This window comes from Alteraurantiacibacter aestuarii (genome assembly GCF_009827405.1).
GTDB classification, from domain to species: domain Bacteria; phylum Pseudomonadota; class Alphaproteobacteria; order Sphingomonadales; family Sphingomonadaceae; genus Alteraurantiacibacter; species Alteraurantiacibacter aestuarii.
Genome location: NZ_WTYY01000001.1, coordinates 448,112 through 501,390 on the forward strand (window position 1 = coordinate 448,112; position 53,279 = coordinate 501,390).

Genomic DNA, 53,279 nt, shown 5'->3' on the forward strand with positions numbered 1-53,279 from the left:
TGGCCAATGAAGCCATGCTGGGCCGCGGCGGCTTCACCTTGTCGTCGGCTGCCTTCCGCAATGGAGAGGCGCTGGATCCCAGCTTTACCGCTGACGAGGAAGATTCGGTCGCTCCGCCGCTGGAATGGACTGCGCCGCCGCCGGGAAGCCATGAACTGGTGCTGGTGGTGGAAGATCCCGATGCGCCCAGCCCTAATTCAAAGGGCGAACAACCTTTTTGCCATTGGCTGGTCTGGGGCATGCCCGGCCAGAAAGGCATGTTGCTTGAAGGGGAAGTCCCGCCGCGCGTGGGCAAGAACTCCTTCGGCAATTCCGAATGGCTGCTGCCCGATCCACCGACGGGCAGCCAGCCGCATGATTACGTATTCCAGCTCTTCGCACTTGACCTGCCCCTGGTACTGATGCCGGGTGCAAGCCGGGATGAACTGGAAGCGGCCATGAAAGGCCACGTAACCGCTGTCACGCTGCTGACCGGGACTTACACCCGTGAAGAGGGCGGTGATTATGACTGGGACGCCGAGGACGAGGGCGAGGATTGATTTCCCCTTGCACCCGGCAGGATTTTTTGAAGGGAAGGAAAGTATTATGGCTGCAAAGAACAACGCGCTGAACAAGCCGGTAACGCTCTCGGGCGAACTGGAGAACGTGATTGGCAAGGGTCCGATGACCCGCGCTGAAGTCACCTCCAAGGTGTGGGTCTACATCAAGGCCAACGACCTGCAGGACGCCAAGGACAAGCGCCAGATCAACCCCGATGCCAAGCTTGGCGCGGTGATCGGCAAGGATCAGATCTCCATGTTCAAGATGACCGCTGCGGTGTCCAAGCACCTGAGCTGATCGCCTGATGGCAGGGGGCCTTGTGTGGCCCGTTGCCTCAAGCTGGAAAATTGCGGGCGGGGCGTCTCACGGCGCTCCGCCCGTTTCCTTTCGGATATGTGAAAACTTCATGCATCCGTAAAATTGACTTGTCGCCGGGCGTGGCCACATGGCACTATACGGACAAATTGACAGGATCAGCGCTGCACACCGGCGCGATCGAGAGGAAAGGCCCGGAACAATGGCTACTATCGTCGGCGGCGTCGCCACATCGCACACTCCCACCATCGCTTTCGCCAAGGATGGCGGCAAGCAGGATGATCCGGTTTGGAAGCCGATCTTCGAAGGCTATGAGCCGGTGCAGAAGTGGTTTCGCGAAAAGAAGCCCGATGTGCTGGTCTATATCTACAACGACCACATGACCTCCTTCTTCGACCATTACAGCCACTTTGCGCTGGGCGTGGGCGCGAAGTTCGAGGCGGCAGACGAGGGCGGTGGTCCGCGCGATATTCCCGCCATCATGGGCGATCCCAAATTTGCCGAACACGTGGCCAAGGTGATGGTCGCCAATGAATTCGACCTGTCCTATTTCCAGGGCAAGGGCCTCGATCATGGCGCCTTCAGCCCGCTGTCGGTGATGGTCGATTACAACGAGCAGGATGGCTGGGCCTGCAAGCTCCTGCCCGTGGTGTGCGGCGTGCTGACCGTACCGCTGCCTTCGGCTCGGCGGTTCTACAAATTCGGCAAGAGCCTGCGCCAGGCGATCCTGTCCTATCCCGAAGACATCAAGGTGGCGATTGCCGGCACCGGCGGCCTGTCGCACCAGGTCCACGGCGAAGGCTGCGGCTTCAACAATCCCGAATGGGATATGGAGTTCATGGAACGGCTGGAGAAGGACCCTGAAAGCCTGCTCGACCTGTCCATTGCCGAACTGGCCCGCCGCGGCGGCTGGGAAGGCGCCGAAGTCGTGATGTGGCTGATGATGCGCGGCGCGCTCTCGGCAGAGGTGGAGTGCACGCACAAGACCTATTTCCTGCCCTCCATGTGCCCCATCGCCACGATGATCATGGAAGAGGTTTCCAACGATGCGCCGGTGGAGGCTCCCGCCGAAACGCTGAAGCGGATCAACTGGGATTATGAAGGCGCGGACAAGATGGAGGGCACCTATCCCTTCACTATCGAGCGCAGCGTGCGCGGCTTCCGCCTCAACCACTTCCTCCACTCGCTTACCGATCCGGTGGTGCGCAAGCAGTTCCGCGAGGACGAGGAAGCCTGCATGTCGGACGCCGGGCTGACCGATGAGGAGAAGCGCCTTGTGCGTGAGCGCGACTGGATCGGCCTGATCCATTACGGCGTGATCTTCTTCATGCTGGAGAAGCTGGGCGCGGTAACCGGCATCGGCAATATCGATATCTATGCCGCGATGAAGGGGTTGAGCGTTCCGGACTTCCAGAAGACCCGCAATGCCGCGATCAATTACGGCGTGGCTGGCAAGGAAGACTGAGGCTGCCTATATTGCCTGTCTGCCGGGGCGTTTTCCCGGCGATCCGCTGACACCGGGCACTTGGTCCACCTTGTGTTCCGGGCAGCGGAGGATAGGCAATGCGGCCCGTTTCAATTCACTTTTCTACAGGAAATCCCATGTCCAGCACCGCCCAGACTGCTTCCGATCTCTCCGCTGAGATTGCCCGCGTTTTCGCCCTGCAGCAGGCGCATCAATGGGATGTGAAGGCGACCAAGGCAGCGGCGCGCAAGGCCAAGCTGGAAAAGCTGAAAGCCGCAGTGGAAGCCCACGCGGACGATATCGTCGCTGCCGTGCTGGAAGATACGCGCAAGCCCGCGGGCGAAATTCGCGTTACCGAAGTGCTCAACGTCACCGCCAATATCCAGCGCAATATCGACAACCTCGATGAGTGGATGAAGCCCACGCAGGTCACGCCATCGACCAACCCCGATGACAAGGCGCAGATCATCTATGAAGCGCGCGGCGTGTGCCTGATCCTGGGCCCGTGGAACTTTCCGCTCGGCCTCACCTTCGGTCCGCTGGCAGCCGCCGTGGCGGCGGGCAATTGCTGCATGCTCAAGCTGACCGATCTGTGCCCGGCCACCGCCAGCATCGCCGCGAAGATCGTGCGCGAGGTGTTCGACGAGAACGAAGTGGCCGTGTTCGAAGGCGATGTCAGCGTGGCCACCGCCCTGCTCGACCTGCCGTTCAGCCACATCTTCTTCACCGGCAGTACGCGCGTGGGCAAGATCGTGATGGCCGCTGCCGCCAGACATCTGGCCAGCGTGACGCTGGAACTGGGCGGCAAGTCGCCGGTGATTGTCGATGATGGCGCGGATATCGACAAGATCGCCGCCGCGCTGGCGGGCGCCAAGCAGTTCAACGGCGGACAGGCCTGCATCAGCCCGGACTATGTCTTCGTGAAGGAAGATCAGCAGGCCCGGCTGGTCAAAGGCTTCAAGGCCAACGTGCAGAACAACCTCTACACCGAAGATGGCCAGATCAAGAAGGAAGCCATCGCCCAGATCGTCAACAAGGCAAACTTTGACCGGGTCAAGGGCCTGTTCGACGATGCGGTGGCGCAAGGTGCAACCGTGGCCGTGGGCGGGCAGATGGATGAGGACGACCTGACCATCCATCCCACCATGCTGACCAATGTCACCCCGCAGATGAAGATCCTGCAGGAAGAGATTTTCGCTCCGGTTATCCCGGTGATGACCTACGATACGCTCGATCAGGTGATCGGTTATATCGAGGAGCGCGACAAGCCGCTGGCGCTGTATATTTTCAGCCCGGACGAGGGCAATGTGCAGAAGGTTCTGGACCGCACCTCATCGGGCGGCGTGACCGTCAACGGCGTGTTCTCGCATTATCTGGAAAACAACCTGCCCTTCGGCGGCGTGAACCAGAGCGGCACCGGCAGCTATCACGGCTATTTCGGCTTCAAGGCGTTCAGCCACGAACGGGCGGTCTATATCCACCAATAGGCCGGTCATGCTGGCCAGGTCCGGGAGTTTCGGCTGAGCTTCAGCCGCGCTCTGACTTAACCAGCAGCGCCTCCAGCATTTCCAGCATGCGCGCCTGCCGTGCCAGGATCAGTTCGTGCTGTTCGCCGCGCAGCCGGTCCAGCTTTTGCTGCATCGCCAGAATCTCGATCTCGGATCGCAGATTGACCTCGTAGTCATGGGCGGCGGCCACGCGGTCCTTTTCCGCCTGCCGGTTCTGGCTCATCATGATGATCGGCGCCTGGATTGCGGCGAGCATGGACAGGATCAGGTTGAGGAAGATGAAAGGGTAGGGGTCGAACGGCTTCGCACTTGCCAGCAACAAGGTGTTGCCGCCCACCCACAGGGCCAGGAACAGGAAAAAGCCGCCGATAAAGGGCCATGATCCGCCGACCCTGGCAACGCTGTCGGCCAGCCGGTCCCATCCCGATTCGGCCACGCTGGAAAGCTCATTGGCATCGCGGCTGAGCGGCTGGCGCGCGTCGATGTGCCTCAGGATGTTTTCATGCTGTGTACCGCGCGGGCCACCTTCGCCAAGCACCCGCCGGGCAATGTCGAGCGCGATACGTGTGGGATTGTTCATCTGGGGCTCCTCCTGAATCTGGCCATGAAATCGCGCCTTTGCGGTGGGGCCGTCAAGTCGCGATCGCGCAGTTGCGGGTGATTGACCCGGCGCAAAGACTGCCAGCCCCGCCCGGCATAACCGGGCATGAGCAAGAGTTCCGAGCGCCCCAGGGCGGCTCATCGGGGAGAGAGATCATGGCTGAAATCGTCGGCGGGTTCGCCGTTTCACACACGCCCACCATCGCCTTTGCGCAGGATGCGGGCAAACAGAACGATCCGGTGTGGAAGCCGATTTTCGACGGGTTCGAGCCGGTCAAGCAGTGGCTCGCGGACAAGAAGCCGGACGTGATCGTCTATGTCTACAACGATCACATGACCTCCTTCTGGATGAAGCATTATTCGCATTTCGCCATCGGCATTGGTGAGGAATATGCGGCGGCGGATGAGGGCGGCGGGCCGCGGCATATTCCGCCGATCAAGGGCGATCCCGATTTCGCCCAGCATCTGGCCTTCGGCATGGTGGCCGATGACTTCGACCTGTCCTACTGGCAGGGCATGGGGCTGGACCACGGGGCATTCTCGCCGCTGTCCGTGCTGTTGCCGCATTCGGATGAGGAGGGCTGGCCGTGCAAGATCGTGCCGCTGCAATGCGGTGTGCTGGAACTGCCGATCCCCAAGGCGCGGCGCTTCTGGGACTTTGGCCGCAGTCTGCGCCGGGCGATCCAGAATTATCCCGCCGATATCAAGGTGGCGATTGCCGGCACGGGCGGGCTCAGCCACCAGGTGCACGGTGAGCGCTGCGGCTTCAACAATGTCGAATGGGACCATGAGTTCATGGACCGGCTGGCCAATGATCCCGAAAGCCTGACCCGCATGCCGGTGGGCGAACTGGTCAGGCTGGGCGGCATGGAAGGCGCGGAAATCGTGATGTGGATGCTGATGCGCGGCGCGCTGGCACCCAAGGTGAAGGAACTGCACCGCAGTTTCTTCCTCCCCTCGATGACCTCCATCGCCTCCATGGTGTTCGAGGATGCAGAGCCTGATCCCAGCCCCGAGAGCAAGGAGGAATATGCCAGCCGCATCTACTGGGATGTCGCCCCGGCGCTGGAACTGGAGGGAACCTATCCCTTCACCATCACCCGCAGCGCCAAGGCGTGGCGGATCAACAACTTCCTCCACAGCATTGTGGAGCCCGCCTTCCGGGAGCGCTTCAAGAATGATTTTGAGGCGCTGGCTGCGGAATACGCGCTGACCGAGGAGGAGAAGACGATGATCCGCGACCTCGATTGGATCGGCATGATCCATTACGGCGTGATCTTCTTCAATCTGGAGAAGCTCGCTCCGGTGGTCGGGCTGGGCAATATCGATGTCTATGCGGCGATGAAGGGGATGAGCGTCCCCGACTTCCAGAAGACCCGCAATGCCGCGATCAATTACTCGGTCGAGGCGGAGCCGACCTAGGTCAGCGTTTCCAGCTGCTCGCCCAGTTCCAGCCAGGCGGCTTCGGCAGTTTCCAGCCGGGCGGCCAGCTGGGCGCGCAGCTTCGCCAGCTCTGCGGCTGACTTGCCGCTGAGCCTGCCCGTGGCCGCGGCGGGATCGATCAGCGCGGCATCCAGCGCGGCGCATTCGGCGGTCAGGCGGGCAAGATCCTTCTCGGCAGAGGTGATCTGCGCCTTGACCTGCTTGGCCTGCTCCCACGCCTGTTCCTTTGCCTGCGCGGCGGCCTTGCGTTCCTTCTTGGAAGGCTTGGCCGCGCCGCCCGCTGCGCCGTCGCCCTTGGGCTGGTTCCGGCCGAGCACGAAGTCGATGTAATCCTCCATCGATCCGTCATAATCGCGCGCGGTGCCGTCATCGACCAGCACCAGCCGGTCTGCGGTCAGCTCCACCATATGGCGGTCATGGCTGATCAGGATCACCGCGCCCGAATAGTCGTTGAGCGCCTGCACCAGCGCTTCCCTGGCATCCACATCGAGGTGGTTTGTCGGCTCGTCCAGGATCAGGATATGCGGCGCTTCATAGGTGATCAGCGCCAGCGCCAGCCGCGCCCGCTCGCCGCCTGACAGCTTGCCGACCATCTGCGTGGCGCGGGCGCCGGAAAAGCCGAAGCGGCCCAGTTGCGCGCGCACAGCGCCGGGTGTCTGGCCCTTCATGGTGCGGGTCATATGTTCCAACGGAGTATCGTCGCTGGAAAGCTCCTCCACCTGATACTGCGTGAAATAGCCGACCTTCATCTGGCGCGAGGTGAAGATCTCGCCTTCCATCGGCGGCAGTTGCGCGGCCAGCAGGCGCGCCAGCGTGGTCTTGCCATTGCCGTTGCGGCCCAGCAGCGCGATCCTGTCATCGGGATCGATCCGCAGGTTCAGACGCTGCAGGATCGGCTTGTCCTGCGTGTAGCCCACGGCTGCCAGGTCCAGCGTGATCAATGGCGGCTTGAGTTCGGCGGGATCGGGGAAGCCGAAGCTGAGGCTGGGGTCCTCGATCAGCGCGGTGATCGGCTGCATCTTCTCCAGCATCTTGGCGCGCGACTGGGCCTGCCGCGCGGTTGAGGCGCGAGCGCTGTTGCGCGCCACATAGTCCTGCAGCCGGGCCATCTGCGCATCCTGAGCGGACTTGGCGGCGGCCAGCTGGGTGGCGCGTTCGGCGCGCTGGCGCTCAAAACTGTCATAGGCGCCGGGATACAGCGTCAGCTTGCCGCCCTGCAGGTGCAGGATGTGATCGACCACATTGTTGAGGAGGTCGCGCTCATGGCTGATCACCAGCAGCGTGGCGGGATAGGACTTGAGGAAGTTCTCCAGCCACAGCGTGGCTTCCAGATCGAGGTGGTTGGAAGGCTCATCCAGCAGCAGCACATCGGGCTGGGAGAACAGCAGGCTGCCCAGCGCAACGCGCATCTTCCACCCGCCGGAGAAACTGTCGAGCGGCTGCTCCTGCATTTCCTCGTCAAAACCAAGGCCGATCAGGATGCGCGATGCGCGCGCAGGCGCGGTGTAGGCATCGATCGCGATCAGCCGCTCATACAGGTCGCCCAGAAGCTCAGGATCTTCGCAATTCTCGCTCTTTTCGAGAAGCTCCAGCCGCTCGACATCGGCGGCCAGCACGGTTTCCAGCGGCGTGGCGCTGCCGTTGGGCGCTTCCTGCGCAATATATCCCAGCCGCGTGCGGCGCGGCATCTCAACGGAACCTTCGTCACCCTCGATCTCGCCAATGATGGCTTTCATCAGTGTGGACTTGCCCGCACCATTGCGCCCGATCAGCCCCACGCGCCCGCCGGGCGGCACGGCGGCAGTCGCGCGATCAAGGATGGTACGTCCGCCAAGACGCACAGTGAGGCCGTTGATTGTCAGCATGGCGGCGCCCCTAACAGGGGTGGAGCGAGAATTGTAGCGCAATGTGAAGCATCCCGACTGCAAATCCCCATGTACAAAAAATTTGACAGTCGAATATTTTTGACTATGTTAAAGATATTCGACATTGGAAAGAGGAGTTCGCAAATGTCCTTCAGGGAAAAATCCGCATGGGCGATGGCGCTGATCATGGCTCTCAACGGCCTGCTTTTTCTCGGTCTGGCCCGGTTGATTCCGGCCGATGCGCCGGGGCAGGTGCAGCTGGTGGCTTTCGTACCGTTCGTGGCGGCGGTGATCATCGGCTCAATCGTGGTGCAGGTAGTCCTGGCGATCTATTCGCCGCGCGACGCGCAGCGTCCTGCCGATGAGCGCGAGAGGGCGGCGATTGCGGTTTCGGGCAACTGGTCGGGCATCGTGCTGGGCGTTGGCGTGGTGTGCGGCATCCTCGATTATCTGTGGTGGGGGCAGGGCAACCGCCTGTTCTTCTTCGCCATCGGATCGCTGATCGTGGCGCAGGTGGCGGAATATGTGTTCCAGATCATCCTGTTCCGCCGGGGGGTGTGATCGATGGGCAAGGCTCCCCCCATCACCAACCGCGTGCGGGACCTGCGCGAGGCGCATGGCGGGATGAGCCAGCAGGCGCTGGCCGATGCCATCGGCGTCACCCGCCAGACGGTGATTGCGATAGAGCTGGGCAAATATTCGCCCAGTCTGGAAAGCGCCTTTCGTATCGCCCGCACCTTTGGCGTGGGGGTGGAAGATGTGTTCGGCTGGGAAGGCTAGGCGCGCCCGGGCTCTGGATCAGCCAGCCCTCGGATCATGCGGTCTGGCTGGGTTCTGCTTCGGGATCGATGATCTTGCAGCCATGATCATCGGTCTTGCGAAAGCCCCACAGGGCCATCTGGTAGATCGGCTCCTGCCATTGTTCGAACACCGCGACACCGGGCAGAAGCGTGCACACGCTGGTACGCTCCGGCCCCGCGCCGATGGCGACTTTCAGCGCCGCATAATCCAGCGCTGCGGGATATTTGCTCAGGACGGTGAGCATGATCTGCCCGCGCTCGACTGCGCTCAAGGAAAAGCTGATCTGGTTTTCGGCCAGACTGCCATCGCGTGACGCAGCGCCCGTGCTGATCAGGAACGGGACCAGCAGGCCTTCGACCTCAACAAGTTCTATGGTGATGGCTTCGCCCGGTGTGATCATCACATTGCCCTGCGACAGGAATGGCAGGGTGATGTCGGCATCAACCTCCACAACTTCCCCATCGGGAGTTTCGAAGCTGAATTGCGTGATCGTGCGGCACATGCCCTCGATTTCGCAGGGATCGACCGTTTGAACCGGTTCTCCCCCCTGCGCTGCCTGCGCGGAAGCTGCGGCCAGGAGCATCGGTGCCAGCAGGGTGATCATCGGCAATTCCTTCTCATTCTTCGAACATCAGCGGTGGATCAGCGCCGGAAGGGCCAGTCCACCACCCGGCCAGTCCACAAGGCCAGCCAGATGATCAGCGGCTGCGCGATCATCCGCGGGATATGATAGGCCAGGCCAAAGCCGCCATCGGCAGAAGCCAGGTCCATCATCATGTGATTGATATTGGCCGGCCACACGCACAGCGCATACAGCGCCAGGCCAATCGCTCCTGCCCGCCGCAATGGCGCGGAGATCGGCTGGGCCAGCGCCGCTGCACCCAGCAATTCCGCAATACCGGTCCACAGCACAACTTGCTCGGGCCAGGGTATCATCGGCGGCATGATCTGCAGGAATGGAGCGGGCGTGGCGATGTGGGCATAGCCGGTATAGGCATAGAAGATGGCCAGCAGCCAGCGCAGGGCCGTACGCATCACAAGCTTGTGCGGATCATTGGCCGGGCCGCCAATGGGCATCGGCCAGAGTGAACCCGGCGAAATCGAAGGCCGGGGCGACCACGCAGCTGACCAGCGTATAGCCATGCGGACCATTCACAGGTTCGGCCGCCTGCCATTCATGCGGAGCGATCACATGCTGCGGGCTGTGGCCTGCCAGAATATCTGCGCCAAGAGTGACCTGCTGAACCGGTCCGGCATCGGTTGCCGCCAGCGACAGCAGCAGCGGATCGCCCGCGTGCCACAGCCAGATCTCCGCCGCATCGACCTTGTGCCAATGGCTGCGTTGTCCGGCTTCGAGCAGGAAATGGATCGCCGTCGCCTGCGCCCGCTTTCCCGCCTCTGCATCGGCGCGCCATGTCTCCCGGTACCAGCCGCCTTCGGGATGGGGGGCAAGGTTCAGCGCCTCTATCAGCGCCGGGGCGGCCTGAATCTGATCAGTCTCCTCACTCATGCCTCACGCACTTCCACGCCCTTCCAGAAGGCGATGCGGTCCTTGATCTCGATCGCGGCCTGTCTGGGGTCGGCATAATACCACGCGGCATCGGTGTTGCGCGCGCCGTCGACCACCAGCGAGTAATAGCTGGCATCGCCCTTCCACGGGCAGTGGCTGGTGGTCTGGCTGGGATGGAGCAGCCCGGCATCAACGGCCGCGGGCGGGAAATAGTGATTGCCCTCCACAACCACGGTATCATCGCTGCGGGCGATTACCTTGCCATTCCAGATTGCCTCGATCGCCATCGCTATCCTCCCTTGCGCCTATTGCGGCCCCAGTCCGAATTCCTGCCGTTCGCGGTTGATGTAGGGGCGGCACAGATCCCCGATCTGCAGGATATAGACTGCGACCGGGGAGAAGCGCGCATATTGTTCCTGATCATAGGCTGCGGTGATCTGCGCGGCCAGAACGGCAGCATTCACCCGCTGTTCGATCAGGCAGCGGGTGCGCCCGCGCTTGGCCAGTGCCTCGGTCAGGGAATCGTCGACGAAGAAATAGTTCAGGCTGTCATTGAGGCCCTGCACATACGCCGCCTTCGCTTCGGGTGTCAGCGCCAGCCAGCCGCCGCGTGTGTTCACAAATCCTTCCGCCTGGGCAGGAAATGCAGTCATCAGGCCAAATGCCGCCAGCGCAATTCCAAAGCCACCTATTTTACGCATGTTTACCATTCCCATTTACCCTGAATTCAGGATGACCTCTTCCCAGAGCCAAAGCCTTGGTTAGCACCATCGCAACAAACTGTTTTGATTCAAGACTTCTCTGCCCTCCAACCTTGACTCTCGTACCCGAACGATAAAGTTAGAGGATAACAGCAGGTTCATGATATGATTCGATTTGAACTATGTTGATTTGCCTTATTGAAGCAGGCAACTGGGGAACAGGGGGAGACTAGACCAATCGTTAACTAGCAGCCGGATTGTGGTGACGTGGTGCTTTGGGGCACGCGCTTCCGCATGAGAGCAGTTGAAAAATAAGGTGTGGGATCACGCAATCCAGCCAGCGAGGGTCTGTGTCTTTTTGTATTGGAGATTGAAATGAATAGCGTCAGAAAATCGATACTTTGCGGTACAGCACTGTCCGCAATTGCCTTTGCTGCTCCTGCCCAAGCGCAGATTGTTACGATTGGCGGTCAGACCGTCGAAGTGACCAGCCCGGCTGGCGACAGCCCCAACAACGGCGGCACTCTTGATACCAACGGCGCCAATATCGAAACCGGCAGCGGCAGCATCTTCACCCAAGGTGGTGACGTCAATGCCCTCAACTTGAACGCACAGAACATTGTGTATGCCGCCAATGACGTGAACGCGGGCGACGATGTCAACGCGGTCAACGATGTGAACGCTGGCGTCAATGTTATCGCTGGCAATCTGGTCCAGGGTGCCAATGTTCAGGCCATCGGTACCGTTTCGGGTGCATCGGGCAGCTTTGGCACCGTGAGTGCGACCACTGTCAGTGCAACCGGCGCCGTGAGCGGCAGCTCTGTCACTACGACGGGCAATGTGAGTGCTGGCAACGATCTGTTTGTTGGCAGCAGCGCCTATGTGACCAACAGCGTCCAGGTGGGCCAGAACGTCCTCGTCGATGGTTCGGCCATCGTCCAGAATACGGTCCAGGGCCAGAATGTTGACGCTCTTGTCGATGTGTCCGCAGTGGTGGACGTGAACGCCGGTAACGACGTGAACGCAGGCAATGACGTCAACGCCGATGTCGATGTCAATGCCGGTAACGACGTGAACGCCGACAATGACGTGAACGCTGCCAATGACGTCAACGCCGATGTCGACGTCAATGCCGGCAACGATGTGAACGCCGTGAATGACGTGAATGCAGGCGGAGATGTCAATGCCACCAATCTGGTCGCATCGGGCGACGTGTCTGGCACCAATGGCACTTTCACGACTGATGTGACGGCAGGCAACAATGTCAGTGCAACCAACAATCTGGTCGCCGGCAATGACGCCAACATCACCAACAACGCCAACGTGGGCGGCGATCTGAACGTGACGGGTGCCAGCAACTCCAACGGCATCAACAACACCGGCAATATCGCAACCAACAGCCTGTCGGGCGTGGGTGGCGTGCTGACAATCGACGCCGACAATGCGGCTGGTGGCAGCTATATCGAGGTCACCAATGACGACCTCATCCTGCACGGTGGCACCACCTCAACCAATGTTGTGGTCAACAACGATGGCGTGACTGTCAGCGATTCCGTCAACGGCACCACCTTCACTCTGGATGATGCCGGTAACGGCACCTTCACCGGTGACGTGAATGCGGTCAACGTGGCGGCATCCAACGATCTGTTCGTTGGCACCAGCGCCTATGTCACGGATACCGTGGTGGTCGGCAATAACGTGCTCGTGAATGGCTCGGTCATCTCGCAGGCAACCGTACAGGGCGAAAATGTTGACGCCGTGGTCGATTTGTCTGCGGGCGTGGATGTGAACGCCGGAAATGATGTGAATGCGGGCAATGATCTGAACGCCGTTGTCGACGTGAACGCAGGCAACAATGTCAACGCAGCGGTCAACATGACTGCGGGTAACAACGTTGCCGCCGGCAACAACATTACCGCTGGCAACAATCTGCGCGCACTCAATGACGTGATCGCCGTGAACAACGCCGAAATTGGCGTGGATGTGAACGCCGGTAACGATGTGAATGCTGGCAACGATGTGAACGCGGTTGCCGATGTCACCGCAGGCAACGACCTGAACGCTGGCAATGACGTGAACGCAGTCGTCGATGTGAATGCCGGAAACGACCTGAACGCTGGCAATGACGTGAACGCAGTCGTCGACGTGAACGCCGGTAACGACCTGAACGCTGGCAATGACGTGAATGCCGTTGTCGATGTGAACGCCGGCAACAATGTCAACGCAGTGGTCAACATGACCGCTGGCAACAACATTACCGCTGGCAACAATCTGCGCGCACTCAATGACGTGATCGCCGTGAACAACGCCGAAATTGGCGTGGATGTGAACGCCGGCAATGACGTGAACGCTGGCAACGATGTGAACGCCGATGTCGATGTGAACGCCGGTAACGACGTGAACGCTGCGGTCGACGTGAATGCGGGCAATGACGTGAACGCTGCGGTCGACGTGAACGCAGGCAACAACGTGAACGCTGCGGTGAACATGACCGCTGGCAACAACATCACCGCAGGCAACAACGTGCGGGCGCTCAACAACGTGATCGCCGTCAATGACGTGGATGCTGGTGTCGATGTGAACGCCGGTAACGACGTGAACGCTGGCAATGATGTGAACGCCGATGTCGATGTGAATGCAGGCAATGACGTGAACGCTGCGGTCGACGTGAACGCGGGCAACAACGTGAACGCTGCGGTGAACATGACCGCTGGCAACAACATCACCGCAGGTAACAACGTGCGGGCGCTCAACAACGTGATCGCCGTCAATGACGTGGATGCTGGTGTTGATGTGAACGCCGGTAACGACGTGAACGCTGGCAACGATGTCAACGCTGACGTCGATGTGAATGCCGGCAACAACGTAAACGCAGCAGTGAACGTGACTGCCGGGAACAACGTTACCGCCGGTAACAACCTGCGCGCGCTCAACAATGTGATCGCCGTCAACGATGTGATTGCAGGCGGCGACGTGTTTGCCACCAACGCCACGCTCACGGGCAATGCCACCATCGGCGCTGACCTTGCCGTGGCTGGCAATTCCACCATGGCTGGCACGCTGACCGTCACTGGTCTCACGTCGGCCAATGGCGGCATCGTCACCAATGGCGCTTCGATCAATGCCGGTTCGGGAACGATCTCGACCACCGGTAGTGTCAATGCAGGTACGCTGGCAGTGACCGGCGGCGCCACGATCGGTGCAGACCTTGCGGTAGGCGGCAATATCTCCTCGGATGGTAACATCACCACCACCGATGGCGATATCGTCACCGTCAATGGCAATGTCAGTGCCGGTTCGATCACCCTCAACGGCGCCAATGGCCGTATCACGGGCGTCTCGAACGGTGTGGCTGCCAGCGATGTGGCAACCTTCGGCCAGCTCACCAGCGCGGTGAACACGCTGAATGCCCGCATCGATGTGATCGATAGCCGCATAGGCAATCTGGAATATCGCTCCAAGCAGGCATTCCAGGGTGTGGCCATGGGCTTCGCCATGAATGCCGCTCCGATGAACCTGGAGCCGGGTCAGGGCGGTATCGCCTTTGGTGCCGGTACCTTTGAAGGCGAATATGCCGGCTCTGTCCGCGCTCAGTTCGTCACCGAAGGTGGCTTCGGTCTGGGCGCCAACGTCGGCTTCTCGGAAGATGCCGTCGGCGGCGGTGTTGGAGCCAGCATCGTTTTCTGATTCGCTCCAACGGATAAGTACAAGACACAAGACCGGCGGTCCTTTCCACAGGGCCGCCGGTTTTGTATTGTCTGGCGATGAACACGGATCCTCCTGCCGGCTGCCAGCTGCAATGGGACGATCGGAAACACAGGATAGGCTCCCGATGAAATATGCCCTGCCAGCTCTCGCGGCGCTCTGCCTTTCGTGTTCCGCCAATGCCCGTACCGCAGAAGAAACCGCCGCAGCCGCGCTTGATGCTGCGCCGGTGTGGGATGGCCACAACGATACGCCGGGCCAGTTGCGCTGGCGTTATGGCAATGTGATTGCCGAGTTCGACTTCACCGATACGCGCTCCACCGGGGACGGCGGCGGCAGCATGATGAACACCGACCTGCTGCGCCTTCGGCAAGGTCATGTCGGCGCGCAATTCTGGTCCATCTTCACCTCTGCCTCAACACCGGGACCAGAGGCCGTGCAGGCAGCGATCGAGCAGATTGACGTGACCAAGCGGCTGATCGCCCAAAATGCCGATGCCATGGCGCTGGCGCTGACGGCAGACCAGGTCGAGGCGGCAATGGCCGAGGGGAAGATCGCTTCCCTGCTGGGCGTTGAAGGCGGGCACATGATCAACAACAGCCTGGCCGTGCTGCGCCAGTTCGATGAGCTGGGCGTGCGCTATGTGACGCTGACCCATTCGCGAAACACGCAGTGGGCGGATAGCGCGGATGAAGATCCCGCGCATGACGGGCTGACCGATTTCGGCAGGCAGGTGGTGCGCGAGATGAACAGGCTGGGGATGCTCGTCGATCTTGCCCACGTCAGCGAGGGGACGATGCTGGACGCGCTGGAGGAATCGCGCGCGCCGATCATCTTCAGCCATTCCAATGCCCGCAGCGTGACGCAGGAATCGCGCAATGTGCCTGACAATGTGCTCGATCTGGTGCCCGTTAATGGCGGTATCGTGATGGTCACTTTTGTCGGCGGCTTTGTCAGCACCACGCGCAACATCTGGCTTGCCGATCAGGCGGCCGAAACCGCGCGTCAGCAATGGCTGTGGCAGGGGCAACCGGGCAAGGTTGCGCAGGCGATGGCGGAGTGGTTGCGGGACCATCCCGAACCGGTCGCCTCTGTTGCCGAAGTGGCGGACCACATCGATTACCTGCGCGGCAGGATCGGCATCGATCACATCGGCGTGGGCGGAGATTATGATGGCTGGCCCAGCCTGGTTGCCGGGATGGAGGATGTCTCCGGCTATCCCGCGCTGTTCACCGAACTGGCCCGGCGCGGCTATTCACAAAATGATCTGGAAAAGATCGCCAGCCGCAACATGATGCGGGTGATGCGCGCGGCGGAAGCCTATGCCGCCAGCCAGGCGGGCATGCCGCCTATTGAAACACCGGCGGGATAGGCCAACGACGGCCGCTCCCGACCGGTGCATCAGCTCAGTGCGGGGATGATCCACACGGCGGACAGGCCGATCACCGCCAGCGTCATGCTGGCGGCCAACACCCAGCGCACCACGTGCGGGGTCGAGCCGCCGCGCGCTTCATTGGTCTCGATACGGACTTCGTTTCCCTGGCGTTTCATGGCGTTTTCCCTTTCGTATTTCTGCGATTTGCTTGCAGATTCTACGGTTGGGAAGGCGCGATGTTCCGCTTTGGGGGCATGGACCTTATACGGTATTCGGCCCGTTTCAGTCCCTGAGCAGCTCGTTGATGCCGGTTTTAGACCGGGTCTGCGCATCCACGGTTTTCACGATCACCGCGCAATAGAGCGAGGGACCGGGAGAGCCATCGGGCAGCGGCTTGCCGGGCATCGCGCCGGGCACGACCACTGCATAGGGAGGCACTACGCCGCGGTGCACTTCGCCCGTGGCGCGATCGACGATCTTGGTCGATGCGCCCAGATAGACGCCCATGGACAGCACAGCGCCCTGGCCCACGCGCACGCCTTCGGCCACTTCGCTGCGGGCACCGATGAAGGCACCGTCCTCGATCACCACCGGGCCTGCCTGCAATGGCTCCAGCACGCCGCCAATACCCGCGCCGCCGGAGATATGCACATTCTTGCCGATCTGCGCGCAGGAGCCGACCGTGGCCCACGTATCGATCATCGTTCCTTCATCGACATAGGCGCCGATGTTCACGAAGCTGGGCATCAGCACCACATTCTTGCCGATGAAGCTGCCCTGCCGCGCCACAGCGCCGGGCACCACGCGGAAGCCCGCATCGCGGAAGCGGTTCGCATCCCAGCCGGCAAACTTGCTGGGCACCTTGTCAAAGCCGGGAGCGCCCGCCGCGCCATAGTCCACAACCGTATTGTCATTGAGGCGGAAGGATAGCAGCACGGCCTTCTTCAGCCACTGGTTGACCTGCCAGCCGCCATTGCCATCGGGCTGCGCAACGCGGGCCTGGCCGCTGTCGAGCAGGGCCAGCGCTGCGTTGACATGTTCGCGCACGTCATGGCTGGCGGTGGTGACGGTCTCGCGTGCATTCCACGCCTGTTCGATGGCATTTTCCAGATCGGCGCTCATGGCCATCTCCCCTGCAATAAATCCTGTTCCAGCGCCGCTAGCTTGCATGGACGCGGCGGGCAAGTGTGATGCAGAACGTTGCAATTGAAACTGCGGAGTCGCATGTTCAGCGCGAATTAGGAATGTGTCCGCATAAGTTGTGCGAGCGCAGGAAAGGTCGGCATGAAGCACAAATCGGGATTTGCAGCGACTTTCGGACGCGGTCTGACGATTGCCGGTGTGACCATGCTGGCTGCGTGCGGCGGTGGCAGCGGCACCACCGTGGTCGCACCGCCGGTCGCGCCGACCCCGACCCCGACGCCAACCCCAGCGCCAACGCCAACACCTTCGCCCACGCCCGCCCCATCCGGGTTCAACCAGATCAGCGTGCCGACCTTGTACAACACTGCCGAATTTCGCCGTTCGGACGGGCCGAAGCAACACAATGCCCATGCCGCATGGGACGCCGGAAGCAATGGCGCCGGGGTGACCATTGCCGTGATCGACACCGGCATAGACAGCGACAGCCCCGAATTTGCCGGACGAATCCTGCCGACTTCGAAGGATATGTATGACAGCCGCGATGCGCTGTCCGGTCCTGACGACCACGGCACCAATGTCGCCATGGTCGCCGCCGCCGCGCGCGATAACACCGGCGTGCTGGGCATCGCCTGGGGCGCAAACCTGCTGGCAATCAGGGCCGATGAGCCAGGGACATGCGCAGGCGATAATCCGCAGGACCCGGCCACCACCTGCGGCTTCCTCGATTCCGACATCGCCAGGGCGATCGACTATGCCGTGGCCAATGGCGCCAGCATCATCAACATCTCGCTGGGCGGTGAGGGGGGAGCCAATGCCGCGCTTCAGCAGTCAGTGCGCGATGCAACCAGCGCCGGCGTGCTGGTGGTGATCGCGGCGGGTAATGATGGCTTTGCCCAGCTGGATGATTTCGCCAGGCAGATGATCGGCGCGGGCAATTCCGGCCTGATCGTGGTGGGATCGGTTGATGAAAATTACCAGATGTCGGATTTTTCCAACCTGCCCGGAACCGACACGCAGTTCTACCTCGCCGCCAGGGGGGAGGCCGTTTGCTGCACCTATGACAATGGCACGCTCTATGTTGATAGCGAGGGCTTCGTCTATCTCTACTCCGGCACCAGCTTTGCCTCCCCGCAAGTGGCGGGCGCGGCGGCCCTGCTGGCACAGGCCTTCCCCAATCTGACCGGGCAGCAGATTGCCGAGATTCTCCTGCGCACGGCATTCGATGCCGGGGCAACAGGCGATGATGCCGTTTATGGCCGGGGTATTCTGGATATCAACGCGGCCTTCCAGCCGATCGGCACCACCTCGCTGGCTGGCTCTGTCAGCGCCATTGCGCTGGCGGATGTCAGCGGCACCGCGTCCCCTGCCATGGGCGATGCGCTGAGCGCGGCATCACTGCCCACCGTGATCACTGACGAATATGACCGCGCCTATGCCACCGATCTGGCCGGAACATTGCGCAACGCCGCCCTGCGCAGCCCCTTGCATGATGCGCTGGGCAGCCAGCAGCGCTATTTGTCCGCCGGTAATGAGCGCGGTTCAGTCGCCTTTTCCATCGATGCGCGCGGTAATGGGCCGCTGCGCATGGGCAGGCTGGACCTGTCGCCGCAGGATGAGACGCAGGCGCGCGTGCTGGCCGCAAGGGCGACATTGCAGATTGCCAAGAACACGCAGTTTGGTTTTGCCTATGCACAGGGCGCGGACGGACTGGTCTCCCAGTTGCAGGCCCGCCAGGGACCGGCATTCATGATCGCCGGATCGAGCAATGGCGATGCGGGCATCTCGCGCAGCAGCGATGTCTCCTTCGCGCTTCGGCAGGACCTTGGCGGATGGGGCCTCACGCTCAGCGCCGAGAGCGGCAAGTCCTTTAGCAGCGCGGTGGTGCGCCGCGCGGCACAGATGCGCGGCTACCGGGCCGAGCAGCCGGTGGCGGGGGCAGGCCTGTCGTTCGATCGCCGCTTCGGCAATCTGGAAACCGCGCTCGGCGTGGACTGGATGGGGGAGGAGCGGACCTTCCTTGGCGCTCACCTGCATGAAGGTTTTGCGCTGGCCGGGGCAGACAGCCTGTTCGTGGACTTTTCCGCAGGCTGGCAACTGGCGGACAACTGGCGGCTGGGCGGTCAGATTCGCCAGGGCTGGACGCAGGCTCGCATGGGCGGCAGCATGGGCCCCGGCTCTCAGCTGACCAGCCGCGCCTTTGCGCTGGACCTGTCACGGCGCAATCTGCTGAGCGCAGGAGATACGCTGGCCATCCGCCTGTCGCAGCCGCTGCGGGTGGAACATGGCCAGCTCAACCTCAGCCTGCCGGTCTCCTATGATTATGAGACGCTGACCGCACAATACGGCATCAGGAGCCTGTCGCTGGCCCCCAGCGGACGCGAGCTGGATGCGGAGATTGCGTGGAGCGGGCCGTTGCTGCTGGGCAATGCCACCGCCAGCCTGTTCTATCGCAAGGACCCCGGCCATTTTGCCCGCACGGCTGACGATGGCGGCCTGGCCCTGCGGTGGAGTACCGGATTTTAGCGTCGGATTCTAACGCCGGATTCTAATGCTGGCCTTTAAGCCATCAGCTTGCGGGTAAAATCGACCAGTCCGGTCTGGCGTGCGCGGCGCAGTCGTTCGGCTTCCAATATGTGCAGCACGCTGTCGTAGCAGCTCTCTATGTCGTCATTGATGACCACATAGTCATAGCCGTCCCAATGGCTGATCTCGGCCTTGGCGCGGTCCATCCGGCTGCGGATGACCTCGTCACTGTCGGTCCCGCGAGAGCGCAGGCGATCTTCCAGTTCGGCAATGCTGGGGGGCAGCAGGAATACGCGCACCACATCCACTTCCATCCGCTGGTACAGCTGCTGCGTGCCCTGCCAGTCGATATCGAACAGGTAATCCTGCCCCGCTTTCAGCCCAGCCTTGATCTGCGCCTTGGGCGTGCCGTAGCAATTGCCGAACACCTCCGCCCATTCCAGGAACTCGCCGTTCTCGACCATCTGGCTGAAGGTATCCCGGTCGACAAAGTGGTAGTCCTTGCCCTCGACTTCGCCCGGCCTGATCGGGCGGGTGGTGACAGACACCGACATGCCAAGCCCATCGACTTGCGCCAGCAGCTTCTTTGCAATGGTGGTCTTGCCAGCGCCCGACGGCGAGGAAAGGATGAACATCAGCCCGCGGCGGGCGAGGTTTTTGAAATCGGCCATATGCGCTCTTGCCGCAAGCGGGCCTGTTTGATCAAGTATCGGTGCGATCAAGCAGCTCGTTATTACCCTGCATGCGCGCATCGCGGCGGCGCTTGCCGCGCTCATACAGCGTTTTTGCCAATATGCCGGTGCCCACCAGCGCTGCCCCGGGAACAGAGCGCGTGGCCACCCTGGCGATCACCACCGATGTCAGCGTGCTGGACAGCGATTTGTTGCGGACAATCTGGCGGGCTGCATCGGTGCCATAGCGGCCCTTGAGGAAGCTGCGTTCCACAAACCGGCGCAGGACATAGGAGCCCGCGCGCATCACGATATCGGCCATCAACAGATTGGTGGCCGGATTGGCAGTCAGGCCGGGAACCGTTGCGGCCTGATCCGTCTCATCACGATTGATGGTATCGGTTCTGGCGGCGGCACCGCGCCCTGCTTTTCGCCTTGTGCTGCGCAGGACCATGCCGACCGCGCCTACTTCTTCCGGCCGAAATCGACCGTCACGACGTTGGACCCGTCTTCCGCAGTGGCGCCATCGGGCTTGTCTTCGACGATTTCACCGCCGTCATTTTCAGGCTCGTCATGATCGGTGGGTTCGATATCGCTGGCCGCGGCCTGGAATTGCAGGCCGAAATCGACCGCCGGATCAACAAATGCAGTGATCGCGGCGAAGGGAATCACCAGGTCTGCCGGACGCTGGTTGAAGCTGAGGCCTACGGAAAAGCCGTGATCGGTCACGTTCAGGTCCCAGAACTTGTTCTGCAGGACGATGGTCATCTCATCGGGGAACCGCTCGCGCAGATCCTTGCGGATGGTTACCCCCGGCGCGCCGGTCTTGAAGGTGATGTAGAAATGGTGATCGCCGGGCAGCACGCCGCCCGTACGCTCCACTTCACCCAGCACACGGCCGACTACGGCGCGCAGGGCCTCCTGCACGATCTCGTCATAGGGGATCAGGCTTTCGGGCGTATCGTCGCTCATAACTGCCGCTAGGTGACTATCGAAAGGCGCTTGGTCAAGCCGCAAAGGCAAGTTGATCCACTGCGATTACTTGCGAAAGACGGCCCGCAGCCTATAGGCATTTTGCATGAGAACAGGCCGTATAGAGCGAAAAACAGCCGAAACCGACATTCTCGTCGAGGTGAATCTCGATGGGACGGGGGCGTATGACATATCCACCGGGATCGGGTTTCTCGATCATATGGTGGAGCAGTTTTCGCGCCATTCGCTGATAGATGTCACCCTGAAGGTCAACGGTGACCTGCATGTGGACCAGCATCACACCACCGAAGACAGCGCCATTGCGCTGGGCCAGGCGCTGGCTCAGGCGATGGGCGACAAGGCCGGAATCGGCCGATATGGTGAAGCGCATTCGCCCATGGACGAAACGCTGGCCCGCGTTGTGCTGGATATCTCCGGCCGGCCATTTCTGGTGTGGAAAGCACGTTTCACGCAGGAAAAGCTGGGCGAGCTGGATACCGAACTGATCGACCACTGGTTTCATTCGGTGGCGCAGGCTGCCGGGATCACGCTGCATATCCAGATCCTGTATGGCCAGAACAACCACCACATCTGCGAAGCCATCTTCAAGGGCTTTGCCCGCGCCATGCGTCAGGCAGTGGAGCTTGATGCGCGCAAGGGCGGCGCGGTGCCGAGCACCAAGGGGCAGCTGGGTGGCTAGGTATTACCAACCGGCTGCCCTGCAGTCGCAAGGCCGACCGGCCGCCCGCAACGGGGGCAGCTGGCCTGCCCGCAAAGTGAGGACCGCGCGCCCGGATGGGCGTGCGCAAAACCAATATGTCTGAAGCAATTGCGCTGATCGATTACGGCGCTGGCAATCTGCACTCGGTCCATAATGCGCTGAAAGCTGCGGGGGCCGGGCATATCGCCGTTACCGCCGATCCCGATATCGTGCGCGGTGCGCGGCGCATCGTGCTGCCCGGCGTGGGCGCTTTCTCGGCATGCAGGAACGGCCTGTGGTCCATTCCCGGCATGGTCGAGGCGCTGGAGGAGCGGGTGATCCGCGGCGGCGTGCCGTTCCTGGGCATTTGCGTGGGCATGCAATTGCTCGCCACGCGCGGTCTGGAACATGGCGAAACGCCGGGTCTGGGCTGGATTCCTGGTGACGTGAAACGGATCGAACGCACCGATCCGCGCATCAAGGTGCCGCATATGGGGTGGAACGATGTCGCCCTGACCGCGCACAAGGGTGCGGCGGACCTGATCGAGGAGGGCGAGGCCTATTTCCTCCATTCCTATCACTTCGTGCCCGATGACGGCCATCACGTGGCTGCCATGACCGATCACGGCGGCGGCATCGTGGCCGCAGTGGCGCGAGACAACTTGCTGGGCGTGCAATTCCACCCGGAAAAAAGCCAGGCATACGGGCTGGCACTGCTCGCCCGCTTTCTTGAATGGGACCCGCAATGATCGTTTTCCCTGCCATCGATCTGAAAGGCGGCCAGGTCGTGCGTCTTGCCGAAGGCGATATGAACCGCGCCACCGTCTATGGTGACAATCCCGCCGCGCAGTCGCTGATCTTTGCCGAGGCGGGCGCGCAGCACCTGCACGTGGTCGATCTGGACGGCAGCTTTGCCGGGCGGGCGGAAAACCGTGAGGCCGTGGAAGCGATTATCGAGACTTTTCCCGGATACGTGCAACTGGGCGGCGGCATTCGTACGCCTGAGGCCGTGGAGGGCTGGTTCAACCTTGGCGTTGCCCGCGTGGTGATGGGCACGGCAGCACTGAAGGACCCCGATTTCGTCAAGGCCATGGCGCGCGAATGGGAAGATGGCATCGTTGTCGCCGTTGATGCGCGCGATGGCATGGTGGCGACCGAGGGCTGGGCCGAAGTGTCCAACGTGCCCGTGGTCGATATGGCCCGCCGCTTTGAAGATGCCGGCGTTGCCAGCCTGCTGTTCACCGACATTGGCCGCGACGGCATGCTGAAGGGCTGCAACGTAGAGGCCACGGTGGATCTGGCGCGCAGCGTGGATATTCCGGTTATCGCCAGCGGCGGCGTGAAGGGGCTGGATGATATCCGCATGCTGGCGCTTCATGCCAATGACGGGATCGAAGGGGTGATTACCGGCCGCGCATTGTTTGAAGGGCGGCTGGACCTGGCAACAGCGATCGCCATGGCGCAAAGAGCATGAGGAAGCGGGCATAATGGCATATCTTGGCGCAATCATCTTGGCCGGCGTGATGCTCTATGCGCTGTATTCGGTGTTCACCGGCGCGCGGGACCGGCGGTTCAACTATTTCGGCAAGACGATCACACTGGATGAGCATCCGTGGGTGTATTTTCTGATGATGGCAGTGCTGATCGTGGCCCTGCTGATGGGCGCGCGCGCCTTGCCGCTGTTTCTGGTGTCGATCCTGTGACCGTCCGCATCCGCGTGATCCCCTGTCTCGACGTGGCCGATGGCCGCGTGGTCAAGGGCGTCAATTTCGTAGACCTCAAGGATGCTGGAGATCCGGTGGAGCAGGCGCAGGCCTATGATGCCGCCGGTGCGGATGAGCTGTGTTTTCTGGATATCTCCGCCAGCCACGAAGGGCGCGGCACGCTGCTGGATATCGTCCGGCGCACGGCGGAAGTGTGCTTCATGCCCGTTACCGTGGGCGGCGGCGTGCGCACGGTAGAGGACGCGCGCGCGCTGCTGCTGGCGGGCGCGGACAAGGTGGCAGTCAATTCCGCCGCCGTTACTCGTCCCGAAGTGATCGGCGAAATTGCCGAGAAGATGGGCAGCCAGTGCGTGGTCGCCAGCGTCGATGCGCGCTGGGTGCACGATCACTGGGAAATCTTCACCCATGGCGGCCGGCGCGAAACTGGCATTGATGCGGTGGAACACGCCATCCGCATGGCCGAACTTGGCGCGGGCGAGCTGCTGGTCACATCGATGGACGGCGACGGCACGCAGCGCGGCTATGACCTCAAGCTCACCCGCACCATCGCCGATGCGGTCTCCGTGCCGGTGATCGCCAGTGGCGGGGTGGGCAATTTGCAGCATCTGGTGGAAGGCGTGACGCAGGGCCATGCCAGCGCGGTATTGGCGGCGTCGATCTTCCACTTCGGCACGCATTCCATTGCCGAGGCGCATGCAGCCTTGCGTGCCGCGGGCCTGCCCGCACGCAGCTAGGACTTTTAGCGGCATCGGTGCCATCGCGGGACGTTAACACACTGCCGATTGCGTCAGGGCGGCGCGGGGCAGAGGGGCACTCGCATGCTTGCCCGTATCCTCCTTGTTCTGGCCCTGTGCCTGGTACTCGTCAGCGCGCCTGCGGCAGCTGCCAGTGGCAGCGCGCAGGTTCCCGAAGGATCGAGCCTCACCTTGTTCGCACTGGGTCTGGCAGGCCTGATCATCGGCCGCCGTTTCGCGGTGAAGCGCGACAAGGACGATGGCGCCGATCAGTAGGGCGTCTTGACTGTCTGTCTTGACTGCGGCGCGGCTAGCTCGCATCCCGCCAGCATGGATATACTGACCCATCTCGAAGCCGTGATCGCTGAGCGCATCACCGCCGCGCCCAAGGATAGCTATGTCGCCAGCCTCAATGCGCGCGGCCTGCCGGTCATCGCCCGCAAGCTGGGTGAGGAAGGCGTTGAAGCCGCCATCGCGCTGCTTTCCGGCAGTGACGAGGATCTGGTGGGCGAGGCAGCCGACATCATCTTCCACCTGCTGGTGGCGCTGAATGCCCGCGGCCTGTCTCTGGCCGATGTCCGCGCCGAGCTTGAACGCCGCGAAGGGGTGTCGGGACTGGCGGAAAAGGCATCACGGAGCGAGTGATGGCGATCGATCCCACGCAGCCTTACGATCCGGCGAATATCTTTGCGAAAATCCTGCGCGGGGAGATTACCTGCAACAAGGTGTTCGAGGATGAGCATGCGCTCGCCTTTCACGATATTGCCCCGCAGGCGCCGGTCCATGTGCTGGTGATCCCCAAGGGCGCCTATGTCAGCTGGGACGATTTTGCCGCCACGGCCTCCGACCGGGAAATTGCCGGTTTCATCCGCGCGGTGGCCACGGTGGCGCGCGATCTGGACCTGGTGCAGCCGGGCTATCGCCTGCTGGCCAATGTGGGCGCAAACGGCGGGCAGGAAGTGCCGCATCTGCATGTGCACCTGTTTGGCGGCAGGCCGCTGGGCCGGATGATTTCGGGCTGAATCAGCCCCCGGGAAGTGGTGGGCAGGGCAATTGCCGCTTGCCGCATGACTCCGCCCGCCGCTAATGCGGCCAGCGGAGATGGAAAAGTATCCGCAACCCGATGATGGCTGCTTTCGTGGCCAGCAGCACCTGTTTCCGGTGCGTGTCTATTATGAAGACACGGACCTGTCCGGCGTGGTTTATCACGCCAACTATCTGAAATTCTGCGAACGGGCCCGGTCCAGCCTGTTGCGCCTGCTGGGGATAGACCAGCGCGCGGCGGCGGATGCGGGTGAGGGCAACTATGCCGTGGCAGAGGCCAATATTCGCTATTTCGCGCCCGCCCGGCTGGATGATTCACTTGTCGTTCAAACGCGATGTGTGGAACTGCGGGCCGCCAGCGTGCGTTTGGCGCAGGATGTTCTGCGGGGGGAGGATCTGCTGGTGCAAATCAATATTCGTGTCGGCTTTGTTTCCCCCACCGGCCGTCCGCGCCGCCAGCCCGATGGCTGGCGCGCTGCCTTCGATCAATTCTTTGCGAAAGATAATGCATGACCACGCTCGATCTCCTTGCTGCCGGCAGTGCAATTGCCCCCACGCGGCTTGATCCGCTGCAACTGTTTCTTGATGCCGATATTGTCGTCCGGCTGGTGATTCTTGGCCTCGTGCTGGCCTCCGTCTGGGTGTGGACGATCATTTTTTCCTTCTCGCTGCGGATCGGGCGGCTCAAGCGCTCGTCAGCCAAATTCGAGCAGGAATTCTGGACCTCTGACGAGCCAGAGAACCTGATTTCGCGCGCCAAGGCAGACAATGCATCGGGCCGCGTGGCTGCCGCAGGACTTTCCGAACTGCGCCGCTCGACCAAGTCAGGGCTGAAGGATCGCCCTGCCGCGATGGGCCGCATTGCGCAGGCGATGGAAGGTCAGGCCGCGGTTGAGGCAGACAAGCTGGCGGAGCGGCTGAATTTCCTTGCGACCACCGGATCGGTCGCGCCCTTCATCGGCCTGTTCGGCACCGTCTGGGGCATCATGAACAGCTTCTTCCAGATCGGCATGCAGCAGAACAGCTCGCTCGCCGTGGTGGCGCCGGGCATTTCGGAGGCGCTGTTCGCCACCGCCATCGGCCTGTTCGCCGCCATTCCCGCAGTGATCGCCTACAACCGTTTCTCCAACGTTGTGAACGGCTTTGAAGCCCGTCTGCAGCGCTTTGCCGACCGTGTGCATGCCAACATTGGCCGCGAGATGGAAAACAGCTGATGGCGATGGGTCTGCACGCCTCTTCCCGGCGCGGGCGCTCCAGCCGCCGCGCACCGATGGCGGAAATCAACGTCACCCCGTTTGTGGACGTGATGCTGGTGCTGCTGATCATCTTCATGGTCACTGCCCCGCTACTGGCCAGCGGCGTCCCGGTGGAATTGCCCGAAAGCCGGGCCAATCCGCTGGATCAGGAACCCGATCAGGTGACCATCGCAATCGATGAGGCCGGCTTCATCTATATCGATGATGTGCCGGTGGAGCGCGGCGGTCTGCCCGATGCGCTCGACTCGGTGATGGCCAGCGTTGCCGGGGAGCCGCCGCTGGTGACCCTGCGCGCCGACCGCCAGCTCGATTACGGCAGGGTGATGGCTGTGATGGGCGAGTTGAACCGCGCGGGTTTCAATACGATATCGCTGGTCACCAGCGGTTCAGCAAACGCGCCATAGGCGACGATTTGTATGGCCACTCTCGCCAATCTTTCCCGTGAAGAGAAACTCGGCCTTCTGGTCGCAGGCGCAGCGCACGTTGCCCTGGCCGTGGCGCTGATGCTGCAGGATGATAGCCGCGCGCCCTATGAACCGCCGCAGCGCATCGATGTGAGCCTGGCAACTGATGTCAGCCTGACATCCACAGCCCCCGATCCCAGTGCCGAACCGGCCGCATCGATGGCGCCCGAAATATCCGACCAGCCGGTTCCCGATCCTGCGCCGATCATGGAAGTGACCCCGCCGCGCCCCGTCCCCGATCCGCCAAAGCCGCCGCCCGTCCAGCGTACCACGCCGCAGCGCACAGAGCGCACGGTGACACGCCCGACCCCCACGCCCACGCCGCGCGCCACGCAGACACAGGCGCCGCGCCCTCAGCCGCGCCCTCAGCCCACAAGCCAGGCGACACGGATGAACGATCAGTTCCTGCAGGGCATGAGCGATGCCAGCGGCGACAGCGGCTCGCCAGCGCGCACGGTGGGACCGGCAGAGCAGGCTTCGATCGGTCAGGCGATCATCCGCCAGCTCAAGCCGCACTGGAATCCGCCTTCTGGCGTGGATGTGGAACGACTTGTCACCGTGCTGCGTTTCCGGCTTAATGAAGACGGGAGCCTTGCAGGCAATCCCGAAGTTGTACGCCAGACCGGCGTGACAGACAGCAATCGGGCGCAGGCCGGTCGCCATGCTGAACAGGCTGTTCGCGCCGTACGCCTGGCATCGCCCTTCCGTTTGCCGGAGGAATATTATTCCGGCTGGCGGGTTGTGACATCGAATTTCGACAACAGGTTGGCCCAATAATGCTCAGATTCGCTCTCGCCTTTCTCGTCTCCGGCCTTGGCCTGTCTGTCGCCGCGCCAGTCGTTGCTCAGGAACTGAGCCTGCCTCCTGTGGAGCAGGCAGAGGGGTTCGATGCCGAGGAAGGTATCTCTGTCACCGTCACTGCGGACGCATGGCAGGACCTGGGCATTGCCATCCCCGCCTTTGCCACCAATGAGGACGTATCCACCCCCGCCAATGCCAATGGCACGGGCGCGCTGGGTCAGGAACTGGCGCGCGTTGTCTTCAACGATCTGCGCAACAATGGCCTGTTCCGTCCGGTTGGCCCCGATGCCCTGCCGCGCCCCACCTATCCGCAGATTACTGCACCGGCCTATGCCACATGGCGCGGACGCTCGGCAGAAATGCTGGTGCATGGCTATGTGCGCGCAAATGCCGACGGGCGGCTGACGGTTGGCTGCTATCTGTACGATGTGATCCTGCAGGATGAGCTGGTGCGCGAGGGCTGGGTGGTCCAGCCCGCAGAATGGCGCCGCGCCGCGCATAAATGCGCAGATCTGATCTATTCACGCCTGTCGGGGGAAAGCCCCTTCTTTGACAGCCGCATCGCCTATATCGCCGAAACCGGACCCAAGGATAACCGCACCAAGCGGCTCGCCATCATGGATAGTGACGGGGCCAACCACCGCTTCATCACCAATGGCCAGTCCACCGCGCTGACGCCGCGCTATTCGCCCGATTATTCGAAGATCGCCTATCTCTCCTACCAGGACGGCAATCCGCGCATCTATGTGTATGATGTGGACAGCGGGCGGCAGACGCTGGTGACGCAGAGCAGCAATCCGACCTTCGCGCCGCGCTGGAGCCCGGACGGGCGCTATATTCTCTATTCGATGGCGGTGGCGGGCAATACCGATATCTACCGCGTTCCTGCCACCGGCGGCACGCCTTTGCGGCTGACCGATTCACCGGGCATCGATGTGGGCGGTTCCTATTCGCCCGATGGCAGCAAGATCGTGTTCGAAAGCGATCGTTCGGGCACGCAGCAGGTCTATATAATGGACGCTGACGGCCGCAATGCGCGCCGCATCACCTTCTTCTCTGGCCGCGCCGGCACTCCTGAATGGAGCCCGCGCGGGGACCAGATTGCCTTCACCCACATCGTTGGCGATTTTCATATTGCGGTGATGAATACCGACGGGCGTAACATGCGCACCCTGACCAATGGCTGGCAGGACGAGGCCCCCACATGGGCTCCCAACGGACGCATCATCCAGTTCTTCCGTACTGAGCGGGGCTCAGGCGAAACCTCCATCTGGCAGGTCGATCTGACCGGCGAGAATGAGCGCCGCCTGCAAACCCCAGTGGGAGCGTCAGATCCGGCTTGGGGACCGGTTTTGCCGTAACTTCGTTGTTTCCCTGTAGGGTCCAAAAATCACCACATCCTTTTTTGGAGGAGTCTGAAATGCAACGTCATGCCGTCATTCTCGCAGCTACCAGTATTCTGGCTCTGTCTGCCTGTTCGAAGAAGGCTCCGGAGGAACTTCCACCGCCGCCCGTAGCCACCGCCCCGGCACCCGCTCCGGCACCCGCACCCGCACCTGCTCCCACCGGCCCCGTTGCCGGAAGCCAGGCGCATTTCTCGCAGGCCATGGCTGGCCGCGACGTGATCCTGTTCGATACCGATCGCTTCAATATCGATAGTGAGGATGCAGTGGCTCTTCGCGCCCAGGCCGAATATCTGCTGCAATACACCAACGCGCGCGCCACCGTTGAAGGCCATGCCGACGAACGCGGGACGCGTGATTACAACCTTGCTCTGGGTGAGCGCCGCGCCAATGCGGCCAAGAATTACCTGGTCAGCCTGGGTGTTGCGGACAACCGCCTGCGCACGGTCAGCTATGGTGAGGAACGTCCGGCTGCAACCGGATCGAACGAAGGTGCATGGGCCCGCAACCGCCGCGCGGTTACGGTCATGATCAACTGATCATTCGCTGATAAGAGGCCCGAAGAATGCTTGGGCCGGGACATAGTGTCCGATGGCGGGCGCGGAGGCTTGGGCTTTCGCGCCCGTCATTTGTCCGCCAACCATCTGGCCATGGTCACCAGCCGCAGCGGGTTGCGCCGTGCCAAACAGGGCGAAAGCCGACATAGCAAGGATGGAAAAGGCAGCAGAAATGGCCAGTTGCTTGCTCATGTCGATCCTCGCATAGTATCTTGGTAACTGGCAGATAGGCGCAAGAGACCGTATTGCAATGCAGCATTTTGTACGTATTTGTAACGGATGCAGTTGATTGTGAACTTGCGGTTCCAACGCTGCCTTGCGCCCCCTATAGTCCCGCAATGCTCAAAACAGGGTTAATCTGATGGCCGGTTCGCGCCGCAAAGACAATTGGGGTTTCCCCCGCTGGGGCGGCTATGCCGGCAGCCGAGAGGCTGTGAATGTGCGGATATGCGACAGGCACAATTGCAATGAACGGGGCGATTGCCCCGCGCCCAAAAGCCCCAACAGCCCCGACCGGTGGTATTTCTGCCAGAAGCACGCGGCGGAATACAACAAGGGCTGGGACTATTTCGAAGGTCTCGACAAGGAAGAGGCGGACAAGCGTGCCCGGGCCGAACAGCAGGAAAGCGCCGGCTATGCCGAGGCCCAGCACTATGGCTGGGGCGGCAGCGGAGATGGCACGCGCAGCAAGGATGAAATGCGCGCGCTGGAAGTGCTGGAGCTGGACAGCGACGTCGAATTTGAGGCGGTGAAGAAGGCATGGCGCGCCAAGGCCAAGGAAGTGCATCCCGACGTGCGCCCCGGCGATGAGGAGGCGGCCAAGGCCTTCCAGGCCTTCCAACTCGCCTATGAAGTGCTGCGCGCGGCCGAGGAAAGGCGCGAGTGGAAAGGGTGAAAGCCCGCTCGCTGGTGCTAGCCGCGACGGCCTTCTCGCTGTTCGCGGTGGTCGCTCAGGTTCAGGCCCAGGCACAGGCACAGGCACAGGCACAGGCACAGGATGCAGGAGCCCCGATCCTGCTGGAGAGGCAGGGCAGTTTCAGCGTTGGTGGCGCCGATGTTTCGGACGAGGGCGGGGCGACCCAGTCGTGTGACCACGGCTATGTTGAGTATCAGATACCGGCGGATGCGCGGGCCCTGCCGCTGTTCTTCTGGCATTCCTCCAGCACCTTCGTGTGGCAGAACCGCTGGGATATGGGGGAAGGTTTCCAGAGCCTGTTCCTGCGCCGCGGTTACCCGGTGATGTTGTGGGATGGCCCGCGCGTGGGCCGCGCGAACTGGGGTTGTGACAGCCAGACATATAACGCCATGGCCGGGCGCGATCAGCAGAACTTCACCTCCTGGCGTTTTGGTCCGGCGTGGATGGAATGGTTCGACGGCGTGCAGTTCCCCACCCACAACCGCAGCGCCTTCGATCAGGCGATGCGCGCGCGCTACGATGAATTTGACCGGCTGGAGAATATCCGGCTGGAGGCCGCCGCGGCGGTTGAGGCGTTCGGGATTATTGGCCCGTCCATCGTCGTCACATCATCGGCAGGCGGCATGCGCGCCTTGCTGGCCGCCGCACACGATGGGCAAATCGCCGCTATCGTCGCCTATGAGAACCCCGGCTTCCTGTTCCCGCCGGGCGAGGGGCCGGGCACGGCCGACAGCCCGTTTGGGCCGATGCAGGTGAGTGAGGAGGAGTTCGCCCGCCTGCTCACCATCCCCATGCAGTTTGTCTGGGGCGACAATATCGAAGCCTCCCCCGTGTGGTCCGCCAAGCTGGAGGAATGCCGCCAGTTCGTGGCGCTGATCAATGCGCGCGGGGGCAAGGCGGAGATCGTGATGCTGGAGGATGAAGGGCTGACCGGCAACACGCACATGCCCTTCGCCGATCTCAACAACCGGGAAGTCGCCGCCTTGCTCGACGACTTCCTCGCTCGTCACGGTCTGGACGGGCGCTAGGGATTTCTGCCGCCAGCCCGGCGCGCGACAGGCGTTCGCATGCTGGAAACGCAGCAACCTCCCGGCTCAGCGCCGGTTTCGGTGTTTCCCTGCGCAGGCCTGTTGCCCTTAACCGCCGATATAGCTGCCCACATATCTGCGGCCATCGGTGTGCGATGCCGAGAACACGATGATCACTTCCTCGCGATTGGGTCCTGCCAGCTCGCCCGCGAAATTGCCGGTGAAGTTGTAGGTGGTGTCGGTGATTGTGCCGCTGAACGATCCGTTGGCCGCCACCGTGCCGGTAAAGGCCAGTGCCGCCTTCTGCGTCAGCACACTGTTGACGTCCTCAAACAGCTTGATTGTACCGGCCAGGGTCGGGTCGGTCGCCGTCGGCGTGACGGTGAAAGTTGTGCTCTGGGAGACCACGATGTCGGCTGGCGTGGTGCCGCGTATACCGCCAACGGCATGGGCCAGGCCGGTGTATGTCAGTACGCTGGAAATGGCATTGGTGGTGGTGATGCGATTGGCGAACAGTGATACGCGGCGGCTGCGCAGGATACCCGGCGTGGTTCCGCTGATGATCGAATCCTTGCGCTCATAACTTGCGCGCAGAACGTGCTGGAAAGGCAATTCCAGGAACAGCGCTTCATCACCCTTAACATAGGTGCGCAGGGTGGCTGATGTGGTGGTCCGGTCAACGCCTGCAAAACTGGCTGCGGGGTTGAGATCGGTGAACGCGTAGCCAATCGATTCCGGCGAGAAGACATAATTCACCGCGCCTGCTCCGCCGCTGAGGCGTGAGGCATCGGCGAACACTTCCGCACCGCCAGTGGTGGGCGTGAAATTGCCGTAGATATAGACTAGGTTACTGATCGAGGTGAAATCCTGCGCGAAATCAATCAGCGTTGGTGCCGTTGTCGGCGTTGGCGTGGGCGAAGGTGTGGGAGTGCTGGTCGGAGTAGGCGTGGGTGTTGGCGTGGTCTTGCCGCCGCAGGATGCGACCATCGCGCTGCAGGCTGCGACGCCCAATACCAATGTGAATTTGCGGAGCACGAGACACCTATCCTTCTTCGACTGACTGATTGATCCGGATTTTTCGGAATGAACGGGTTGATAGCTGCACTGGACAATCATGGGCAAGGAGTTTCGCCTGAATGTCCCCAAGGGTCAGCACTGGCGAGCGGGAAAAGAACAAGCATCAAGGCAGGTGGCATTTGCCACGCGCAATAGCGGCGGGGCAGAACTGCCCTGCGCGTTCACGCTTATAGCAGGCCCGCCACCACCCAGCACACGCCCACGATCAGGAAAATCCCGGCGATATCCAGCATGACTCCCGCGCCCACCATGCGCGGCAAAGCGATCCTGCCGGTAGCCCAGGCGATGGCATTGGGACCGGTGCCTGCGGGCAGCATGAAGCCCCAGCTGGCGGCAAGGGCGGCGGGCAGGGCCAGCAGCAGGGGATCTCCGCCAAGCGCCGCAGCAAGGCTGGCCACCACCGGCATGATCCCGCTGGCGGTGGCGACGTTGCTGGCAAATTCGGTGACCAGCACCACCATGGCAACCAGCGCCAGCGCCACCACGATCAGCGGGACGCCCGCCAGTGGCAGCAGGGCATTGCCCAGCCATTCCGCCAGACCCGTGCGGGTCATGGCTCCGGCCAGAGCCAGTCCGCCGCCGAACATCATGATCACGCCCCACGGCGCGCGGTCGGCCTCTCTCCACACCAGCAGGCGGCGTCCGGTGCCATCGGGCAGGATGAACAGCGCGAAGCTGGCCAAAATGGCAATAGTGCCGTCGGTATAGGAATCTTCGGGCAGATATTCGGCCACCCACTGACGGGTCATCCAGGCGACAAAGGTGATCGCGATGATCGGTACCAGACGCCGTTCCGCGATTGTCCACGGCCCGTGCGGATCGATGGACTGGCGCGCCGAAGCTGCATCGAAGGGATGCAGCGCAACCTGCTGTACCTTGCTGATGATGAAGGCGGCCAGGGGTATGCCCAGCAGCACGATGGGCACGCCGAACAGCGCCCACAGGGCAAAGCTGACATCCAGCCCGATGGTCTGCCTCAGCAGCGCCACGCCAATGGCATTGGTGGGCGATCCGATGATCGTGCCAAGCCCGCCGATGCTGGCGGCAAAGGCGATGCCCATGGGCAGGGCGCCCGATAGACCCATCTTGTTTTCGTCAAATCCCGATGCCCCGCCGCCAGCCAGCACGGCCAGCGCCATCGGCATCATGATCAGCGTGGTGGAGGTGTTGGAGATGATGTTGGAAAGGATCGCCGCGGCAATCATGAAGGCCAGCAATATGCCCGATGCGCCGCCGCGATCGCCCACCAGCTTGAGGATGAACATCGCCAGCCGCCGGTGCAGCCCGGTGCGCTCTATCGCCAGCGCAATGAAGGCCCCGCCCAGCAGCAGGAACAGGATGGGTGAGTAATAATCGCCCGCCACCTCGCGCGCGGTTCCCCCGCCGCGAAAAGGCAGGACCACGAAAGGCAGCAGGGCGGTGGCCGTCAGCGGGATCGCTTCGGTCATCCACCAGGCGGCCATCCACACCACCAGCCCTGCCACATGCCACGCCTCTGTCGGCATGGTGGCAGGCGCGGGCAGCACCAGCGTGGCGGCAAAGCCAGCCAGCCCGATCCAGAATCCGATACGGCTGGCCGTCATGGCTAGCGCTTGCCCTCCCGTTGCAGTGGCTTATCATCCTACCGCACTGATTGGCGCGGGCAAGGAGCGGGTGATGAGCAAAGGCAAGGTTCTGGGGATTGGCGGTGTCTTCCTGCGTTCGGCAGACCCGGCGCGGCTGGCCGCATGGTACCGTGACAACCTTGGTTTCAACGCCACGGTCAGCGGCAGTCCCACGCCCGATGGCGAATGGACATGGCAGCAGCAGGCCGGCCACACCGTCTTCGCCGCTTTCAATGCAGACACAGATTACTGGCAAACGGACCGTCAGATGATGCTGAACCTGCGCGTTGCTGGACTGGACGATCTGGTGGAGAGCCTGGCCGCAGCCGGCATAGAGGCCACCCACCGCGAACAGATGGACGGCGTGGGATGCTTTGCCCGTATCCACGATTGTGACGGCAATCCGGTGGAGTTGTGGGAACCGGCCTGAGCGCGCCGATCGCTAACCCTGCTGCGTAACGATCCGGTATTGTGAGTCACGCGGGACATAGAGCACCGGCGGCTCGTCGCCCGGTCTGATCAGCACCTGATCGATCGGCACGGCGTCTGCTCCGCTCTGCGCCAGGAACACCTGCACCAGCCGCACGCCTTCATCGGGCACCATGTCTGCTCCAAGCTGAAAGGCCACGCGACCCGTGCGCGCCAGCCAGTCTGGCCGGCCGCCCAGCACGGCGATGGGCGGATGGACAACCTGCAGGTCCATCAATTCCGCGTTGAAGCCGACATGCGCGGGCTCGCCGCCCTCGAAGATCACCACCGGCGCAGTGCCCTGCTCCATGCCGATCGCGGCATATTCCTGCGGCATGTTATATTCGGACAGGTCGGTCTGGTTGATGGTCAGCGGGTCGATGCCCGTCAGCGCCTTCAGTCGCGACGCCATCCATTCCTGCTCTTTGGAGAAAGGCCGTTCGGCTGCATGGCTATAGCCGACATGAATCAGGAATTTTGCGTCCGGACCTGCCGCTTCCAGCGCGGCGGCAAGGTTGCGCGCCTGCGCTGCTTCACGCAGGGCGATGCTCTCGTTCGGGTTTTCCGGGCGCTCACCCGCTTGCGGGACATATTCATAGGCGACCGGCTCATACCCGGCGACCAGCACGCGGTGCAGCAAATAGGCAAAGGCCGGGTCGGCCAGATAGTAGCCATCGCCAAAGGCGGCATAATCGCGTTGCCGCACCGCATCGATCGGTGCCTTGGCCTGTTCCGGCGAATAGCAGCAGTTGGTCAGCGCCTCGGCGGCATAATGCGTATAGCCCAGCGGGCGCAGCGCTTCGGCCACATCCATGACGAAGGCCCGGTCACGCGGGTTGTCATGTGCTTCGTTGATGATGACGATGCGGGTGCGGGCTGCGTGCTCGACGATGGCTGCAATGGCTTCGCGCCGCTCCAGCGCAGCAAAGCGTGCGGCAACTTCTGCTGTCAGCGGGTCACGGCGGGAGCGGGGAATGTCACGGTCCGCCACAAAGCCGTCTAGCGAGGGGCGGAACTGCTGCCAGATGGACCGTGCCGGACTGTCTGCAGCTATGGCATCGGGATCACCGAATATGGCCAGTGCGGCAAGGTAATCGCCTTTGCCATATGCGGGGCTGAGTTCGCTGGAGATGCGCTGGAAGGTTTTATCGGCAAATGGGTCCTGCTGTGCAGCTGCTGGTTGAAACAGCAAGCTCAGCGCTGCGCCAAGCACGCCAATCGCTGCAAGTGCAGATAGACACCTCATGAAACCCTCCCCGGCAAGGCCAGCGAAAATGGTCTGCCATGCCTGAGCCGAAAATGAACGGGGCGCGATCTTGCGACCGCGCCCCTCTGGTGATTTCAAATAAGTGCGCGCCGTTACTTGGGCGACAGCACCATCAGCATCTGCCGGCCTTCGAGGCGCGGATAGGCTTCGATCTTGGCGGTTTCCGCCATGTCTTCCTGTACCCGCTTGAGCAGGTCCATGCCCAGGTGCTGGTGCGCCATTTCGCGTCCACGGAAGCGCAGCGTGACCTTCACCTTGTCGCCATTGTCGATGAACTTGTTCATCGCCCGCATCTTCACATCATAATCATGATCGTCGATGTTGGGACGCATCTTGATTTCCTTGATGTCCTGCGTCTTTTGCGTCTTGCGCGCGGCATTGGCCTTTTTCTGGGCCTCATACCGATACTTGCCGACATCGAGGAACTTGCACACGGGCGGGTCTGCGTTGGGCGAGACTTCGACCAGGTTCATGCCGACTTCGGCAGCCTGTTCGATCGCTTCTTCAGTGTACATGACGCCGATGTTCTCGCCATTTTCGTCAATGACGCGAACTTTTTCGGATTGGATGAGATGGTCGAAACGGGGGCCGGACTTGACCGGCGGCGCCATCGTGCGGCGGGGTGGACGTGGTATGGGCTATGCTCCTGTAGGTTATTTCTGGCCCCCATGTAGTGGCAAACACGGCGGCGCGCTAGGGGTGAAAGCTAGGCCTCCTTGCGCCACAGCGCGAAGCGGGCCAGCCTGCTTCCCGCAGGCACCACGGCATCGATGGCACTGGCGGGCTGCATCGCGGAAAGTATCGCCGGATCGGCTGCATTCATTCCGCCTGTCAGCGCGCCAAATGCCGGCAGGATCATCCGTCCGGACCCTTCGCCATCGCTGCTGATCACGGTGCACGGGCGGCGAATATGGCGATGGTGCACCTTCACCTGCAGGCGTGGGTGGAAATGGCCGGAAAGTTCTGGCCGTGTCTCCCCCTTCATGGCCTGATGGCGCAGGACCATTCCCGCCAGATCCAGCTCCTCCACAAAGGTGCCGCCGCACGCGGCCCGTCCTTGTGCATCCTGCCCTTCGTCATGATTGCCGGTGATCCACACCCAGTCGAGCGCGGTTGTCAGCGCGCTGAGCATGCCCGCCGCATGCGGCTCCAGCCGGGAAGCGCCCGCCGCATCATGGAAATTATCGCCCAGCGTATAGACCCGCCGTGCACCCGTTTCCTTCACCGCCAGCGCCAGCCGTTCCAGCGTTTCGCGGCTGTCATAGGGGGGCAGCATCTGCCCATGCCCGGCGAAAAAGCTCGATTTCTCAAGGTGCAGATCTGCCACCAGCAAGGCATTTTCGCGCGGCCAGAACAGCGCGCGGCCGCCTTTGGGGCTGCCCGTTTCGCCCGGCACCAGGCGGAACTCCTCCCCGCAAAAATCAAAGGCGAACGAAACAAGAACCATGCGCACCACTTGCCGCGCGCCACCTGCTTTGGCAAGAGCGCTTCCATGGAATGGAAACCTTATACCGATCAGGCGCGCAACTGGTTCGAAACCCTGCGTGACCGCATCTGCGCAGAATTTGAAGCGATCGAGCGCGAGGCAGGCAGCGATGCCAGCTTCGAGTTCACGCCGTGGGACCGCGATACCGACGATGGCACCGAAGGCGGCGGCGGTGTGCGCGGGGTGATGAAGGGCAAGGTGTTCGAGAAGGTGGGCGTCAACGTCTCCACCGTATCGGGCGAGTTTGCCCCGCAGTTCGCCGGCACGATCAACGGTGCAAGCGTTGAGCAGCCGGGCTTTACCGCCACCGGCATTTCGCTGGTTGCCCACATGGCCAATCCGCATGTCCCCGCCGTGCATATGAACACCCGCTTCCTGACCACGCAGTCCGCATGGTTCGGCGGCGGAGCGGACCTCAACCCGCCGATTGAATATGATGAGGACACCGAAGCTTTCCACGCCCGTTTCCGGGCGGCCTGTGCGGCGCATAATCCCACCTATTATGACCGGTTCAAGAAGTGGGCGGACGACTATTTCTTCATCCCCCACCGCAATGTGGCGCGCGGTGTGGGCGGCATTTTCTACGATCACCTGGAATGCGCCGATGACGCCCAGTTCCAGCGCAATTTCGCCTTCACCAGGGATGTGGGTGAGGCCTTCCTCGACAGCTTCCCGCATATCGTGCGCAAGCGCATGGGGCAGGAGTTCTCAGAAGAAGAAAAGCGCCAGCAGCTCGAATGGCGCGGACGCTATGTCGAATTCAATCTGGTCTATGACCGGGGCACGCTGTTCGGTCTGAAAACCGGCGGCAATATCGATGCGATCCTGATGAGCCTGCCGCCAGAGGTGACGTGGAGCTAGAACTTACCGTGTGGTGGGTGTCGCGGGGCAGGTGAATCCTGCTGCTCTGCTGGCTGCGGCTTATTCTTCCCGCGTGGCATCCCTGTCCATCAGGTCGCCAATGCCGCCAAGAGCCCTGTTGCCAGGTGTGTTGGCGCGGCTGCGATAAAGGCTGCGCAGGTAGGCCAGGTCGAAGCTGGTGATCCGCTCGGGTGCTTGTGCGGGATTGTCGAACAGCGCCAGGATGGTGCCATAGGCGGCATCTGCGTGCGGCGGACTGGTGCGGGCCAGCGTGCGCATGGTCACGTAATCGGCCACGGCCACGCCGTCCAATTGCGCGATTGCGCCGCTGTCGATCATCACCACGGACAGTTCCAGATCGGTCCGCGTGCCGGAATTGAGGCGCGAGATTTCGGTGGAGTCGAACACGGGTGGGCGACCCATGCGGGCCTGGCCATCGCGCGTCCGGGTGGTCACCACGTTCCATGCGCGAACGGGTCCTTCCTGCTCGGAAAGACGCTTGCTCTCCCAGAAGGACAGTCCGGAGACGAGATAATGCCTCGCCTCGCGCAGTTGATCCAGCTCATCGCGCGGATCGGCAACGAACAGCACCAGCACATTGGGCGGGCAACCCGGTTCCTCTTCCAGATCCACGCCGATTTCTTCCGCGTTGGAGTAAATCCGGTCGATGATCAGCTGCGCGCTTTCGGGGTTGAGACCCCACACGCCCGCGCAGATCGGCTGTTGAAAGCGGGCCAGCGGATCGCCGAATGCCTGGCTGCGCGGCGTGATCGCCCGCGCCTGGGCGCGAACCTCGCTGCCGTCGACGGTGCGATCCAGCCGCCCGGTCACAATGATGGAGTTGTCACCGTCCGGCGTGTCCTGCGCCGCGATCGGCGCGGCAAGCGCCAGGATGCTGGCGGCGAACAGGCATCTTGTAAGACTATATCTATGCATGGTTGCCCGCCGTGTGGTTGATTGAACTGCACGTTCCAGGACCTGATTCATCCATTTTCGTCCATGTCCGACAAGCGCAGCTGGCGCCAGCACAGACCAGTCCAAGCGCGCTTTTCGCTCGACGAATGAGCCCGGGCCGGATTTGTCTGAGGCAGGGTGATCTGCAACTTTTGCGCTTACAGAACCCGGTATCCGATCGGTTTGAAGTTGCCGCCATTGGAGGCATAGGCTGAACAAGCGGTGAGGCCAATTACCAGGTCCATCATCGCTTCCAGCCGCAGGATATCACCCTTCTTCGAAGGCGGAGGCTCGACCGACAGCTTTCCGCTTTCGCCGTCAAACGGCACGTTCATGAACACATTGAAAGCGGTGGGGATCGCGTCTTGCGACACGCCGAAGGGTTCCAGCGCTTCTGCCAGATTGCCGAAACAGCCACGGTGCACGGGCTTGTCGGGATAGAAATGCGTGAACGTCGCCTCACTACAAGGCGTCAGCAGGAAATCGTGGCAGCCAACATCGTCGCGGGTGATCTTGAGCATGGGATTGGAACGGTTTGACCACAGCGTATTGCCCGTGGTCAGCTTGAGCGTTTCCTCATAATCGAACGTGCGCCCGTTGGAGATGACTTCGCGCGTGTCTTGCGCATTGAAGGCGAGCAGGTCGGCAACCTGGCAGCCCATGACATCCACCACGTCCAGCATCTGGCCGCGGGCGAGCAGGAAAGCTGTGCCACTGCGCGGGGGAATGATCTGCATGTCCATCATGCGCGCTTGTCCTCGAAAGGCGGAATCCAGTCTTCACCTACATTGCGGCCTGAATATTGCCGCGCCTCGCTGCTTTCGCCGTGGCGGGCGAGCATCGGGTTGATATCGCCTGCCAGTTGTTCGTCGCGTGCGAGGATCTTCTTGCGCATGCCTTCATAGCGTCCTTCCTCGCGCAGTTTTTCGAATTGATCGTGCAGGTTGAACACCAGCGTCGGCCGTCCAAAGCGCCGCGCCGGGCGTGAGGCATGGGGGTGCAGGCCAACCACGAAATACGCCTCACCGCCAAAGCTGAGCGAGAAATGGGGGTTGGCAGGATCGGCACTGACTCCGGGATCATAGGGCTGGCCGCGCCAGTGATCCTTGTCGGCCAATGACTGGATGCGTTCCCACATCGCGGTTTCGAAATGTTCTTCGGTCAGGTCGCGGGGCCCTTGGAACACCACTGCAAGGCTGCGCAGGCCGCCCGGATCATCGCGATAGGAGTAGGCCCATTGCAGCAATTCATCGTGCAGCTTCACATCGTTCCATGCACTGGTGATATCGCGCGCGGCCACGACCTTGAGCGTGCCGCGCGCCATGGCCGATTTGGCCCCCACACAGGGGAATTCACGGCTGCCAATCCATTCTTCCAGTTCACCGCGCAACTGCTCGCTACGGTCATGATCCTCACGGACCTGTTCCTTCAGCATGGTGACGCTCCTGCAATTGCGTGGTCATTGTGGCAGGTGCAGGCCTGCGCAACACTGGTTGCAGAATGTGCGGTACGGCGGCCCATGGTCCAGTTGTTCTGAAAGCGAACCTGCGGATTGGGGGCGCACCAGATCTCGCCATTCTCGTCCAGCGCGGTGACCCAGATCAGGTGATGTTCCGGGCCATAATCGATAATTCCGACGGCCTGCCCGCGGCCGCGATCAAGAACCTGAACCGGTAGACTGGGATTGAGCTGCGTGAACATGGTTGGCCTCTTGCGCTGCATGTCCATGATAAATGGTCGAAACCTTCTGTGGTTCCAGCAGCGGCCAGGATGCAACGAGGGGATCAGTCAGGCGCAGAGCTCGTTCCAGAAAGCCGCCTCTTTTTCGATCAGCCGTTCAATATAGCTCGCGTCTCTGGGTACGCTGAAAAGGATCGGTGGCCGGTCTGGCAGATAGCAGAAGAAGTCCATTTTCAGGAGGCCGGTCACCGCCATCGTGTGCTGGAGCTGACCGTACAGGGCGCGCGGTACTGTGCGGCTGCGGCCGGTGCGCGCATGAATGGCAGGACCGCATTTGATCTCGACCGCCTGCATCGTGTCCACGCATATTCCGTCGAGACTGCAGCGCATCCATTCATGAGCGCGGCTTTGAGCGCATAGCGGCCGGACATTCACGCCGCGAATTGTGCAATAGGCCGCGCGTGCCCTTGGCTCCAGCATCACCCCTCTGGTCATGGCACTGGTGACTGTCTGCCGCCGCCGGGCAAGTTCTGGATTGCGCCGCTCAAACAGCAGGTCCTTTGCGGACTTCCACGGGTTTTCGCCCATGATGGCCGGTGCATCGGACGCCCCGATGCCGCCTGCGCGCCATTGCCGCCAGCTTTCGGTGCCCTGCACAAGATCCACAATCGTGAACGGAGCGCTTTGCGGCGCGGTCATGATCTTTGCTGCTCTTCCAGATCGAACAGATCCTCCACCGGCACTTCAAGTGCGCGGGCGATTTTGAGCGCGACGATGGTGGAGGGCACGAAAACCCCGTTCTCCACCGTGTTGATGGTCTTGCGGCTGACCCCGATCTGGTCTGCCAGCTGAGCCTGAGTCCAGCCACGCGCAGTGCGGGCATCGCGGATGGTGTTGGTAAGCGCCTCGGTCATTGCTGGTAGGATTTGCGCTCAAGCAGAGCGAAGCGCAGTGCGGCGACGCTGACCGTTGAGGTGAGGATCAGATGGGTTGCCTGCCGCAACATCAGTTCACCAAAATTGCTGTAAATGAAGAGGGCGAGCGTTGTCAGAACCGATGCCAGGAAGCCGGCGGCGATCGCTTTGCTGCGGTTTTGCCGGGTCACCTCGTCATCGATCAGGGGCAGCAACCCGGGGCGGGATTTGGGGAATTTACCGCCGGTATAGAGGACGATTACAAACGAACTGGAAAGAATGATCCACGCGACCACTTGGACCGGTTTGGCAGCCCATCCGACATCGGCAAGAATGGTAGAAAAGTTGATCTGGATCGCCACATAAGCAATCACCAGCAAGAGCAGCGCGCGGGCGCGCCTGCGCCCAACCATTTCGGCGGCTTCCTGATCGCTCGCTGGCAAGTTTTTCATACGCATCGTGAATCTCCGTGTAACCCACGGGTTACATGTAACCTCTAAGTTACAATTCAGTCAAGCGCCCGTGGAAATCTCGCCCATCTCCGCGATTTCCCTTGCCTGTTTTCTGCCCGATGGCGCACTATCTTGAATATATGCTGCGCCAGTACGAACTTGTTGAACGGGTCCTTGAATATGACCCCGATGCCGATGCGGCGCTGCTCAACCGTGCCTACGTCTATACGGTGCAGAAGCACGGCAGCCAGAAGCGCGCCAGCGGCGATCCCTATTTCAGCCACCCGGTAGAAGTTGCCGGGTTGATGACCGACCTGAAGCTGGATCAGGCAACCATCATGACCGCGCTGCTCCACGATACGGTGGAGGACACGCTGGCCACGATCGAGGATATCGAGCTGAATTTCGGCAGCGAAGTGGCGCGGCTGGTGGACGGCGTGACCAAGCTCTCCAAGATCGAGCAGATGCCGGAGAATGAGCGCGCGGCGGAAAACCTGCGCAAGTTCCTGCTGGCGATGAGCGAGGACCTGCGCGTGCTGCTGGTGAAGCTGGCGGACCGGCTGCACAACATGCGCACGCTGCATTTCATCAAGAACCCGGAAAAGCGCCACCGCATCGCGCGGGAGACGATGGATATCTATGCCCCGCTGGCAGAGCGTGTGGGCATGTATGAATATATGCGCGAAATGCAGCTGCTGGCGTTCGAGCAGCTGGAGCCAGAAGCCTATGCCACCATCAACGCCCGGCTGGAGCAGATCCGTTCCACCGAAGGCGGGCAGGTTGATGCCATCGCGCTCAAGATCAAGCAGGCGCTGGCTGAATCCGGGCTGGATGTGGAAGTGTGGGGGCGCGAAAAACACCCCTATTCGATCTGGAAAAAGATGGCCGAGCGCCATGTGAGCTTTGAACAGGTCACCGATATCATGGCCTTCCGCGTGCTGACGCGCGATACCGATGATTGCTACCGCGCGCTGGGCGTGCTGCACCAGACCTGGAAGATGGTGCCCGGACGGTTCAAGGACTTCATCTCCACCCCCAAGACCAATGGCTATCGCTCGCTCCACACCACGCTGATCCATGCCGGATCGATGCGTGTGGAAGTGCAGATCCGCACGCGCGAGATGCACCGCACCAATGAATTCGGCCTGGCGGCGCACTGGGCGTACAAGCAGGAAGACCGGCCCGATGGCGAAGTGGGCTGGCTGCGCGACCTGATCGAGATTGTCGATGCCAGCCATGATGCCGAAGAACTGCTCGAACACACCAAGCTGGCGGTTTACCAGAACCGCATCTTCGCCTTCACGCCCAAGGGCGCGCTGTTCCAGCTGCCCAAGGGATCGACAGCGGTGGATTTTGCATTCGCCGTCCACACCGATCTTGGCGCGCAGACCGTGGGCGCCAAGATCAATGGCCGGCACATGCCTTTGCGCACACCGCTCAACAATGGCGATGTGGTGGAGATCATCAAGGGATCACACGCCCAGCCGCAGCTCAGCTGGCTGGGGTTTGTCGTCACCGGCAAGGCTCGCGCCGCCATTCGCCGCGCGGTGCGGCTGAAGGAACGCGGAGAGATTGCCGAAATCGGCACCAAGCTGTTCGAAGAAATTGTCGAGCGTCTGCCTGCCAAGGTGGGAAAGAAGGCAATTTCCGCCGCGCTTGAACGGCTGGAGCTGGATCACAAGGAAGACCTGATGTTCGCCATCGGGTCCGCCAAGCTGACCGACCGGGAAGTGATGGAAGCGCTTGTTCCCGGCAGCACCAGCGATTTGCCAGCCCCGCCCGAACAAGGGCGCGCCATCAGCATCAAGGGGCTGACGGCGGGCATGGGTTTCAGCCTGGCAGACTGCTGCCATCCTGTTCCCGGCGACCGCATTGTCGGCCTCAGGCGCAAGGGGCAGGGGGTGGAAGTGCACGCCATCGATTGCCTTGAGCTGGCCAATGGCGAGGATGTCGACTGGGTCGATCTGTCATGGGGCGAACGCTCTCACGGTGCGGTCGGACGGCTGCATGTCGTGCTGTATAACCGCCCCGGCACTCTGGCTGAAATGGCCGGCGTGTTCGCCAAGAGCAATGCCAATGTGATGAACCTGGAACTGACCCAGCGCGACGATCCGTTTCACACCTATGAGGTGGATCTGGAAGTGCAGGACCTGGCGCATCTCACCCGCATTGTCAGCAGCCTGCGGGCGAGCGACAGCGTGGCACAGGCAGACCGGGTCTGATGTCTCACATTACCGGGCTCGATCATGTCCAGCTGGCCATGCCTGCTGGTGGTGAGGCGCGTGCGCGGGCATTCTATGTCGGCGTGCTGGGCATGGCGGAGTTACCCAAACCTGCCCATCTGGCGGTGAATGGCGGCTGCTGGTTCACCAGCGGCGATGCGCATATTCATCTGGGCGTGGAGCATGGCTTTGCGCCAGCGCGCAAGGCGCATCCCGCGCTGCTGGTGCACGATCTGCCGGCCTATGCCGAGCGACTGGAAAGTGCCGGAGTGTCCTTTGCGCCGGGCAAGCCGCTGGATGGCTATGTGCGCGGCGACATTTCCGATCCCTTCGGCAACCGGATCGAACTGATGCAGCGGCTCTAGCCTGCCTGCAGTGACAGGTCGGCGGCAATCGCCTCCTCGAAATCGGCGGCGATGGGCCATGTGCTGGCGGGCATGTACTGGGTGTAGATGGCGCAGCGCCGGCCGCTGACCATGTCCACAAAACCAACCGTCCCGGCGCTTCCGGCCCAGCCATAGGCGCTGTCCATTCCAGCCCAGCCCAGCCTTCCAGCGGCGCCGAATGCAAATCCTTCCACCCATGATCCCAGCGAAACCGATGGATCGGGCCGCAGGTCCGATGTGCCCAGCTGTACCGCCGCTGCGGGCAGGATGCGCGTTCCATCCAGCTCGCCCAGATTGGCGACCATGTGCAGGAAGCGGTCATAATCATGCGGAGAGGACACCAGCCCGGTGCCGCCCATGGGGAAATAGTCATCCCCGGCAAACACCGTGCCCTGCGCAGGATCGAGCAGGACCGGGCTTTCCCCGCGCACGTCATAACTTTCGGTCAACCGGCTGCGCGCGTCTTCCGGCACGCGGAAGAACGTGCTGTTCATCCCGCAGGGGGCGAAAATCTTGTCAGCCAGGAAGCTCTCGAAATCCTGCCCGCTGACCACTTCGATCACCCGCCCGATCACGTCCAGTCCGGTGGAATAGCTCCACTGCGTGCCCGGCTGGTGCGTCAGCGGAAAAGTGGCCAGGCGATCGGCGAATTCGGTCAGGCTGGTCACCGGCGTGCCCCGCGCCAGTTCCGCTGGCGGGTAGGGGCCAACCAGCCCGGTCACCACGCCTGCGGCCTTCATCGCCTGCGACAGCGGCCCCTGCTCCACAAAGCTGTATCCCAGGCCGGAGGTGTGGGTGAGCAAGTGGCGGATGGTGATCGGCCGTGCGGCGGGCTCCAGATTATCGGCGGTGATCGGGCCGTCATATTCCTTCTGCACCTGCATGTTGGCAAAGGCGGGCAATATCTCGGCCAGCGGCTGGTCGAGCGACAGCCTGCCCTCTTCCACCAGCAGCATGGCGGCCATGCCGACAATCGGCTTGGTCATCGAATAGAGGCGATAGATACTGTCAGCATCGCTTTGCCGCTGGCCGCCCAGACGGTCTGTTCCGCCACCGATCAGCAGGCTTTCCTCGCCCTTGCCGATCATTGCCAGCATATTGGCGATCATGCCCCGGCTGCGGTAGCGCGCCACCATTGCGGACAGGTAAGGCCAGTCATCGGCGCTCATCGGCGCGCTGCCGGCGGCGGAGGTGCAACCGGCCAATGGCAATGCGGTCAGCGCCAGTCCCGCGCCCGCCGTGCGGCGCAGCATGGCGCGCCTTGTGTGCCAGCCCTTGGGGCCGCCGCGTCCGTCCATCATATCCCTCTCCCCCTCGCGCTGCCTGCCCGCCTGCTGGGCTTATAACAAGGTCAGCTGCGCCGTAATCTCGTCACCTTCCGCCACACCCTGTGCCCGCCGGGCCACCGCCTTGATCGGCAGGAACCAGCCATAGTCCTGCGGGAAGACGGAAGTGCTCCACTCGCTGTCGCCCAGCTTCACCTCCACCTTCACCGATCCGAAGCCGCGGCGCTTGCCGCTTTCGATCCGGCGCAGCAGTTCATGGCCGGAAATCTCCTCCGCCGCCTTGCCTTCGATGCGGATATAGGTTGCCAGAACGCCGCTATCGTTGCGCCAGCCCAGCAATGTGCCCGATACGGTGATCTGGTCGCCGCTCTGCATCACTTCTACTCCGTCAGGGGGTCGATGTGGCGGATCGGCACCGGCACGTTGCAGATGTCCACGCCGCTCGCGGGCACGGTGTAGAAGGCGTCATTGCGATTGGCGCGCACTGCCACATAACGGGCGAAGCTTTCGCTTTGGGTGGACAGATACTGGTAGCGCCAATGCTCGGCCTCCTCCGTCTCGCTGGCAAGCCGGACCGAGAGGATCGGCGTATCCTGATCGCGGCTTTCATACACGCCAGCATCCCCCGTGCCGCGCCTGAGCGTGGAAAGATGCTCGATCCCGTCGATCACCCGGCCGACCACGGCGATGTTGCGATCAAGCTGGCGCGGCGCATGGCCGATCACGGCGTAGAGTTCGGAGCCGGTGCCGGTGTCTGGCGCAAGATCGCGGGCGACGCCGACGGATGCATAGCAGTGGACGGGCCAAGCCGTGGTGCTGCGCTGGGTATCGGGCCCCGACCCCATGGGCCATCCACCAACAAAAGCGGTTTCCAATGCATAGCTGTCGCCCTTCTGGCGTGCGATCGCTTGCTTGATAGCGTCGGCATTTGGTGCCTCGACAATCTCACCAGTAACAAATTCTTCGATCCACATCGATCGGAGCATAGCAGTGAGCGGAAAGACCGCTTGATCGAACTCTGGCGCTGGAGGAAGCACAGAAGCATACTCGCTTTCTGGCGACACCACGCCCTCCGGCAGCGGCCTGTCCTCGCTCACATCACCCCATTGCGCCACCCAGTTATCGACCACGCGATAGACGCTGGTGCCATCCCACCAATGGGCGCGGGCGAGGGTGCGGATGTTCTCCACCCACGGCTGGCTGAACGGCGCGGGAATCAGCTGGATCACCACGAAGCGCGGGCTCTCGTCATCACCGGGGGCCAGAACCATCACCAGCAGATCGCCGGGATCAATCTCGGTCCATTCCTCCGGCGTGGATGCCGCCACGATGCTGTCGGGCGTTACCGGGTTGGCAGGCGTAATTGGCGCGGCATTTTCCTGTGCTGCCAGCGGTGTGGCAAAGGCCAGCGAAACGGCGGAGAGAAGGGCAAGGCGGCTCATGGCCTGGAGTGTGCCACCGGTATGCGCGAAGGCAAGGCCTATCCCGCTTGTCATCCGCTCATACTGCGGCTAGTGGCCTGCCTCTGCCAAAACAGGCATGCGGAGCGGTGGCCGAGTGGTCGAAGGCGCACGCCTGGAAAGTGTGTATACGTCAAAAGCGTATCGTGGGTTCGAATCCCACCCGCTCCGCCACCCACCCCCAGCACTCGTCTCTGGTTTCAGGGAGGGCGCGCAAGCCCGCGGAACAGGCGGCTTTGCGTGGGCCATTCCGTAACAGCGACATCATTGTGGCCGTCTCCTGGACGATATCAGCCGGCATTTGCGCGGCCCGTCTCCGGCCGTACCTGCATCGGTCCGGTTTGCCTGTTAAACAGGGCAGAACAGGGAAAAACGTGAATTTGAGCCCGAATACAGGCCATCTGCAGCAATTTGCGCAAGATTCTACCTGAGAAAATAACGCCTTTTCGGTAGCTTAAAGGGCACGAAAAGCCGTTTTCCTGTTAATCGCCCGAACAGGGTATTTAAACCCCCCGAACAGGTGCCTCAATCGCCACTATCAGGGTGTTTGCTCGCCGGAACAGGCGTTTTGTTATTGCCCGAACCGCAGCACCTCGCGCTGCCGCGACCAGCTCAGCGGCAGCGCGATGTTCCTGAGCACCTCAAGGTTGAGATGATACGGCTGGCGTCCGTCGAGGATCGCCTGCTGGATATCGGGGGCGAGGAAGGCAAGCCGCAGGATGCCGCGATCGTAGGGAGAGCTCGGGCTGGCACCGAGTATCGGCAGACCCCGCTCGGTGCGGAGCATGGCGTGCGCCTTGCGCAAGGCAGCAATCAGCACCCGATCGGGCTGCGCGGCAGGCGTAGCGCCGCGCGCGATCATGCGCCGCCCACCGCGCAGCGGCAGCGCTAGAGGAAGGAGGATGGTCGCGCTGTCCCTGGCCTCATGGAGCAGGCGCTCTGGTCCTGTCAGAGCAAATGCACCGGCTAGCGAAATGCGCGTGATCGGGTAGGGCAGGGTGATGCCCAGACCCAAGAAAGCAGCCAGTCCGTTTCGCTATTTCAACTCTTCACCTGAGGTGATCCGCCTGGTCGTGATGATGTACGTGCGCTTTCCGCTGAGCTTGCGGAACGTGGAAGACCTGCTGTTCGAGCGGGGTATCGACATCTGCCATGAGGCCGTGCGTCACTGGTGGAACCGGTTCGGTCCGCTGTTCGCAGCCGATGTGCAGCGCCAGCGGGTAAGCCGGATGCGAGGGTTTCGGCAATGGAAGTGGCACCTCGATGAGGTCTACGTGAAGATCAACGGCGAGATGCATTACCTGTGGCGCGCGGTCGACCAGGAGGGCGAGATCCTCGAGAGCTACGTCACGAAGACCCGCGACAAGAAAGCTGCGCTGCGGTTCATGAAGAAGGCGCTGAAGCGCCACGGCTCGCCGGCGGAGATCACCACCGACGGTCTGCGCTCGTACCGGGCGGCAATGAGCGACCTCGGCAACACCGACAAGCAGGAGGTGGGACGCTGGGCCAACAACCGGGTGGAGAACAGCCATCTGCCGTTCCGACGACGAGAGCGGGCCATGCTGAGATTTCGACAGATGAAGAGCTTACAGAAGTTCGCCTCGGTTCACGCCAACGTCCACAACCATTTCAATCAAGAACGCCACCTGATCGACCGACAGACATACAAGACCCGCCGCTCGGCCGCCCTGGCCGAGTGGCAGAACCTCATGGCCTGATCGACGCGCCATCAAGACACGGTTATGTCGATCGGAGACGAGTTGCGATTAGACTGACAGCACCGTTGCGATTGGACTGACAGCACCCTGCCGCTCAATCGCCTTGGCTGAGTGGCAGTTCCTCATGGCCCGATCAACGCGACATAAAGACACAGCTCCGTCAATCGGAGGCGAGTTGCGATTAGTCTGGCAGCGTTCTATTCACAGGCGGGCCACAAACGTGTTCTGGCGGCACACACAATAACAAAACCGTGGCACTGGGGGAGTATGACAGTTTTCATCGATGACGATCTGCCGCTTGCGCTCGATAGCGCGCAGATGAGCTCGTTCATGGATATTATGCCGATTGCGATCATTCTGGCCGACCAGCAGGGTATCATCCGCGCAGCGGGCCGTGCAGTCGAGAACCACATAGGCTATGCGCCCAAGGAACTGGTGGGGCAGAACCTCAAGATCCTTATGGCATCACCTCACCGCGAGCGGCACGACGGCTATATCGCCCGCTATCATGAGACCGGCGAACGGCGCATTATCGGCAACCCACGGATCGAGAATGCGCGACACAAGAATGGCCACGCCATCGCGGTCGAAGTGAATGTTGGCGAGACGATGATCGAAGGTCAGCCCTATTTCCTGGGATTCCTGCGGCTGATCGAAGCTGACGCGACCGACCGCCAGCAGATCCAGACCATGCTTTCCGAGTTGGCGCACGTCTCGCGGGTATCGGCAATGGGCGCCTTGGCAGCCGCCATTGCGCACGAGTTGAATCAACCGCTGACAAGCATCGCCAATTTCGCCGCGGGCGCGCGCGAAAGGTTGCTTGCCCGGGATGATGCCGAAGAACTGGCCGAAGTGACTGACGTCCTGGATATCTGCAGCCGCCAGGCGGTCCGTGCCGGGCACCTGCTGCACCAACTGCGGGATTTTCTGCGCCCCGCAGAAGCCGGGGCCGAACTGGTGTCGGTCGAAGCGCTGGTTGATGCGACGATTTCGCTCGCGCTCATCAATGGCTATCGCCGCACTATCGAACTCGACGTGGATGTTCCCGGTAATCTGCCGCTACTGATGATCGATCATGTGCAGGCCGAACAGGTGTTGTTCAACATCGTGCGCAATGCTTTCGAGGCGATGCAGGACGATCATGAACGACCACACAAGGTCCGCATTACTGCGAGGGCGCTGGATGCTGGCATGATCGAGATTGCGATCGAGGATTCAGGGCCGGGTATCGACCCTTCGGTGCAGGGGCGTGTGTTTGACAGCTTCGTGACCACCAAGCCGCGCGGCATGGGTGTGGGCCTGACCATCTGCCGCCAGATCGTGGAGGCCCATGGCGGCAGTATCGATGCTGACAATAGCACTGCGTTGGGCGGGGCGCTCTTCCGGCTGCAACTTCCTGCCCAGCCGACTGACAAGCCGCAGGTTGCCTGATGGGCGGGCGCTTTGTGCATATTGTTGATGATGATGAGATGGTCCGCAGATCGCTGGCCTTCATGCTGGCATCGGAAGGTCTTCAGACCACGCAGCATGACAGCGCCGCATCATTTCTGGCCGCGCTGCCCGAGCTCGAAGAAGGCTGCCTATTGCTCGACCTTCGGCTGGGTGATGCAAATGGGATCGACCTGCAACGTCGGCTGCACGAGAACGGGTCTGTTATGCCGGTTGTCATCATGACCGGGCAGGCCGACGTGTCGAGCGCTGTCGCCGCGATGAAGGAGGGCGCAGTCGATTTCCTGGAGAAGCCTTTTTCCAAGGCTGACCTGCTCACTGCGCTGCGGAGCGCGTGCGAGAGGCTGGCGCGGGAGCAGAAGGGGGACATCGAAAGGGACAACGCCCGCCACCTGATGGAACAGCTTAGCCCGCGCGAGCGGCAGGTGTTAAAAGGTCTTGCTCGCGGCAAGGCGAACAAGAACATCGCCTTCGATCTGGGTATAAGTCCACGCACGGTGGAAATTCACCGCTCCAACGCGATGAGAAAGCTCAATGTGCGTTCGCTACCCGAACTGCTGCATTTGGCCTTTCGCGCGGGTGAGATGGACGATTAGCGACCACGCCATTTGCTCCGATCATCAGACCGCTGACGTCATTAGTCTTAGTAAACCTCCTTAGTTTCGGCGCTGTTCTCGCCGGAATTCCGCCGAAAAGCACGGTGATCCTCTTAATTGCTTCCCATCGGTTGTGGCCCGACATTCCCTGTGTCCGGCCAGCTTTGGCCGTGGCGGATTTCAATAGGCGGGGGATGTCTGGTGACTTCGCTCGCATTAACAGGAGTGGTTACCATGAAAGCCTTTCTTCAGACCTTCATGCGCGATGAATCAGGCGCCTCGGCGGCCGAATATGCGCTGATTCTGGCGATCGTTGGCATTGGCATCGCCGCAGCGGCGCTGGGCCTTGCCGTGTCGATTCAGAATGCGATGGACGATGCTGCGGACACGATCGACGCAAAGGGCGAAGGTTCAGAACCTCTCCCCTCTAATTAATGCCGCATACCGCAGCAAGATGCGGGTTACTCGCGGCCAATGCGGCTGCGGGTAACCCACCCATAAGAATGCAATAATCGGGAGAGGTGTTGTGCAGGGGCGCAATTGGGTCTTGCTGGTAATAGCAGCAGTAGTGGGCATAGTCGCGGTGATCATCGCCAATGCCTGGTTCTCGGGCATGGAGCAGCGACAGGACGAGGCGCAGATAACGCTGCGCGAACAGGAGACTGTCCAGATCGTAGTGGCAACCCAGCCGCTCGAATACGGCACTGCCCTGTCGGATCAAAACCTGCGCCTGCAATACTGGCCTGCTGCCTCCGTGCCGCAAGGTGCTTTTCTCACTGTAGACGCGGCCCTGCAGGACCGCCGAGTCGCAATACGCCCGATTGTTCCTGGCGAGCCAGTGCTGGCCAGCAAGGTGAGCGGCGCCGACGGGAGGGCCACACTGGCTGCCCTGGTGCCTGCTGGCATGCGTGCCGTATCCTTGCCCGTTGACGCGATCCGCGGCGTCGCCGGCTTCGTCGTCCCCGGCAGTTCGGTTGATGTGATCCTCACGCGCCGCATCGCCGGCGGCGGAGCACGCAACGAGGATTTGCGCTCCGACGTGATCCTTGAAAACGTGCAGGTTCTCGCAGTCGATCAGACTGTTGACGATACCGAAGGCGAGCCACGCGTCAGCCAGACGGCGACAGTCGCGGTATCGCTGGTCGATGCCCAGCGTCTGGCGGTGGCGCAGGGGGTTGGCACGGTAAGCCTTGCCTTGCGCAGCATCACTGAGTTGGCGAGTATTGGCCCGGATGGCCAGGCTTCTGGCATGGCCACTGTCACCGCTGCCAACCTCGGTTCACGGGCGATGTACATCCCCGCCACCGCACTGGCACCGCCACCGGTGACCCAGACGACCTATATCAGCCGCGACGATGACAGTTCGAAGCGCGCCGGTTCCGCATCGGCCCCGGTCGCAGTGTCGGTGCCGCAAGGCCCGCGCATGGAAATCGTGCGCGGTACACAGCCGACCAGCTATCCGGTCGGTCGAGCAAGGGGTGAATGAGATGAAGTTCAGCAAAGCCTGCGCGATAGCCCTCGCAACGATCTCGCCCATTGCGCTTGCCGCCACGGCGATGGCGCAACAGGTTCAGGCCTCGGTCCATGCTGGCACTCTCGAAGTGCCGGTTGATCACAGCCTGGTGGTAAGTGCTG

General features: G+C 62.0%; 65 protein-coding genes and 1 tRNA gene (2 of these 66 running past the window's edge). 37 read left to right on the forward strand and 29 right to left on the reverse strand.

All coding sequences use genetic code 11. From position 1 onward, the window contains the following. From GRI32_RS02205 to GRI32_RS02220, 4 genes are all read left to right on the forward strand, one after another. Positions 1-539: the 3' portion of a YbhB/YbcL family Raf kinase inhibitor-like protein gene (locus tag GRI32_RS02205; RefSeq protein WP_160589471.1), read on the forward strand. The gene continues 82 nt to the left of window position 1, outside the view; only the last 539 of its 621 coding nucleotides appear in the window; its start codon lies beyond the left edge, outside the window; the stop codon is at positions 537-539. 46 nt (positions 540-585) lie between these two features. Continuing rightward, entirely contained in the window at positions 586-837 is a 252-nt protein-coding gene (locus tag GRI32_RS02210; protein WP_160589472.1) for an SWIB/MDM2 domain-containing protein, read from the forward strand. A gap of 220 nt (positions 838-1,057) precedes the next feature. Next, entirely contained in the window at positions 1,058-2,320 is a 1,263-nt protein-coding gene (locus GRI32_RS02215) for a gallate dioxygenase (RefSeq protein ID WP_160589473.1), read from the forward strand. 137 nt (positions 2,321-2,457) lie between these two features. Beyond that, entirely contained in the window at positions 2,458-3,807 is a 1,350-nt protein-coding gene (locus GRI32_RS02220; RefSeq protein ID WP_160589474.1) for an aldehyde dehydrogenase family protein, read from the forward strand. Between the two features lie 40 nt (positions 3,808-3,847). Here the strand turns inward: GRI32_RS02220 and GRI32_RS02225 are convergent, their stop codons facing one another. After that, positions 3,848-4,408 carry a DUF1003 domain-containing protein gene (locus GRI32_RS02225; RefSeq protein WP_160589475.1) on the reverse strand — a complete coding sequence of 187 codons (561 nt, stop codon included), beginning with the start codon at positions 4,406-4,408 and terminating at the stop codon, positions 3,848-3,850. A 176-nt stretch (positions 4,409-4,584) separates the two neighbouring features. On the opposite strand from GRI32_RS02225, the gene GRI32_RS02230 reads away from it, so the two are divergent. Beyond that, complete coding sequence (locus GRI32_RS02230; protein WP_160589476.1) at positions 4,585-5,850, forward strand: gallate dioxygenase; 1,266 nt, start codon at positions 4,585-4,587, stop codon at positions 5,848-5,850. Here the strand turns inward: GRI32_RS02230 and GRI32_RS02235 are convergent. Continuing rightward, a complete protein-coding gene (locus GRI32_RS02235; RefSeq protein ID WP_160589477.1) occupies positions 5,847-7,736 on the reverse strand; it encodes an ABC-F family ATP-binding cassette domain-containing protein in 1,890 nt (629 codons plus the stop codon). The genes GRI32_RS02230 and GRI32_RS02235 overlap by 4 nt on opposite strands. A gap of 144 nt (positions 7,737-7,880) precedes the next feature. Between GRI32_RS02235 and GRI32_RS02240 the strand changes: the two genes are divergently transcribed. Together GRI32_RS02240 and GRI32_RS02245 are read left to right on the forward strand one after the other, a co-directional pair. After that, positions 7,881-8,297 carry a hypothetical protein gene (locus GRI32_RS02240; protein WP_160589478.1) on the forward strand — a complete coding sequence of 139 codons (417 nt, stop codon included), beginning with the start codon at positions 7,881-7,883 and terminating at the stop codon, positions 8,295-8,297. 3 nt (positions 8,298-8,300) lie between these two features. Then, positions 8,301-8,516, forward strand: a complete 216-nt coding sequence (locus tag GRI32_RS02245) for a helix-turn-helix transcriptional regulator (RefSeq protein WP_160589479.1) — start codon at positions 8,301-8,303, stop codon at positions 8,514-8,516. Between the two features lie 34 nt (positions 8,517-8,550). Here GRI32_RS02245 and GRI32_RS02250 read toward each other — a convergent pair whose 3' ends face one another. The 5 genes from GRI32_RS02250 to GRI32_RS02270 are packed head-to-tail and all read right to left on the reverse strand — an operon-like array spanning position 8,551 to position 10,700. After that, the gene (locus GRI32_RS02250; protein ID WP_160589480.1) at positions 8,551-9,141 is read right to left on the reverse strand and encodes a hypothetical protein; all 591 of its coding nucleotides are present in this window, start codon (positions 9,139-9,141) and stop codon (positions 8,551-8,553) included. A 38-nt stretch (positions 9,142-9,179) separates the two neighbouring features. Further along, positions 9,180-9,572 (reverse strand): DoxX family protein, encoded by a 393-nt coding sequence (locus tag GRI32_RS02255; RefSeq protein WP_160589481.1) that lies wholly within the window; start codon positions 9,570-9,572, stop codon positions 9,180-9,182. Between the two features lie 16 nt (positions 9,573-9,588). Continuing rightward, complete coding sequence (locus GRI32_RS02260; RefSeq protein ID WP_160589482.1) at positions 9,589-10,047, reverse strand: cupin domain-containing protein; 459 nt, start codon at positions 10,045-10,047, stop codon at positions 9,589-9,591. Continuing rightward, a complete protein-coding gene (locus tag GRI32_RS02265) occupies positions 10,044-10,334 on the reverse strand; it encodes a DUF427 domain-containing protein (RefSeq protein WP_160589483.1) in 291 nt (96 codons plus the stop codon). The genes GRI32_RS02260 and GRI32_RS02265 overlap by 4 nt, the downstream gene beginning before the upstream one ends. An 18-nt stretch (positions 10,335-10,352) precedes the next feature. Beyond that, complete coding sequence (locus tag GRI32_RS02270) at positions 10,353-10,700, reverse strand: hypothetical protein (RefSeq protein ID WP_237437319.1); 348 nt, start codon at positions 10,698-10,700, stop codon at positions 10,353-10,355. Between the two features lie 423 nt (positions 10,701-11,123). Here GRI32_RS02270 and GRI32_RS02275 point away from each other — a divergent pair, with 423 nt between their 5' ends. Together GRI32_RS02275 and GRI32_RS02280 are read left to right on the forward strand one after the other, a co-directional pair. Next, positions 11,124-14,435 (forward strand): beta strand repeat-containing protein, encoded by a 3,312-nt coding sequence (locus GRI32_RS02275; RefSeq protein ID WP_160589485.1) that lies wholly within the window; start codon positions 11,124-11,126, stop codon positions 14,433-14,435. A gap of 145 nt (positions 14,436-14,580) precedes the next feature. Beyond that, positions 14,581-15,825, forward strand: a complete 1,245-nt coding sequence (locus tag GRI32_RS02280) for a dipeptidase (RefSeq protein ID WP_160589486.1) — start codon at positions 14,581-14,583, stop codon at positions 15,823-15,825. Positions 15,826-15,854: 29 nt separating this feature from the next. Here GRI32_RS02280 and GRI32_RS10660 read toward each other — a convergent pair whose 3' ends face one another. Beyond that, positions 15,855-16,004: a hypothetical protein gene (locus GRI32_RS10660; protein WP_202385896.1), complete on the reverse strand. Its 150-nt coding sequence runs from the start codon at positions 16,002-16,004 to the stop codon at positions 15,855-15,857. 106 nt (positions 16,005-16,110) lie between these two features. After that, entirely contained in the window at positions 16,111-16,950 is an 840-nt protein-coding gene (gene dapD / locus GRI32_RS02285; RefSeq protein ID WP_160589487.1) for a 2,3,4,5-tetrahydropyridine-2,6-dicarboxylate N-succinyltransferase, read from the reverse strand. Between the two features lie 162 nt (positions 16,951-17,112). On the opposite strand from dapD, the gene GRI32_RS02290 reads away from it, so the two are divergent. Next, a complete protein-coding gene (locus GRI32_RS02290) occupies positions 17,113-19,494 on the forward strand; it encodes a S8 family peptidase (RefSeq protein WP_237437320.1) in 2,382 nt (793 codons plus the stop codon). Between the two features lie 35 nt (positions 19,495-19,529). Here GRI32_RS02290 and gmk read toward each other — a convergent pair whose 3' ends face one another. Genes gmk through GRI32_RS02305 form a run of 3 tightly spaced genes read right to left on the reverse strand, consistent with a single transcriptional unit; the run spans position 19,530 to position 21,137 of the window. Next, complete coding sequence (gmk, locus tag GRI32_RS02295) at positions 19,530-20,165, reverse strand: guanylate kinase (protein WP_237437321.1); 636 nt, start codon at positions 20,163-20,165, stop codon at positions 19,530-19,532. 31 nt (positions 20,166-20,196) lie between these two features. Beyond that, positions 20,197-20,619, reverse strand: a complete 423-nt coding sequence (locus GRI32_RS02300; protein ID WP_160589488.1) for a hypothetical protein — start codon at positions 20,617-20,619, stop codon at positions 20,197-20,199. A gap of 11 nt (positions 20,620-20,630) precedes the next feature. Continuing rightward, the gene (locus GRI32_RS02305; RefSeq protein WP_160589489.1) at positions 20,631-21,137 is read right to left on the reverse strand and encodes an SspB family protein; all 507 of its coding nucleotides are present in this window, start codon (positions 21,135-21,137) and stop codon (positions 20,631-20,633) included. 106 nt (positions 21,138-21,243) lie between these two features. Here GRI32_RS02305 and hisB point away from each other — a divergent pair, with 106 nt between their 5' ends. The 14 genes from hisB to pal all read left to right on the forward strand — a co-directional run bounded on the left by hisB (position 21,244) and on the right by pal (position 29,802). After that, positions 21,244-21,837, forward strand: a complete 594-nt coding sequence (hisB, locus tag GRI32_RS02310) for an imidazoleglycerol-phosphate dehydratase HisB (protein WP_160589490.1) — start codon at positions 21,244-21,246, stop codon at positions 21,835-21,837. Between the two features lie 116 nt (positions 21,838-21,953). After that, positions 21,954-22,586 carry an imidazole glycerol phosphate synthase subunit HisH gene (hisH, locus tag GRI32_RS02315; protein ID WP_160589491.1) on the forward strand — a complete coding sequence of 211 codons (633 nt, stop codon included), beginning with the start codon at positions 21,954-21,956 and terminating at the stop codon, positions 22,584-22,586. Then, complete coding sequence (gene hisA / locus GRI32_RS02320; RefSeq protein ID WP_160589492.1) at positions 22,583-23,311, forward strand: 1-(5-phosphoribosyl)-5-[(5-phosphoribosylamino)methylideneamino]imidazole-4-carboxamide isomerase; 729 nt, start codon at positions 22,583-22,585, stop codon at positions 23,309-23,311. The genes hisH and hisA overlap by 4 nt, the downstream gene beginning before the upstream one ends. 13 nt (positions 23,312-23,324) lie before the next feature. Then, complete coding sequence (locus GRI32_RS02325; protein ID WP_160589493.1) at positions 23,325-23,540, forward strand: hypothetical protein; 216 nt, start codon at positions 23,325-23,327, stop codon at positions 23,538-23,540. Then, the gene (gene hisF, locus GRI32_RS02330) at positions 23,537-24,295 is read left to right on the forward strand and encodes an imidazole glycerol phosphate synthase subunit HisF (RefSeq protein ID WP_160589494.1); all 759 of its coding nucleotides are present in this window, start codon (positions 23,537-23,539) and stop codon (positions 24,293-24,295) included. Before GRI32_RS02325 ends, hisF begins: the two co-directional genes overlap by 4 nt. Positions 24,296-24,379: 84 nt before the next feature. After that, complete coding sequence (locus tag GRI32_RS02335) at positions 24,380-24,571, forward strand: PEP-CTERM sorting domain-containing protein (protein WP_160589495.1); 192 nt, start codon at positions 24,380-24,382, stop codon at positions 24,569-24,571. A 54-nt stretch (positions 24,572-24,625) separates the two neighbouring features. Continuing rightward, on the forward strand, positions 24,626-24,940 hold the full coding sequence (locus GRI32_RS02340) for a phosphoribosyl-ATP diphosphatase (RefSeq protein ID WP_160589496.1): 315 nt from the start codon (positions 24,626-24,628) through the stop codon (positions 24,938-24,940). Beyond that, a complete protein-coding gene (locus GRI32_RS02345) occupies positions 24,940-25,317 on the forward strand; it encodes a histidine triad nucleotide-binding protein (protein WP_160589497.1) in 378 nt (125 codons plus the stop codon). Before GRI32_RS02340 ends, GRI32_RS02345 begins: the two co-directional genes overlap by 1 nt. 79 nt (positions 25,318-25,396) lie before the next feature. After that, a complete protein-coding gene (locus tag GRI32_RS02350) occupies positions 25,397-25,852 on the forward strand; it encodes a YbgC/FadM family acyl-CoA thioesterase (RefSeq protein WP_160589498.1) in 456 nt (151 codons plus the stop codon). After that, positions 25,849-26,553 carry a protein TolQ gene (tolQ, locus tag GRI32_RS02355; RefSeq protein WP_160589499.1) on the forward strand — a complete coding sequence of 235 codons (705 nt, stop codon included), beginning with the start codon at positions 25,849-25,851 and terminating at the stop codon, positions 26,551-26,553. Before GRI32_RS02350 ends, tolQ begins: the two co-directional genes overlap by 4 nt. Further along, a complete protein-coding gene (locus GRI32_RS02360) occupies positions 26,553-26,999 on the forward strand; it encodes an ExbD/TolR family protein (protein ID WP_160589500.1) in 447 nt (148 codons plus the stop codon). The genes tolQ and GRI32_RS02360 overlap by 1 nt, the downstream gene beginning before the upstream one ends. A 12-nt stretch (positions 27,000-27,011) precedes the next feature. Beyond that, a complete protein-coding gene (locus tag GRI32_RS02365) occupies positions 27,012-27,836 on the forward strand; it encodes a TonB C-terminal domain-containing protein (protein WP_160589501.1) in 825 nt (274 codons plus the stop codon). Next, entirely contained in the window at positions 27,836-29,221 is a 1,386-nt protein-coding gene (tolB, locus tag GRI32_RS02370; protein WP_160589502.1) for a Tol-Pal system beta propeller repeat protein TolB, read from the forward strand. Before GRI32_RS02365 ends, tolB begins: the two co-directional genes overlap by 1 nt. 59 nt (positions 29,222-29,280) lie before the next feature. Beyond that, on the forward strand, positions 29,281-29,802 hold the full coding sequence (pal, locus tag GRI32_RS02375; protein WP_160589503.1) for a peptidoglycan-associated lipoprotein Pal: 522 nt from the start codon (positions 29,281-29,283) through the stop codon (positions 29,800-29,802). Here the strand turns inward: pal and GRI32_RS02380 are convergent, their stop codons facing one another. Further along, positions 29,803-30,012, reverse strand: a complete 210-nt coding sequence (locus GRI32_RS02380; protein ID WP_160589504.1) for a hypothetical protein — start codon at positions 30,010-30,012, stop codon at positions 29,803-29,805. It lies immediately after the preceding gene. 169 nt (positions 30,013-30,181) lie between these two features. Between GRI32_RS02380 and GRI32_RS02385 the strand changes: the two genes are divergently transcribed. Together GRI32_RS02385 and GRI32_RS02390 are read left to right on the forward strand one after the other, a co-directional pair. Further along, positions 30,182-30,715, forward strand: a complete 534-nt coding sequence (locus GRI32_RS02385; RefSeq protein ID WP_160589505.1) for a J domain-containing protein — start codon at positions 30,182-30,184, stop codon at positions 30,713-30,715. Further along, on the forward strand, positions 30,703-31,764 hold the full coding sequence (locus tag GRI32_RS02390) for an alpha/beta hydrolase family protein (protein WP_160589506.1): 1,062 nt from the start codon (positions 30,703-30,705) through the stop codon (positions 31,762-31,764). The genes GRI32_RS02385 and GRI32_RS02390 overlap by 13 nt, the downstream gene beginning before the upstream one ends. A gap of 108 nt (positions 31,765-31,872) precedes the next feature. Here GRI32_RS02390 and GRI32_RS10665 read toward each other — a convergent pair whose 3' ends face one another. Together GRI32_RS10665 and GRI32_RS02400 are read right to left on the reverse strand one after the other, a co-directional pair. After that, positions 31,873-32,751, reverse strand: coding sequence for a hypothetical protein (locus GRI32_RS10665; protein WP_237437322.1), 879 nt, complete (start codon positions 32,749-32,751; stop codon positions 31,873-31,875). A 257-nt stretch (positions 32,752-33,008) separates the two neighbouring features. Continuing rightward, positions 33,009-34,424: an SLC13 family permease gene (locus GRI32_RS02400; protein WP_160589507.1), complete on the reverse strand. Its 1,416-nt coding sequence runs from the start codon at positions 34,422-34,424 to the stop codon at positions 33,009-33,011. Positions 34,425-34,449: 25 nt separating this feature from the next. On the opposite strand from GRI32_RS02400, the gene GRI32_RS02405 reads away from it, so the two are divergent. After that, positions 34,450-34,875: a VOC family protein gene (locus GRI32_RS02405; protein ID WP_337190130.1), complete on the forward strand. Its 426-nt coding sequence runs from the start codon at positions 34,450-34,452 to the stop codon at positions 34,873-34,875. Positions 34,876-34,887: 12 nt separating this feature from the next. Here the strand turns inward: GRI32_RS02405 and GRI32_RS02410 are convergent, their stop codons facing one another. The 3 genes from GRI32_RS02410 to pdeM form a co-directional block, all read right to left on the reverse strand. Continuing rightward, a complete protein-coding gene (locus GRI32_RS02410) occupies positions 34,888-36,159 on the reverse strand; it encodes a hypothetical protein (RefSeq protein WP_160589508.1) in 1,272 nt (423 codons plus the stop codon). 113 nt (positions 36,160-36,272) lie between these two features. Next, the gene (gene infC / locus GRI32_RS02415) at positions 36,273-36,791 is read right to left on the reverse strand and encodes a translation initiation factor IF-3 (RefSeq protein WP_160589509.1); all 519 of its coding nucleotides are present in this window, start codon (positions 36,789-36,791) and stop codon (positions 36,273-36,275) included. Positions 36,792-36,886: 95 nt separating this feature from the next. Continuing rightward, positions 36,887-37,627 carry a ligase-associated DNA damage response endonuclease PdeM gene (gene pdeM / locus GRI32_RS02420; RefSeq protein WP_160589510.1) on the reverse strand — a complete coding sequence of 247 codons (741 nt, stop codon included), beginning with the start codon at positions 37,625-37,627 and terminating at the stop codon, positions 36,887-36,889. Between the two features lie 45 nt (positions 37,628-37,672). On the opposite strand from pdeM, the gene hemF reads away from it, so the two are divergent. After that, entirely contained in the window at positions 37,673-38,527 is an 855-nt protein-coding gene (gene hemF / locus GRI32_RS02425; protein WP_160589511.1) for an oxygen-dependent coproporphyrinogen oxidase, read from the forward strand. A 60-nt stretch (positions 38,528-38,587) separates the two neighbouring features. Here hemF and GRI32_RS02430 read toward each other — a convergent pair whose 3' ends face one another. The 7 genes from GRI32_RS02430 to GRI32_RS02460 form a co-directional block, all read right to left on the reverse strand. Then, a complete protein-coding gene (locus GRI32_RS02430; protein ID WP_160589512.1) occupies positions 38,588-39,463 on the reverse strand; it encodes a hypothetical protein in 876 nt (291 codons plus the stop codon). A 176-nt stretch (positions 39,464-39,639) separates the two neighbouring features. Further along, positions 39,640-40,227, reverse strand: coding sequence for a DUF1989 domain-containing protein (locus GRI32_RS02435; RefSeq protein ID WP_160589513.1), 588 nt, complete (start codon positions 40,225-40,227; stop codon positions 39,640-39,642). Continuing rightward, positions 40,224-40,916: a guanitoxin biosynthesis heme-dependent pre-guanitoxin N-hydroxylase GntA gene (gntA, locus tag GRI32_RS02440; RefSeq protein WP_160589514.1), complete on the reverse strand. Its 693-nt coding sequence runs from the start codon at positions 40,914-40,916 to the stop codon at positions 40,224-40,226. Before gntA ends, GRI32_RS02435 begins: the two co-directional genes overlap by 4 nt. Beyond that, positions 40,910-41,203: a hypothetical protein gene (locus GRI32_RS02445; protein WP_337190131.1), complete on the reverse strand. Its 294-nt coding sequence runs from the start codon at positions 41,201-41,203 to the stop codon at positions 40,910-40,912. Before GRI32_RS02445 ends, gntA begins: the two co-directional genes overlap by 7 nt. A 66-nt stretch (positions 41,204-41,269) precedes the next feature. After that, positions 41,270-41,860, reverse strand: coding sequence for a lambda-exonuclease family protein (locus tag GRI32_RS02450; RefSeq protein ID WP_160589515.1), 591 nt, complete (start codon positions 41,858-41,860; stop codon positions 41,270-41,272). After that, positions 41,857-42,075: a helix-turn-helix transcriptional regulator gene (locus GRI32_RS02455; RefSeq protein ID WP_160589516.1), complete on the reverse strand. Its 219-nt coding sequence runs from the start codon at positions 42,073-42,075 to the stop codon at positions 41,857-41,859. The genes GRI32_RS02450 and GRI32_RS02455 overlap by 4 nt, the downstream gene beginning before the upstream one ends. After that, positions 42,072-42,533: a hypothetical protein gene (locus GRI32_RS02460; RefSeq protein ID WP_160589517.1), complete on the reverse strand. Its 462-nt coding sequence runs from the start codon at positions 42,531-42,533 to the stop codon at positions 42,072-42,074. Before GRI32_RS02460 ends, GRI32_RS02455 begins: the two co-directional genes overlap by 4 nt. A 134-nt stretch (positions 42,534-42,667) precedes the next feature. Here GRI32_RS02460 and GRI32_RS02465 point away from each other — a divergent pair, with 134 nt between their 5' ends. Beyond that, entirely contained in the window at positions 42,668-44,749 is a 2,082-nt protein-coding gene (locus GRI32_RS02465; protein WP_160589587.1) for a RelA/SpoT family protein, read from the forward strand. Then, the gene (locus GRI32_RS02470; protein ID WP_160589518.1) at positions 44,749-45,114 is read left to right on the forward strand and encodes a VOC family protein; all 366 of its coding nucleotides are present in this window, start codon (positions 44,749-44,751) and stop codon (positions 45,112-45,114) included. Before GRI32_RS02465 ends, GRI32_RS02470 begins: the two co-directional genes overlap by 1 nt. On the opposite strand, the gene GRI32_RS02475 is transcribed toward GRI32_RS02470, so the two are convergent. The 3 genes from GRI32_RS02475 to GRI32_RS02485 are packed head-to-tail and all read right to left on the reverse strand — an operon-like array spanning position 45,111 to position 47,863. Further along, a complete protein-coding gene (locus GRI32_RS02475; RefSeq protein WP_237437323.1) occupies positions 45,111-46,436 on the reverse strand; it encodes a serine hydrolase domain-containing protein in 1,326 nt (441 codons plus the stop codon). The genes GRI32_RS02470 and GRI32_RS02475 overlap by 4 nt on opposite strands. A 39-nt stretch (positions 46,437-46,475) precedes the next feature. Further along, complete coding sequence (locus GRI32_RS02480; RefSeq protein WP_160589519.1) at positions 46,476-46,796, reverse strand: DUF1905 domain-containing protein; 321 nt, start codon at positions 46,794-46,796, stop codon at positions 46,476-46,478. A gap of 5 nt (positions 46,797-46,801) precedes the next feature. Then, complete coding sequence (locus GRI32_RS02485; RefSeq protein WP_160589520.1) at positions 46,802-47,863, reverse strand: peptidylprolyl isomerase; 1,062 nt, start codon at positions 47,861-47,863, stop codon at positions 46,802-46,804. Between the two features lie 101 nt (positions 47,864-47,964). Here GRI32_RS02485 and GRI32_RS02490 point away from each other — a divergent pair. Beyond that, a tRNA-Ser gene (locus GRI32_RS02490) sits at positions 47,965-48,055 on the forward strand. Between the two features lie 397 nt (positions 48,056-48,452). On the opposite strand, the gene GRI32_RS02495 is transcribed toward GRI32_RS02490, so the two are convergent. After that, the gene (locus tag GRI32_RS02495; protein WP_160589521.1) at positions 48,453-48,896 is read right to left on the reverse strand and encodes a hypothetical protein; all 444 of its coding nucleotides are present in this window, start codon (positions 48,894-48,896) and stop codon (positions 48,453-48,455) included. On the opposite strand from GRI32_RS02495, the gene GRI32_RS02500 reads away from it, so the two are divergent. The 6 genes from GRI32_RS02500 to GRI32_RS02525 form a co-directional block, all read left to right on the forward strand. Beyond that, entirely contained in the window at positions 48,883-49,599 is a 717-nt protein-coding gene (locus tag GRI32_RS02500; protein ID WP_160589522.1) for an IS6 family transposase, read from the forward strand. The two genes, GRI32_RS02495 and GRI32_RS02500, sit on opposite strands and share 14 nt — an antisense overlap. Positions 49,600-49,866: 267 nt before the next feature. Beyond that, complete coding sequence (locus GRI32_RS02505; protein ID WP_160589523.1) at positions 49,867-51,030, forward strand: two-component system sensor histidine kinase NtrB; 1,164 nt, start codon at positions 49,867-49,869, stop codon at positions 51,028-51,030. A 14-nt stretch (positions 51,031-51,044) separates the two neighbouring features. After that, a complete protein-coding gene (locus GRI32_RS02510) occupies positions 51,045-51,644 on the forward strand; it encodes a response regulator transcription factor (RefSeq protein ID WP_337190132.1) in 600 nt (199 codons plus the stop codon). 201 nt (positions 51,645-51,845) lie between these two features. Further along, entirely contained in the window at positions 51,846-52,079 is a 234-nt protein-coding gene (locus tag GRI32_RS02515; protein ID WP_337190133.1) for a Flp family type IVb pilin, read from the forward strand. Between the two features lie 91 nt (positions 52,080-52,170). After that, positions 52,171-53,130 carry a Flp pilus assembly protein CpaB gene (gene cpaB / locus GRI32_RS02520; protein ID WP_337190134.1) on the forward strand — a complete coding sequence of 320 codons (960 nt, stop codon included), beginning with the start codon at positions 52,171-52,173 and terminating at the stop codon, positions 53,128-53,130. A gap of 1 nt (position 53,131) precedes the next feature. Next, a protein-coding gene (locus GRI32_RS02525) for a type II and III secretion system protein family protein (RefSeq protein ID WP_160589526.1) crosses the window boundary here: on the forward strand, positions 53,132-53,279 show its 5' portion. Its footprint extends 1,262 nt past the window's final position; the window shows 148 of its 1,410 coding nt (coding positions 1-148); its start codon is at positions 53,132-53,134; its stop codon lies off the right edge, out of view.

Excerpts from the sequence above, each read along its gene's own strand:
- GRI32_RS02300 (WP_160589488.1), bottom strand. The coding sequence starts at position 20,619 with ATGGTCCTGCGCAGCACAAGGCGAAAAGCAGGGCGCGGTGCCGCCGCC.
- pal (WP_160589503.1), top strand. The coding sequence starts at position 29,281 with ATGCAACGTCATGCCGTCATTCTCGCAGCTACCAGTATTCTGGCTCTG.
- GRI32_RS02350 (WP_160589498.1), top strand. The coding sequence starts at position 25,397 with ATGGAAAAGTATCCGCAACCCGATGATGGCTGCTTTCGTGGCCAGCAG.
- GRI32_RS02470 (WP_160589518.1), top strand. The coding sequence starts at position 44,749 with ATGTCTCACATTACCGGGCTCGATCATGTCCAGCTGGCCATGCCTGCT.
- GRI32_RS02450 (WP_160589515.1), bottom strand. The coding sequence starts at position 41,860 with ATGACCGCGCCGCAAAGCGCTCCGTTCACGATTGTGGATCTTGTGCAG.
- GRI32_RS02385 (WP_160589505.1), top strand. The coding sequence starts at position 30,182 with ATGGCCGGTTCGCGCCGCAAAGACAATTGGGGTTTCCCCCGCTGGGGC.
- GRI32_RS02260 (WP_160589482.1), bottom strand. The coding sequence starts at position 10,047 with ATGAGTGAGGAGACTGATCAGATTCAGGCCGCCCCGGCGCTGATAGAG.
- hisB (WP_160589490.1), top strand. The coding sequence starts at position 21,244 with ATGAGAACAGGCCGTATAGAGCGAAAAACAGCCGAAACCGACATTCTC.
- GRI32_RS02270 (WP_237437319.1), bottom strand. The coding sequence starts at position 10,700 with ATGACTGCATTTCCTGCCCAGGCGGAAGGATTTGTGAACACACGCGGC.
- GRI32_RS02325 (WP_160589493.1), top strand. The coding sequence starts at position 23,325 with ATGGCATATCTTGGCGCAATCATCTTGGCCGGCGTGATGCTCTATGCG.
- GRI32_RS02275 (WP_160589485.1), top strand. The coding sequence starts at position 11,124 with ATGAATAGCGTCAGAAAATCGATACTTTGCGGTACAGCACTGTCCGCA.
- GRI32_RS02220 (WP_160589474.1), top strand. The coding sequence starts at position 2,458 with ATGTCCAGCACCGCCCAGACTGCTTCCGATCTCTCCGCTGAGATTGCC.
- hisA (WP_160589492.1), top strand. The coding sequence starts at position 22,583 with ATGATCGTTTTCCCTGCCATCGATCTGAAAGGCGGCCAGGTCGTGCGT.
- GRI32_RS02400 (WP_160589507.1), bottom strand. The coding sequence starts at position 34,424 with ATGACGGCCAGCCGTATCGGATTCTGGATCGGGCTGGCTGGCTTTGCC.
- gmk (WP_237437321.1), bottom strand. The coding sequence starts at position 20,165 with ATGGCCGATTTCAAAAACCTCGCCCGCCGCGGGCTGATGTTCATCCTT.
- infC (WP_160589509.1), bottom strand. The coding sequence starts at position 36,791 with ATGGCGCCGCCGGTCAAGTCCGGCCCCCGTTTCGACCATCTCATCCAA.
- GRI32_RS02335 (WP_160589495.1), top strand. The coding sequence starts at position 24,380 with ATGCTTGCCCGTATCCTCCTTGTTCTGGCCCTGTGCCTGGTACTCGTC.
- GRI32_RS10665 (WP_237437322.1), bottom strand. The coding sequence starts at position 32,751 with ATGGTCGCATCCTGCGGCGGCAAGACCACGCCAACACCCACGCCTACT.
- dapD (WP_160589487.1), bottom strand. The coding sequence starts at position 16,950 with ATGAGCGCCGATCTGGAAAATGCCATCGAACAGGCGTGGAATGCACGC.
- GRI32_RS02215 (WP_160589473.1), top strand. The coding sequence starts at position 1,058 with ATGGCTACTATCGTCGGCGGCGTCGCCACATCGCACACTCCCACCATC.
- GRI32_RS02255 (WP_160589481.1), bottom strand. The coding sequence starts at position 9,572 with ATGCGTACGGCCCTGCGCTGGCTGCTGGCCATCTTCTATGCCTATACC.
- GRI32_RS02240 (WP_160589478.1), top strand. The coding sequence starts at position 7,881 with ATGTCCTTCAGGGAAAAATCCGCATGGGCGATGGCGCTGATCATGGCT.
- GRI32_RS02290 (WP_237437320.1), top strand. The coding sequence starts at position 17,113 with ATGAAGCACAAATCGGGATTTGCAGCGACTTTCGGACGCGGTCTGACG.
- GRI32_RS02245 (WP_160589479.1), top strand. The coding sequence starts at position 8,301 with ATGGGCAAGGCTCCCCCCATCACCAACCGCGTGCGGGACCTGCGCGAG.
- GRI32_RS02435 (WP_160589513.1), bottom strand. The coding sequence starts at position 40,227 with ATGATGGACATGCAGATCATTCCCCCGCGCAGTGGCACAGCTTTCCTG.
- GRI32_RS02430 (WP_160589512.1), bottom strand. The coding sequence starts at position 39,463 with ATGCATAGATATAGTCTTACAAGATGCCTGTTCGCCGCCAGCATCCTG.
- GRI32_RS02235 (WP_160589477.1), bottom strand. The coding sequence starts at position 7,736 with ATGCTGACAATCAACGGCCTCACTGTGCGTCTTGGCGGACGTACCATC.
- GRI32_RS10660 (WP_202385896.1), bottom strand. The coding sequence starts at position 16,004 with ATGAAACGCCAGGGAAACGAAGTCCGTATCGAGACCAATGAAGCGCGC.
- GRI32_RS02485 (WP_160589520.1), bottom strand. The coding sequence starts at position 47,863 with ATGAGCCGCCTTGCCCTTCTCTCCGCCGTTTCGCTGGCCTTTGCCACA.
- GRI32_RS02480 (WP_160589519.1), bottom strand. The coding sequence starts at position 46,796 with ATGCAGAGCGGCGACCAGATCACCGTATCGGGCACATTGCTGGGCTGG.
- GRI32_RS02445 (WP_337190131.1), bottom strand. The coding sequence starts at position 41,203 with ATGCAGCGCAAGAGGCCAACCATGTTCACGCAGCTCAATCCCAGTCTA.
- GRI32_RS02230 (WP_160589476.1), top strand. The coding sequence starts at position 4,585 with ATGGCTGAAATCGTCGGCGGGTTCGCCGTTTCACACACGCCCACCATC.
- GRI32_RS02505 (WP_160589523.1), top strand. The coding sequence starts at position 49,867 with ATGACAGTTTTCATCGATGACGATCTGCCGCTTGCGCTCGATAGCGCG.
- GRI32_RS02265 (WP_160589483.1), bottom strand. The coding sequence starts at position 10,334 with ATGGCGATCGAGGCAATCTGGAATGGCAAGGTAATCGCCCGCAGCGAT.
- GRI32_RS02365 (WP_160589501.1), top strand. The coding sequence starts at position 27,012 with ATGGCCACTCTCGCCAATCTTTCCCGTGAAGAGAAACTCGGCCTTCTG.
- GRI32_RS02250 (WP_160589480.1), bottom strand. The coding sequence starts at position 9,141 with ATGATCACCCTGCTGGCACCGATGCTCCTGGCCGCAGCTTCCGCGCAG.
- GRI32_RS02380 (WP_160589504.1), bottom strand. The coding sequence starts at position 30,012 with ATGAGCAAGCAACTGGCCATTTCTGCTGCCTTTTCCATCCTTGCTATG.
- GRI32_RS02410 (WP_160589508.1), bottom strand. The coding sequence starts at position 36,159 with ATGAGGTGTCTATCTGCACTTGCAGCGATTGGCGTGCTTGGCGCAGCG.
- GRI32_RS02280 (WP_160589486.1), top strand. The coding sequence starts at position 14,581 with ATGAAATATGCCCTGCCAGCTCTCGCGGCGCTCTGCCTTTCGTGTTCC.
- gntA (WP_160589514.1), bottom strand. The coding sequence starts at position 40,916 with ATGCTGAAGGAACAGGTCCGTGAGGATCATGACCGTAGCGAGCAGTTG.
- GRI32_RS02345 (WP_160589497.1), top strand. The coding sequence starts at position 24,940 with ATGGCGATCGATCCCACGCAGCCTTACGATCCGGCGAATATCTTTGCG.
- hisH (WP_160589491.1), top strand. The coding sequence starts at position 21,954 with ATGTCTGAAGCAATTGCGCTGATCGATTACGGCGCTGGCAATCTGCAC.
- tolB (WP_160589502.1), top strand. The coding sequence starts at position 27,836 with ATGCTCAGATTCGCTCTCGCCTTTCTCGTCTCCGGCCTTGGCCTGTCT.
- GRI32_RS02305 (WP_160589489.1), bottom strand. The coding sequence starts at position 21,137 with ATGAGCGACGATACGCCCGAAAGCCTGATCCCCTATGACGAGATCGTG.
- GRI32_RS02455 (WP_160589516.1), bottom strand. The coding sequence starts at position 42,075 with ATGACCGAGGCGCTTACCAACACCATCCGCGATGCCCGCACTGCGCGT.
- hemF (WP_160589511.1), top strand. The coding sequence starts at position 37,673 with ATGGAATGGAAACCTTATACCGATCAGGCGCGCAACTGGTTCGAAACC.
- GRI32_RS02500 (WP_160589522.1), top strand. The coding sequence starts at position 48,883 with ATGCCCAGACCCAAGAAAGCAGCCAGTCCGTTTCGCTATTTCAACTCT.
- GRI32_RS02475 (WP_237437323.1), bottom strand. The coding sequence starts at position 46,436 with ATGATGGACGGACGCGGCGGCCCCAAGGGCTGGCACACAAGGCGCGCC.
- GRI32_RS02460 (WP_160589517.1), bottom strand. The coding sequence starts at position 42,533 with ATGCGTATGAAAAACTTGCCAGCGAGCGATCAGGAAGCCGCCGAAATG.
- GRI32_RS02360 (WP_160589500.1), top strand. The coding sequence starts at position 26,553 with ATGGCGATGGGTCTGCACGCCTCTTCCCGGCGCGGGCGCTCCAGCCGC.
- pdeM (WP_160589510.1), bottom strand. The coding sequence starts at position 37,627 with ATGGTTCTTGTTTCGTTCGCCTTTGATTTTTGCGGGGAGGAGTTCCGC.
- GRI32_RS02465 (WP_160589587.1), top strand. The coding sequence starts at position 42,668 with ATGCTGCGCCAGTACGAACTTGTTGAACGGGTCCTTGAATATGACCCC.
- GRI32_RS02340 (WP_160589496.1), top strand. The coding sequence starts at position 24,626 with ATGGATATACTGACCCATCTCGAAGCCGTGATCGCTGAGCGCATCACC.
- GRI32_RS02225 (WP_160589475.1), bottom strand. The coding sequence starts at position 4,408 with ATGAACAATCCCACACGTATCGCGCTCGACATTGCCCGGCGGGTGCTT.
- tolQ (WP_160589499.1), top strand. The coding sequence starts at position 25,849 with ATGACCACGCTCGATCTCCTTGCTGCCGGCAGTGCAATTGCCCCCACG.
- GRI32_RS02210 (WP_160589472.1), top strand. The coding sequence starts at position 586 with ATGGCTGCAAAGAACAACGCGCTGAACAAGCCGGTAACGCTCTCGGGC.